Raw genomic sequence first — 56,024 nt, 5'->3', positions numbered from 1 at the left:
TTTCTTGCGTGAACCATCAGCGTGACCCACTGGCGTATCTCGATGCGCTGCCATTACACACGGTGGGTGAAATTCATCTGGCCGGGTTCGCCGAAGATAGCGACAGCCTTGGCGATCGCTTGCTGATCGACGATCACGGCGCGCCGATCGATCAAGCCGTCTGGGGTTTATACCGGCAAGTGCTGCAACGCATCGGCCCGGTGGCGACGTTGATCGAGCGCGACAATCAAGTGCCGGCGTTTGCGGTGCTGCTGGCGGAAGCTCAGCAAGCTGATGCACTTTTGCTGGATGCTGGAGCACGCACATGAGTACTCAACGCGCTTTCGCTGCCGCGCTGATCGACACCCGGTTACCCTGCCCCGAAGGCCTGTGCAGCGCCAACGGTGCTGATCCGGCGAGCCGTTTCGCGGTGTATCGCAACAACGTACAGGCTTCGCTGATCAATGCGTTGAGCGACAGTTGCCCGGTGGTTGCGCAATTGGTCGGCGATGAATTCTTCCACGCCATGGCGGCCGTTTTCGTACAACAGCTGCCGCCGCAGAGTCCGTTGATGAGTCGCTACGGAGAAACATTTGCGGACTTCATTGCAGCGTTTGAACCGGCCGGCGGCGTGCCTTATCTGGCAGACGTGGCGCGCCTTGAGCACTTGCGCACCCTCGCCTACCACGCGGCCGACACCCTGCCCGTCCGGCCAGAAGAAATCACGGCAGCGCTGGCTGATGCGCAAACGCTGACTGAATTGCGCTTCGAATTTCACCCCTCCCTGCACCTGCTCGACTCAGCCTTTGCCGTGGTGGCGATCTGGGGCGCACATCAGCAAGGCTCGACGCTGGAAGGCGTCGACATCAACCAAAGGCAACACGCGCTGGTGTTGCGCAATGACCTGGACGTCGAAGTGTTTGCCCTCGACCCCGGCGCCAGCAGGTTTATCCGCAATCTGATCGATGGCCAGCCACTGCTGGCAGCGGCTGAAAACAGCCCTGAATTCGACCTCGCGCAAACCCTCGGCTTACTGATCGCGCGCAACGCCATTACCCAATTGAATAACAAGGAACTGCCATGAAAACGCTCATCACCCGCGCCATCGCGCTGCTGGAAAAAATCCCCCACAGCCTGATCGCGTTCATTGCACGTTTCTCGATTGCCGCGGTGTTCTGGAAATCAGGGCAGACCAAGGTTGAAGGCCTGGCCATTGACCTGATCGACGGCAGCTTTCAACTCGGCTGGCCACGTCTGGCCGACTCGACGATTCCGTTGTTCAAGAGCGAATACCACGTACCGCTACTGTCGCCAGAGATTGCCGCGCACATGGCGGCGTTCGCCGAGCACTTCTTTCCGATGCTGATTCTGATTGGCTTCGCTACGCGGTTTTCGGCGCTGGCGTTGTTGGGCATGACCCTGACCATTCAACTGTTTGTGTATCCCGATGCCTATCCGACTCACGGCACCTGGGCGGCGGTGTTGCTGTATTTGATGGCGACGGGGCCGGGCAAGTTGTCGATTGATCATCTGATCGCCCGCCACTTCACCAACTGAACGCCGACCTGTAGGCGCTGCCGAAGGCTGCGATCTTTTGATCTTGCTTTGAAAAAAACAAAATCAAAAAATCGCAGCCTTCGGCAGCTCCTACATGGGGTTTATGTTCATATGATCAGTGCTGAAGTCGATCCAGCGCCTCGCCGCTGCGCTTGAACCAACCGATCAGATAATCCGCGAGCACTTGCGTGCGTTTTGGTAATTCACCCTGATACGGATGCACCAGGTACATCGGCATACGTCGGGTCTGAAAGTCACGCAGGAGCCAGCGCAATCGGCCGTCAGCCAATTCCGCCTGCAGCAAGTAGGAAGGCAACCGCGCAATCCCGGCGCCACTGAGTGCGGCTTTCTTCAGCAAGTTGTAATGGTTGCTGGCAAACGGTCCTGATACTCGCACCCGTAACAATTCATGCTGCTGGTGATACAGCCATTCCTCACGTCCGCTGTAGTGGCTGTTGAGCAAGCAGCGATGCTCGGCCAGAGCCTGTGGCGTCAGCGGTTCACCGAAACGCTCGAGATACGCCGGGCTGGCGCAGGTCATTTCCTGCCAGGCCAGCAACGGCTTGGCCACCAGCCGTTGGTCATTGGCCACCTCGCTGCGGATCGCCAGATCAAAGCCGTCCCGTGACAGATCGCGGTAACTGTTGTTCAGCTCCAGCTCAATCTGCACCTCAGGGTATTGATGCGAGAACTCCAGCAACAAACCATCGAAGAAGGTTTCCCCCAACGAAACCGGCACCGTCATGCGCACCGGGCCGGCCATATCGTCCTTCAACCGCGCCAAGGCCTGACGCGCCCTTTCCACCTGGACGACCAGCGCCTGCGCTTGTGGTAACAATGCTGCGCCGGCAGCGGTCAGGCTCAAGCGTCGAGTGGTGCGTTGCAGCAACACCACAGAAAACCGCGCTTCGAGCTGGCTGATGCGCTTGGACAACTGCCCTTTGCTACAGCCCAATTGCTGCGCCGCCAAGGTAAAACTGCCCGCTTCGATCAGCACCGCGAACGCCGCCAGATCATCCATTTCGCTCATGGATTGTTTCCATTTGAAAACCAAAGGTTGCCTATTAGCGCGCTTATCCACAGAAAAAACCACTCTAGACTGAAACCTCGTTCAATCACTTGAGGTACAGCTCGATGAAGATTCTGTTGATAGGCGCTGGCGGCACCATTGGTTCGGCGGTGGACAAAGAACTCTCGCAACGCCACGAAGTCGTCCGCATCGGCCGCAACAGCGGTGACTTGCAGGTGGATATCAGCGACAGCGCATCGATCCGCCAGCTGTTCGAAAAAACCGGCAAGTTCGACGCACTGGTGTGCGCCGCCGGCAACGTCACCTTCGCACCGCTGGGTGAGATGACGGAAGACAGCTTCGCTCTCGGCCTCAAAGACAAACTGATGGGCCAGGTCAATCTGCTGCTGATTGGCCGCGAGTTCGCCAACGACGGCGCGTCATTCACCTTCACCACCGGCGTGCTCAGCCACGATCCGATCCGCAGCGGCGCCTCGGCAGCGTTGGTCAATGGTGCGCTGGACAGTTTTGTACGCGCAGCGGCCATTGAATTGCCGCGTGGCCTGCGAGTGAACTCGATCAGCCCGACCGTACTGCTCGAAGCCATGGGCAGCTACGCTCCGTATTTCCGTGGTTACAAGCCGGTTCCTGCGGCAGATGTGGCATTGGCCTACGCGAAAAGTGTCGAAGGCCTGCAGACAGGTCAGACATTTCACGTGGGCTAAACCCTTGTGATGAACGGTCAGGCTGCGTAACGTGGCGGCACTTGTCTGGAGAGCCGAAGATGCGTGTTGCCCGTTCGTTAGTCCTTGTTGCCCTGCTGCCGTTGTTTGCCGCTTGCCAGTTGCTCGATGGCCAGCGAGAAAGTGCCTCGCACGTCGGGCAGACACGGATGCAGGGCCAACTGACCGCCGCTGACGGCAAACTGGTGTTCCAGCCATGCCAGGATCAGCGCCAACTCGTCGTCAATGACATTGGTGGCACCAGCATTCTGCAAGAGGCTGCAACCCTCGCCGACGAGCAAGGCAAACTGTTTGCCGACGTCCGCGGAAAAGTCGCCGGTGATCGACTCGACCTGACGCAGCTGTATCGCGTCGAGCGTTCCGGCACTGCCTGTGATGATCCGAATTTCAAACTGCTGATCCTGCGCGCCGCCGGTCACGGTCCGGAATGGAATGTCAAAGTCAGCGGCAAAGGCATGGTCATCGACCGCGCAGGTCAGCCGCCACTTGCCGTGCCGTATATTGAAGATCAATTGGGCGACGGTCGCTTCAATCTGAGCAGCGAAGCCAACAACCAGCGCATCGAGTTGTGGGTCGCGCCGCAACGCTGCGTCGACAGCAGCACCGGTAGCGTGCAACACATGAGCGCCGAGTTGCGCATCGACGGTCAGGTGCAACGCGGTTGCGGGTATTTCGGCGGATCGCGCAACGACTGAGCGTTTTAGCCTCACCGGATCCGGCCTTTGCGGCTTATAATCGCGGCCTTCAAACGCCCTGGCGCAGTTGTGCGCCCCGCGAACCCGGATCCTCGCCATGTTACGAATCACTGAACTCAAGCTGCCAATCGACCATCCCGAAGAAGACCTGCGCGTTGCCATCGTGCAACGTCTGGGCATCGCCAGCGATGATCTGCTCGATTTCACCTTGTTCAAGCGCAGCTACGACGCGCGCAAAAAGTCCTCCGAACTGTGCTTCATCTACACCATCGACCTCCAAGTGCGCGACGAGGCCAAAGTGTTGGGCAAGTTCGCCGACGACCGTAACGTCAACGTGGCGCCGGATGTCAGCTACAAGTTCGTCGGCCAGGCGCCAAGCGACCTGAGCCAGCGCCCGATCGTCGTCGGTTTCGGCCCGTGCGGGATCTTCGCCGGCCTGCTGCTGGCGCAAATGGGCTTCAAACCGATCGTCCTAGAGCGCGGCACCGAAGTCCGCCAGCGCACCAAGGACACCTGGGGCCTGTGGCGTAAAAGCGTGCTCAACCCCGAGTCCAACGTGCAGTTCGGCGAAGGCGGCGCGGGCACGTTCTCCGACGGCAAGCTGTACAGCCAGATCAAGGATCCGAAGTTCCTCGGCCGCAAAGTCCTGCACGAGTTCGTCAAGGCTGGCGCGCCGGAAGAAATCCTCTACGTCAGCAAGCCGCACATCGGTACATTCCGTCTGACCGGTATGGTTGAAAACATGCGCGAGCAGATCCGCGAACTTGGCGGTGAAGTGCGCTTCCAGGAACGCGTCACCGACGTGCTGATCGAAGACGGCCAACTGGTCGGCGTCGAGCTGGCCAGCGGCGAAACCCTGCATTCGAAACACGTGGTTCTGGCCCTCGGCCACAGCGCCCGCGACACCTTCCGCATGCTCCACAGCCGTGGCGTGTTCATGGAAGCCAAGCCGTTTTCGGTGGGTTTCCGCATCGAACACCCGCAATCGCTGATCGACCGTGCACGTCTGGGCAAATACGCCGGGCACCCGAAACTCGGCGCTGCCGACTACAAACTGGTGCACCACGCCAAGAACGGCCGTTCGGTCTACAGCTTCTGCATGTGCCCGGGCGGCACCGTGGTCGCGGCGACGTCCGAGCCGAACCGCGTGGTCACCAACGGCATGAGCCAGTACTCGCGTAACGAGCGCAACGCCAACTCCGGCATCGTCGTCGGCATCACCCCGGAAGTCGATTATCCGGGTGGCCCGCTGGCAGGGATCGAGTTGCAGGAACGCCTGGAATCCCACGCGTTCATTCTCGGTGGCAGCGATTACAAAGCACCGGCGCAACTGGTTGGCGACTTTATCAACGACATTCCATCGACCGAACTGGGTGAAGTCGAGCCGTCGTACAAACCGGGCGTGGCGCTGGGCGATCTGGCCCTGGCCTTGCCGGATTTTGCCATCGAGGCAATCCGCGAAGCCTTGCCGGCGTTCGAGAAACAGATTCGCGGGTATTCGCTGCATGATGCGGTGTTGACCGGGATCGAGACGCGTACTTCGTCGCCGTTGCGCATTACCCGTAACGAGACGCTGCAGAGCATGAACGTGAAGGGCTTGTTCCCGGCCGGTGAAGGCGCGGGTTATGCGGGCGGGATTCTGTCGGCAGGTGTTGACGGGATTCGCATTGCCGAAGCCGTGGCACGCGACATCCTCGGCCTGACTGACTAATCGTCTGAACCGACACAAAACCCTGTGGGAGCTGGCTTGCCAGCGATGAAGGAATCAGATTCATCATAGATGTTGACTGACCCTCTGCTATCGCTGGCAAGCCAGCTCCCACATTGTTATGTGTATTTCTTCAGATGTTCGCGCGTAGCACTGAGGTCGGCAGCGCCTCACCGCGCTCGGCACTCGCCGCCACCGCTTCGATCAACCCATTCAATTCATACCCCTGCGCCTTCAACCAATCCTGATCGTAATAGGTGTCGGCATACCGCTCGCCACCATCGCACAAAATCGCCACGATCGATCCCGACTCCCCCGCCGCTTTCATCTGCTGCGCCGCCATCAAGGCGCCGATCAGGTTGGTCCCGCTCGACCCGCCGACATGCCGCCCCAGCCGCTGCGCCAGATAATGCATGGCCGCCAGCGACAAGGCGTCGGGCACTTTGACCATTGCATCGATCACCTTGGGCAGGAACGACGCCTCAACGCGTGGCCGGCCAATGCCTTCAATGCGCGAACCGCACTCCAGGCGCAAACCGGCGTCGCCGGTCTGGTAGTAATCGAAGAACACCGAACGCTCGGCATCCGCGCACAACACGCGGGTGCAATGCTGGCGATAACGCACATAACGACCCAGAGTCGCGGTGGTGCCGCCGGTGCCGGGGCTGGAAATCAGCCAGCTCGGTTCCGGGTGCTTCTCGTAACGCATCTGCTGGAAGATCGATTCGGCAATGTTGTTGTTCGCGCGCCAGTCGGTGGCGCGTTCAGCGTAGGTGAACTGGTCGATGAAGTGGCCGCCATGCTCGCGGGCCAAACGCTCGGATTCGGCGTAGATCTGCGTCGGATCTTTCACCAGATGGCTCTGACCACCGTAGAACGCGATCTGGGCGATCTTCTCTTTCGAGGTGGTCGCCGGCATCACCGCTATAAACGGCAAACCGAGCATCCGTGCAAAGTACGCCTCGGAAATGGCTGTAGAACCGCTGGACGCCTCGATCACCGGGGCGCCGGGCTTGAGCCAGCCGTTACACAATGCATAGAGAAACAGCGAACGAGCCAGGCGATGTTTAAGGCTGCCGGTTGGATGACTGGACTCATCCTTGAAATACAACTCGATACCCGCAAAACCTGGCAGCGGCAAAGGGATCAGGTGGGTGTCGGCGCTGCGCTGAAAATCCGCCTCGATGATGCGGATGGCTTCGCGGGCCCACTGTCGGTTGTCGCTCATGGTGATGGTTCTCGTTGAATCGGGCAGGAGAGGAATCTATTCGAATGGCTCGCTCATCAGCTTAGGAAAAATCCTATAGCGCGCACAGATACAGCTGAGTCTCAATATGTCAGGCAACTGCTAGGCTCAGCGTGGCTTGAGCCAGACGCCTTGTAACGCCATATAACAAAAAAGAATATAACTTTTGTTTTAACAACTAACAGTACGGGTTAGGGTGTCCCACCTTTTTGACTATTCGATGGAGAGCGACCTTGCCTCTGCGTAGCACTTTCACGCGTTTCTTTCAGTTGGAAGCTGCCAGCGGTCTGTTATTGATCGCCGCTGCTGTCCTCGCCCTGATTATCAACAACTCGCCACTGTCGTGGCTGTACACCGGCCTGCTCGACACCCCGGTGGTGGCGCAGATCGGTGCGTTGAAAATCGCTAAACCCCTGCTGCTGTGGATCAACGACGGTCTGATGGCGATGTTCTTCCTGCTCATCGGCCTGGAAGTGAAACGCGAAGTCCTCGACGGCCAACTGTCGAAACCTTCACAGATCGTCCTGCCCGGCGCGGCAGCGATCGGCGGCATGTTGGTGCCGGCGCTGATCTACTGGTTCCTCAACCGTGACAATCCGGCAGCCCTCGACGGCTGGGCGATCCCGACCGCGACCGACATCGCCTTCGCCCTCGGCGTGCTGGCCTTGCTCGGCAAGCGCGTGCCGGTATCGCTGAAGCTGTTTCTGATGACCCTGGCAATCATCGATGACCTCGGCGCCATCGTGATCATTGCGATCTTCTACTCCGGCGAACTGTCGACTCTGTCGCTGGGGCTGGCGGCAGCGTGCATTGCAGCGCTGGTGGCGATGAACCGGCTCGGGGTGGTCAAGCTCGGGCCGTACATGATCATCGGCTTGATCCTCTGGGTTTGCGTACTCAAGAGCGGCGTCCATGCCACATTGGCCGGCGTGACCCTGGCCTTCTGCATTCCATTGCGCACGAAAAACGCGGAGCCGTCGCCGTTGCTGACCCTCGAACATGCGCTGCACCCATGGGTGGCCTACGGCATTCTGCCGCTGTTCGCCTTTGCCAACGCTGGCCTATCGCTGAGCGGCGTCACCGTGGAAAGCTTCACCCATCATGTGCCGATGGGCATTGCGGTGGGCCTGCTGTTGGGCAAGACGGTCGGTGTTTTCGGCCTGACATGGCTGGCCGTGAAGATCGGCATCGCCACCCTGCCCCAAGGCGCCAACTGGGGCCAGGTCATGGGCGTAGCTATCCTTTGCGGTATCGGCTTCACCATGAGCCTGTTTGTCGGTTCGCTGGCGTTTGAGCCGGGTGTGAGTGACTACGCTGGCATGGACCGGATGGGCATTTTGACCGGCTCGATTCTGGCGGCGCTGATTGGTTATGCGGTGACGGCGGCGGCGAGTCGCAAGAACTCCCAACCGATATAACCTCTGTGGCGAGGGTCAAGCGCCCTCGCCACAAACTTCCTGCGTTCCCGTTACACAGCGAACAATCCCCACGTCTTTAGCGACGCGTCCTACAGCCATCATTTTCCTGCTTCGTTAACGTTGCGCAGCCCTTTGCGAAGGGCTGTCGATGGATGAGCAAAAGGACGATCAGTGGCTGGCAACAAGGACATTCCTCGGGTTTCCAACCCACCGCAAGGCGACGGGCATCACGTCACCTACCGCTACATGACGGCCACTGAACTGGCCGAGCGCGACGCCAGACAAAACGCTTACGACGCCATGCTGGCGCGGCAGGAGGCTTTCGAGCGCAGCCGTGAGGTGGCGGTCAAAAAGACAGAGCCCGTCCGTGCCGGCTGCGTATTCGCCAAGTCCTGCAAATTGCCGGATGCGATTATCGATTACTCCAGTCCTTCGGGGATGGTGCCGACCGACAGCCTGAAGGATTACGGCGACCTGATCCTGCTGGGCGCGCGTGAGGCCGATGAAAGCGGCGCAGTTCCTCTCAAGAAAATCGGTGCAACCGCTATTCCGGCTGGATTTGGCAGTCTGGTTTTGGCGGGATCGGTGTTTGAAACACTGCCCGCAGCTGTATCTAGTGCGGCTGTTGCGCCTTTAGTTGGTTTGGTTGCGCTGTTCATGCCATCGAGCCTTGGTGACAGCGCGCTCTATACCGACGAACAACTGCGTGGACTTGAACAGGCGCGAACGCGTGTTCGGTTGAGGGTCGAACAGCAGGCCGACGGCAGCCTGAAGGGCTACGGCTTCTACACCGGCAAGAATCGCGATTGGGAAATGGTTGATGTCGTGCAGTTCACCGTGCGAGACAGCCAGTTCATTGCGGATCTGGGCGAAGGCGTCGAGCTGATCTGGACGCCCGCCGTGGATGGCTCAGACATCCTCGGTATTCCCGCGCTGGAGGCTGCACCGCAGGCACCGCACATCTGGGTTTATCCGCCGACGAAAGCGGCGGATGGAATTCTGGTGAATCCGGTTTATCCGCCAGAGTATCGGGATTTCATTTTGGTGTTTCCGGCTAATTCGGGTGTTAGGCCGGTATACATCGTAGTCAGTACATCATCACGTAAAGGCTTACCGTCCGCGGGGCATAGTTATCATAGGCCTCCAAAAGCAGAGGAAATCACTGCATTTCCCGGACTGATAAAGGTGCAGAAAAAGAATCCTATACAAGGAGGCGGAGGACTTCGGGAACGGTGGAAAGATGCGAAAGGTAGAAAAATCTACGAGTGGGACTCGATGCACGGAGAGTTGGAGGTTTACCGAGCAAGTGACGGAACTCACCTAGGCGCGTTTGACCCTTTTACGGGGGAGCGACGCGAAGATGCGAAAGATGAAAGAAGCATCAGAAAAAAATATTTGTGAGGTTGATGATGGGATTAAAACTGAGGCTAGAGTGGTACGACAAGCAAACTGATCTGTGCGAAGGCGAAGAGTATTCCAAGGATTTAGGGGATGATGAGGGCGTTTTGAATGCCTTGGGAATACCGGTGGAAAACAACATAAACAATGGCGGTTTCAATGTTTTCGAAGAATGGGTTCCAATCATTCAGCCGTATTTTCAACATGGCATCGTCTTCAAAACTTACGATTATCAGATCTCTTTTGACTACAGCGATGTCTGGTGACGGTCTCTTATGATTTATAGGATTGAAGCATTCGATAGGAAAACAGAGTTTCTCGTTTTTGAAGAAGACCTGCCTAGCGGATGCGACGAGAACTTGGCTGCCATCATGAATTGGTCTTGTAAGCAGGAAGGCTGGGAGGGTTACGATCTTTCAAATGATCAGCTTGCCGCGCTGGAGAAACTGCTGGGAAGGAATGTCTTCGATCCGAAGGTCACCTTCCAACTGACGTGCAATGGACGTTGAAACGCATTAAAAAACCCCGACCAGTCACCTGATCGGGGTTTTCTTTACCCTGAATTCCGCTTAGTGCGAAACGCGGCTGGTCCCGCCAACGGTGGAGATGCGCACGCGCTCGCCTACGCGGAACACTTCATTCTCCTGAACCTGCTGCACATAGGCACGCATGCTGCCGTCGTCTTCACGTACGGTGATTTCCACACCCTGGGTACGGGTCAGACCTTCTTCGGTTGCCGAACCGATCAAACCGCCCGCCACTGCACCGATGACTGCAGCAACGATGCTGCCCTTGCCGCCGCCGATGGCGCTGCCGCCGACGCCGCCGACCGCTGCACCAGCGAGGCCGCCGATCGGGGTTTTGGTGCCTTCGATTTTCACCGGGCGCAGGGATTCGATGGTGCCCATGCGAATCGTCTGCACGCGACGCGCTTCGTCACGGGAGTAGGAGTCACCGGTCAGGCTCGATTGGCAACCGGTAAGCAACATCGCCATCGTGGAAAAGGAAGCAACCAGCAGAACAGACTTACGCATAGCATCAACTCCAAAGAAACATATAGTCATTAAACTCCGTGGCTTGACGCCTGTCACGACACTGCCCGGATAAATTGGCTTTCATTCAGGCGCGGTACAGACACCTGCACGCTCTCCCTGACGTAGCCCCTACAGTAGCGCCAAATTGGCAAATCTGCGCCACCGACACCAAGGATTTTCATGGATTACTTCATCATCGTCGTCACCACTGCCGCCGGTTTGTACTTCCATGGGTGGTTGTACGTGCGGATCAAACGCTGGATGGATCGCGACCTGGCGCTGTCATTGGCCGGCAAGGACGAGGGCAAACGTGCCTTCATGCTCGAACAACTGGCTCGCGCTCAGGCGCAAAAGATCAAGCGCCGGGATCTGCCGAAGTGGCTGGAGGCCGCCGCGGCAGACTATCCCGCTCGGTAGACTGCTCAGGGTGCCAGACGTTCAAGAATCCAGTCGGCGCCCTGCACACGGTAGTTGAGGCGATCGTGCAGACGGCTCGGACGGCCCTGCCAGAATTCGATGCGCTCAGGCAGCAAGCGGTAACCGCCCCAGTGTTGCGGGCAGTCGGGCTGAGTATCGGAGAAACGCTGCTCGGTGGCCTTGAGCAAATCTTCCAGCTCACCGCGCCCGTTGATCACCCGGCTCTGCGGTGATGCCCAGGCACCGAGGCGGCTGCCCAGTGGCCGCACCTGATAATAGGCATCGGACTCCGCGGGCGTGACCTTGACCACCCGCCCTTCGATGCGCACCTGACGTTCCAGGGTCGGCCAGAAGAAGGTCATGGCGGCGAACGGGTTGGCCGCCAGGTGCTGGCCCTTGGCGCTGTCGTAGTTGGTGAAGAAGGTGAAGCCCTGCTCGTCCAGGCCCTTGAGCAGCAGAATGCGACAGTGCGGTCGCCCATCCTGGTCGACCGTGGCCAGGGTCATGGCGTTGGCTTCCACCGGCACCTGTTCGGTTTTCACCGCGTCGGCGAACCACTGGTGGAACAGCGCAAAAGGCTCGGCCGGGGCTTGCGCCTCGGTCAGACCATCCCGGGTGTAATCACGACGCATATCTGCCAGAGCCTGGGTCATGGCGCATTCCTTTCGTTAGCGGATCACTTCTTGGTGGCATCCGTCGCGGCGACTTTCTTGTCGGTCGCGGCGGCTTTGGCTGGCGCAGTCTTTTTCGCTGGGGCCTTGGCCGGGGCCTTTTTAGCCGGCGCCTTGGCAGCAGCTTTTTTCACCGGAGCTTTTTTGGTCGCTGGCACAGCTGCTTTTTTCGCGGCTGGGGCCGGGGTCACCGGTTTGGCGGCTGGCTTGACGTCTTGCGCGGCGACCATGGTCACTGGCTTCGGTGCCGGCATGTTGTACTTGCTCAACAGGGCAACCATGGTGTTCTGCGGGGTCACCAGCAGTTCAACGCGACGGTTCAGGGCACGCCCCTCAACGCTGTCGTTGGCGGCACGCGGCGCTTCGGAACCCATGCCGCGCAGCATCAGGCGATCACGCTGCAGGCCGCTGAGACGGAAGATCGCCGCAATCGATTGGGCACGTTCCTGGCTCAGCTTGATGTTGGCAGGCGCAGCACCACTGGAATCGCTGTGGCCAAGGACCAGCACGGCCGTTTTCGGGTCGGCTTCAAGGATTTTCGCCACGCGGGTGAACGGGCCGAGGGTGACCGGCAGCAACATGGCTGGACGATCCGGGTTGAACGAGCCTTCGACCGGTGCAGTCACGACCAGCACGTTGTCACGGCGTTCGAGTTGCAGATTGCTGTCCTTGACCGCTTCGCGCAGGCGCGGCTCGTAGTCGTCGAGCCAGGCTTGAGTGACTTTCGGATCGGGCATCGGCACGGCTTTGGTGGTTGGCTGATCCTTGCCGCCAAACGGCCACCACCATTTGCCACCCGCGTCGGCTTCAGCTTTGGCCACGGTTGCCGGTTTTTTCGCTTCCGGGGCGACTTCAGCCTTCATGTCGGCTTTGACCGCTTCATCATCAGAACCGAACGGCCAGTACCACGGGTTGCTGCTTTCAGTCTTGGCCACGGGTGCGGTGGCCGCAGGTTTCAGAGGGGCTGGAGCCGGTGCTGGCTCCTTGGCCGCAACCTTGTCGGAAGAACCGAACGGCCACCAACTGCCGCCGTCCGCATCGTTTTTCGGGGTCTGTGCACAACCGGTGATCGCTACACACAGGGCCAGGGCGAGGGTCTTTTTAGATGACATTGAAAATCCACAAAATGAAGTAATGAAAAATCAGAGCACTTTCGCCCGGATAAACAGCCGTTTTGAAACGAAAAACCGCTTGAGGTTCCGACCCTGGGACCTCGGGTGCAACTTTACAGACAAGTGGCAAGCACCCGCGCGAGCTTCTGCGCGCGCGGATCCATCAAGACGTACGGCCCAAGGGTATTTGTCACAAAACCGAAGGCAACATCATGCTCAGGATCAGCGAAACCGATGGAACCGCCCGCGCCCGGATGACCGAATGCACGAGGGCCGAGACCATAAGTGGCGTTGGGCACATCCGGTTGATCAAGCATGCAGCCCAGACCGAAACGGGTCTGGGTCAACAGTGTCTTGTCTTCGCCGAGGCTGTGTTCGCGGGTCAGCTCTTCGAGCATGTCGCTTTCGAGGAGGCTGCCATCGAGCAGGCCCGCGTAGAAACCGGCCAGACTGCGCGCATTGCCGTGGCCATTGGCCGCCGGTTGCTGCATGCGCCGCCACTCCGGCTTGTTGGTGCTGGTGAGCACCGACGGCGGGTTGGTAAAAGCGCGGGTGGTCATCGCGGTGGGCTCGCGCATGGTCACCTGCAGCAGACGTTGCGCGGCGGCATCACCGGCGTTGCCCTTGCCGCGCGCGATGTGCGCCACGCGGTGGAACTCTTCGTCAGCCAGACCGACGTGAAAATCCAGACCCAGAGGTTTAGCGACACGAGCGACGATGGATTCGCCCGGCCCACGACCGTCAGCGCGGCGCAGTAACTCGCCGATCAGCCAGCCATAAGTGATCGCGGCATAACCATGGCCAGTGCCCGGCGTCCACCATGGTGCTTCGGCCGCAAGGGCATCGACCATGGTTTGCCAGTCGTAGAGGGCTGCCGGCGCCAGCAGCTCGCGCAGCGCCGGCAAACCGGCCTGATGACAAAGCAATTGGCGCAGGGTCACGGACTCTTTGCCGGCGGCGGCGAATTCCGGCCAGTAGCGGGCGACCGGAACATCCAGTTGCAGCTTGCCTTCACCGACCAGTTGCAGGGCGGTGACAGCGGTAAAGGTTTTGGTGCAAGAGAACAGGTTGGCGATGGTGTCGCTGTGCCAAGCCTCAGCACCATCCTTATCGGCAGTGCCGGACCAGAGGTCGAGAACGGTTTCTCCGCCGACCTTGATGCACAGGGCTGCGCCGCGTTCCTGGGGATCGTCGAACAGTGCGGCAAAAGCTTCGCGCACCGCTTCGAATTGAAGCTCGTAATGTCCCTGAATCTGCACCCGCAACTCCCCGCAAAAACGCTCTACAAAGTGGCCCGCATTGTTCCAGCCCCAGAGGGATTTGGGAACAGCTGCGGGCCAGACGGTTGAAAGCCAAGTCAAAAGATCGCAGCCTGCGGCAGCTCCTACATGGATTGCGTTTCTCAGTAGGAGCTGCCGCAGGCTGCGATCTTTTTAAAGCGTCTCGCGTTAATGACCATTCCCCGAATGCCCACCGGCATGCCCTGCCCCCGGCCCTTTGCCGGCCTCGCCTTTGCGCCCGCCCTCAGCCTCATGCCCCGCCGCTGCGGCCGCTTTCTCAGCCTCTTTGCCAAGCTGATCAATCGCCTGCAAGTTGCTCTTGCGCACCGATTCGACAAAGCCCTGATACGGCAGATCCGTCACCCCGACCAGACCGAAATGACCGTTCTCACCATCGAGCAAACGCCCGGTCACCGGTTGATCGAGATACTGGAACCAGTGCACGCCGACAATCGACGGTTCGCTCAAGGCCTGCTTGAGGAAGTTGGCGTACGCCGGGCCGCGATCGTCTTCCTTGGCCACTGGCGTGACGCCGCCCCAGAACGGGCCACGATCCGCTGAGCCAAAGTTGAATTCGGTGATCAATACCGGTTTGTCCAAAGCGCCCAACGCAGCAAAGTCATAACCATCCTGCGGTTTGAGCGTGTACATATTGAAACTCAGCACATCGCAATACTGCGCGCAGGACGCCACGGCTTCCGGCGTACTGATGGCGAAACGGCCGCCGAGCAGCAACTGGTTCGGCGCGTGCCATTTCAGCGAGTCGGAAATGGTTTTGAAGTAGGTGTCAGCGAAGACTTTCTGGAAATATTTGAAGTCCGCTTCGATTTCCGGATGTTCCGGGCTCGGCAGCGGAGGCACAAAACCCGGGTCTTCCATCAATTCCCACGCCGGCAGATCGATGCCCCATGCCTTCGACAGCCCGGCCTGATTGCGGTATTTGTCGCGCAGTTGCTTGAGGAACGCGCGTTTGGCCGGCACGTCGGTGGTCATTTTCAGCGTGCCATAGGCCAGCGCGTAGCGGGATTTCGGATCGTCACCGGGACCGGCCCACGCCAGTTCATTGTCGGCGTAGTAGCCGATCAGCCACGGATCGTCGCGGTGATCGCGGGCAGCGATAGCGACGGCGCGCTCGGTGGCCATGGCGAAACGCGGATCGAACGGATCTGGCATGCCGCCCCACCAGTCGCTGCCGGTGCTGATGCTGGTGTAGTCGCCAACGATCGACAACGGCAAGGTGTACGGCACACGATCTGCATCACTCAGCGAATCGGCACTCCAGTTGCCAACCGTGTTGAAGCCCCAGGCTTGCAGACGATCAAGCGTGTGGCTGGCCCACTGTTGCTCATCGATGGTGGCCTTGCACGGTTCGGCAGCTTTTTCTGTTGTCGCTTGTACGGTTTCGGTTTTGGCCGCTTCAGCGACGCCGGACTTCGGCTCGGCAGGTACTGGGGCAGGCTCGGCGGCTTGGACGGCGGCCGTTTCAGCGGCTGCAGACTTCGCCGCTTCCGCTACCCCGGACTTGCTTTCACTGTCGGCTTTGCACGGCTCACCGTACACGCGCTGCAGGTTGGCGCCGTAGAAGTCGTACCAGCGCCCGTTGCCATAACCGCGGCCCTGATCAACACCATTGCCGCCACGGTTGTCACCCTCGCCAAAGTGCTTGGCCAACGGGTCTTCAGGTTTAGGCAAGGATTCGAACATGTATTCACGACCGGCCACGTAGGTCTGGTTGACCTGCGGGCTGACGGTGTTCACGCCCAGCGAGTAAAACGGATGCCCTTCAGGCGTGACCAGATACCAGCGGCCATCACGTTTTTCGGTGCGGAAGAAACCGCTGGCCTTGAACGCCGGGCCTTTGTTCCAGCCACCGAATTTGTCCAGCGAGGACTTCTCACGCTCGGCCAGCCAGGTTTTCAGCTGTTGCTGTTCCTTGGCGGCGGCGGATTTCAGTTGTTCATCGTTGCTGACCTTTTCCGGCCACTTGCTGCGGGTCGATTGCCCGTAGGCGTCGACCAGATTGCCGTACACCGCTTGGGTGACCGAATCGCCGTCCTGCACGCCGAAACGCTCCAACAGCAAGCTCTGGGCGACTTTCGGCTGATCCATCGACAGGCTCACCGAGACCACTTGGCTGCGATCGATTTCGCCGCTGCTGGCGGCCAGCAGGATCCGCTGACCATCGACTGTCATCGGCATCGGCGGCCCGGCTTTCATGCCCTGACTCAGCGGCGTCGATGCCACTAGCGGTACCAACAGGGTTTGCGCAGGACCTGCTGGCAAGTCGACGCGACTGACCAGTGTCCGACCGTCGTTGCTCTGAATCTGCACGTAGACCGTCACCGCCCAGTCCATAGCGCTCTGCAAACGCAAGGTCATCATGCCTGACTGCGACCAGTCCCAGGCGCCAGTCTGCGGCGTCAGGCGCAAGGTCGGGCGGGCCACCGGATTGAACGTCACCCGGCGCAGCACTTCACCTTCCGGTGTCTGTTCGGCGTTGGCCTGCGGCAGATCCGCGTTTTCGGTGGCGATTTTCACCACGTCGGCAGGACGGACAAAGTTGAACAAGGTCTGCTGACCCGCAGGCGCCGCGAACAGCGGCGTGGCGAAGATCAAGGCGAATACGGCAGGCAACGAACGGCGGATCATAAGAACGGAGTTCTCCCTAACGACCAACAATGGCCAATGGAAAAGCGATAGCAGAGAGATAGACAACACGGCGGGCAAAACTGCCCACCGTTGTCTCAGGATATTTCACGACGGAAAGGAGGCAACGCATTGAGGATCGCCTTGCCATAGCGCTGGGTGACCAGGCGCCGATCGAGCAAGGTGATGGTGCCGCGGTCTTCTTCGGTACGCAGCAGACGCCCGCAAGCCTGAACCAGCTTCAGCGAAGCATCGGGCACGGAGATTTCCATGAACGGATTGCCGCCACGGGCTTCGATCCATTCCGACAGCGCCGCTTCGACCGGATCATCCGGCACCGAGAACGGGATCTTGGCGATCACCACGTGCTCGCAGTAGGCACCCGGCAAGTCGACACCTTCGGCAAAACTGGCGAGACCGAACAGCACGCTGGAATCACCGCCATCGACCCGCGCCTTGTGCTTGTTCAGGGTTTCCTGTTTCGACAGGTTGCCTTGAATGAACACTTGCTTGCGCCAGTCGCGGTCGAGGCCGTCGAACACGTCCTGCATCTGTTTGCGCGAGGAAAACAGCACCAGGGTGCCGCGCGAACCTTCGACCAGATCGGGTAACTCACGAATGATCGCTGCCGTGTGGGCCGCCGCATCGCGCGGGTCGGCCTTCAGATCCGGCACGCGCAACACACCGGCGTCGGCGTGATGGAACGGGCTCGGCACGACGGCGGTAACGGCTTTTTTCGGCAGGCCGGCGCGCATGCGGAAGCGGTCGAAGGTACCCAGAGCGGTCAGCGTTGCCGAAGTCACCAGACAGCCGTAGGCCACGTTCCACAAGCTACGACGCAAGGTTTCCGCCGCCAGAATCGGGCTGGCGTTGACCTCGATGTCGAATAGCGAACCGCTTTCGGCCAACGTCAGCCAGCGCGCCATCGGCGGGCTGTCTTCCGGATCTTCGGCGGTAAAGGCTGTCCACAACTCCCAGTTGCCCGAAGCACGGGACAACAGGCTGCCGAACAGCGGGTACCACTCTTCGGCCTGATTGCTGGCGATGCCGATGTTGACCTCGCCGTCCATGCCTTCCTTGAGCAGGTCGGTGAGGCGCGTGAACAGATCGTTGAGACGGGCAAAGCCTTTCTTCAGCTCGATGCCCATTTCGCGCATGTGCTCGGGAATCACCCCGGCGACGAAACGATGGCGTGGACGCTCACGGCCCTCGACGTCTTCGCCCGGTTTGAAATCGGCGACCTGCTCGCAGGCGCTGAACATGAACTGCTGCTGGGCCTTGATCTCCCGCGCCAGCTCCGGCACTTGTTCGATCAATTTGCCGAGGTCGCCCGGCAGCGGGTGCTGGGCCAGCAATTTGGTCAGGTTCTTCGCGGTGGTTTCCAGCCAGTCGGCGGTGGAACGCAGGCGTGTGTAGTGGGCGAAGTGACCGATCGCCTTGTCCGGCAGGTGGTGACCTTCGTCGAACACGTAAATGGTGTCGCGCGGATCCGGCAGTACCGCGCCACCGCCCAGCGCCAGGTCAGCCAGGACCATGTCGTGGTTGGTGACGATGACGTCGACCTTGCCCATGCCTTCGCGGGCCTTGTAGAAGGCGCACTGGCCGAAGTTCGGGCAATGCCGGTTGGTGCACTGGCTGTGATCGGTGGTCAGGCGCGCCCAATCGGCGTCTTCCAGCGCATTCGGCCAGCTGTCACGGTCGCCGTCCCACTTATTGCCGGCGAGTTTCTCGATCATGCTGGTGAACAGCTTCTGACTGGCCTCATCGACCTCGATCTTGAAGCCTTCTTCTTCGAACAACTGGGCAGTGGCGGTTTGCGCGTGGCCTTCCTGCAACAGCATGTCGAGCTTGGACAGGCACATGTAGCGGCCACGGCCCTTGGCCAGCGCAAAGCTGAAATTCAGCCCGCTGTTGCGCATCAGGTCGGGCAAATCCTTGTAGACGATCTGCTCTTGCAGGGCGACGGTCGCGGTGGCGATCACCAGGCGCTTGCCGGCCAGTTTCGCGGTGGGGATCGCGGCCAGGCTGTAGGCGACTGTCTTGCCAGTACCGGTGCCGGCTTCCACCGCGACAATCGCGGGGTCGCCACTGCGCCGGCCTTCGTCGTCGGTGTCGATATCCCCGAGGACTTTGGCGATTTCAGCGATCATCAGGCGCTGGCCGTAACGCGGCTTGAGGCTCTTGGCCTCTAGAAAACGCGAGTAGGCGCCCTGGATCGTGGTTTTGAGTTCAGTGCTGATCATTGAGTGTCGGGCGCAAAAAACGCTGGATAAATTTTCAGTGGTTTGGATCGGCGGCTATCATACCCCGCGAATCGATCCTGCGCAGAACGGAGTAACCCAATGACACTTTTTAGCCTCGTCTACCCGCTGCATGTCTTGTCCGCCCTGGTCTGGGTCGGCGGCATGTTTTTCGCCTGGATGGTCCTGCGCCCGGCGGCTGTGAAGGCCCTCGACGGCCCAGCCCGCCTGACCTTGTGGGTGGAAGTGTTTCAGGGTTTTTTTCGTTGGGTCTGGGTTGCGGTGATCCTGTTGCCGATCAGCGGTGTGGGCATGTTGCATTTGCAGCAGGTCGGCTTTGAGACCGCGCCGAAATATGTGCAGGTGATGATGGGCTTGTATGTGGTGATGACGGCGCTGTTTATCCGCATTCAGGGGCTGATGCTGCCGGAGTTGCGTACGGCGGTGGACGCGAAGGACTGGCCGGCGGGTGCGGCGGTGCTGGGGCGGATTCGCCGGGTGGTGGGGCTTAATCTGATTGTCGGGCTGGTGCTGGTGGCGATTGCGGCTGCAAGGCCGATGATCTGAAAATCAAAAGCCCCTCACCCTAGCCCTCTCCCGGAGGGAGAGGGGACTGAATGGGGGATATTGAAGAGTTACGCCGACCTGAAGGATTAGCTTTGAATCCATAATCGACACGGTTTTTCAGGTCGATGGATAGCCTGAGTCACCTCGGTCGGCCCCCTCTCCTCCGGGAGAGGGCTGGGCGGGCGGCGTTCCGATGAGGGTCTGCCTTTAAAGGCGTTGCACAGTCACAGCCCCCGCCGCCCCCACTGGCCCAGGCTGTCCATCCGCCCCGGCCTTGCCGTTCTTGCCGCCATCGGCGCGATACACCAGGCAGCCCTTGGACTTGCCACCCTTCCCTGCTTTGCCGCCAACGCCTGCCGGACCGCCAGCACCGCCCGCGACATTGACCTTGATCAGCTCGGCTGGAAACTCGCGCGGCACTTCAAGGCGCACCAGCGCTCCCGGTGCACCCGGTTGGCCGTCGCTGCCGTTACTGCCATCAAAACCGTGCCCGGCCGAACCGTAGGTGCAGCCCGGGTCTTCGCCATTACCGCCATCGAGGCCGACAAACCCCGGCGCACCGGTGCCGCCACGGGCATCGACCAACAGTTGCGGCGCGTTCAAAGCTTTGAATTGCAGATTCAGATTGCGCCCGGCACGGGCGGCTTTCTCATAAGTCCCCGGTGCACCCCGTGCAGTAATCCGGCTGCCATCGCTCAGCTCTGCACGAGCTACCTTCATCTCCAAAGCGTTCTCGCTCGGAACGATCGCGATACGGGCTTCATGGCCAAGACGTAACTCGCCCACGGTCAGTTCGGTCACGTTGGCAGGAATCAGCAACGTGCCGTAATCGGCCACTTCCAGTTTTTCCAGCTGCAACGTGCTGGCGGTGTTGGGCAAACGCATCAGCGAGTTGGTTTCAACGCTGACCACCTGGGCACAGGCCAATGGGCTGATAAATGCAGCGAGCAGGCAAAGTTTACGCATGGGAAGAAGCCTCCGGAGCGGCCGGGGCCGGGATGGATTGCAAGTGGAATACGCCGAACAGCAGGATGCGGCCACGGTCACGCCAAGGGTGCGAACGGCCTTTGAGGCTGCGATTGCACAGCAGCACTTCGAGTAGATGAATCAGCAACAGCAGGCCGCCGGCCAGATTGACCAGCAGATGCAGCGGATGTACGAACGGCACCAACTGATTGGCCAGCACCACGCAGCAGAACAGCAGGGTCAACAACCGCCCCAGCCCCCAGAACACTTTCATACGCTCCCCCGTGTTGCGAATTATTCTTTGGGCGCACAGTAACGGCTTCTGCGGGGGATAAGCCAGAGGCACAAATGAAAAAACTTCGCCGCGCCGCCAAATGGCTGCCGGAACGACTTTGATAATCGTCCGGCAGCTCTAGCCTGCGCCCTACAGAGGCGTCCTAGCGATTGATATGCAACTCCACGCGACGGTTCTGCGCGCGCCCTTCATCGGTTGCGTTATCGGCCACCGGTTCACTTTCTCCGCGCCCTTCGCTGGTGAGCTTGTTCGGCGCCAGCCCCTGACTCAGCAGATACGCCGCGACACTGCTCGCCCGCCGTTCCGACAAGGCCTGGTTGTAGGCATCCGAACCTTTGCTGTCGGTGTGACCAATGACCTTGATGCTGACCACGTCGGCATTGCGCAGCTTGTCCATCAGCGTATCGAGCTGGGCTTTCGCCGCCGGGGTCAGGTCGGATTTGTCGAAATCGAACAGCACGTTGCCGGCATCGCTGAGGGTGATGACTTCAGTTTGCGGCGCAGGCTCCGGCACTTTTTCCGTGACCGGGTATTGCGGTAGCGGGCAACCACGGTGATCGACCGGGGTATTTTCCGGGGTGTCCGGGCAACGGTCGCGGCGGTCGAACACGCCGTCGCCGTCTTCATCGCCGTCCTGGGCATAACAGATCAGTCCGCCGGTAAGAATCCCCAGCGCTGCGCCGCCACCGGCCCAGCCGCCACTTTCAATGGCGCCGAGACCGCCACCGACCAGCCCGCCGATAAGGCTGCAGATCGGCCACGTACGTTGATTGAGGGGTGCAGTGCCATCGCTGTGGGTGGCGCAACCGGTGAGCAAGCTGCCAAGCAGTAGCACCGGCAAGACGGACCTTGAGAAAACAGTCATTGTGAAAGCTCCTGTGTCACCGGCCCATACCGGTTACACAGGAGTAAAGACCCGCATCCGCGACTGCACAAGCCGCGGATGCGAGAGGGGCTTAACGCTGGATTTTGATTTCGGTACGACGGTTTTGCGCGCGACCGTCAGCGGTTTTGTTGTCGGCCACTGGCTGGCTTTCACCCAGACCGGACACCGAAACGAAGCTGGCGCGTGGCACACCTTGCTGGATCAGGTAGTCCACCACCGAATGCGCACGACGATCCGACAGTTTTTTGTTGTAGGCATCGCTGCCCACGCTGTCGGTATGACCGGTCACGGTCAGTTGCGCAGTCGAGGATTCCTGTTTCAGGCGGGTGGCGACCTTGTCGAGCACTTGCTTGTCAGGGCCGGTCAGCGTCGCTTTGTCGAACTGGAAGTGCACATCACGGATGACAATGGTTTCTTCCTTGACCACTACCGCTTCTTCAACCACCGGCGCAGGGGCTGGTGGAGGGCAACCGTCAGCGTCGACCTGTACGCCTTTAGGCGTGCCCGGGCACTTGTCGCGACTGTCCGGCACACCATCGCCGTCTTCGTCGCCATCACCGTGAACCCAGCAATAGGCCGCTGCCGTGCCGCCGACCAGCAACGCACCGTAGCCGGCCCACGCCGAACTTTCGGTCGCGCCGAGACCGGCACCGACAACACCACCGACCGCCGCACAGGTCGGCCAGTCGGTTTTCTGTAAACCTGCGCAACCAGTCAACACACTGGTTAGCAGAATCAAAGGTAATGCTGTCCGAACTATGCTCATCTGGTTTTCTCCTGAGGGATCGGCTTAAAACCGATTCAGGGAGTAAAGACCGGAGTTTTAATCTCCGCCAGCAATAGGCCACCGCTGTTTGCGAGCCTGTTCACAGGACTTCGGCACATTTGCCGCAAACGGGCGGAACAGGGCTCTTTGCCCGCACCGTCAGGCAGGCTAGTCTTGGCGGTCTGATTGAGGAGCTTTGATGAACGTCGCCATTTCTTCCCGCACGCCGCAACAGGCGCTGGCCGCTTTGCTGGATCGCTACGCCCCGGCGCGTCTGCTGCTGATCGGCGCCAGTGAGTTTCCGGCCTTGAGCGCTTTTAAACAGGCGCATCCAGACACCACCGTGGCCCATGCCGCGCCGGGCCCATTGCCTGCTGAACTGGCGGCGCAGCGTTTCGACCTGGCGCTGGTGGTCGATTGTCTGGAACATTTGCCCAAACGCGATGGCCTGAACCTGTTGGGCGGGATTCGCAATCTCAACGCCAGCCGCATCGCCGTGCTGGCAGACCTGTCAGCCAGCGGCTGGCAGGAAACCGACTTCTATTCGCTGGCGCTGCAAGCCAGTGAACGTTTTCAACGCGACGATCAAGTGCTGACACTGTTCACCTATGATCTGCTTGACTACAAACAAGTCCCCGACTGGCTCAACTCACGGTTCTGGGCCAATCCGGAAAACTTCGGGAAATACTGGTGGTAATGCAATGAGTACAGCCATTTGCCCGTGCGGCAGCGGCAATCTGCTGGAGGCCTGCTGCGGCCACTATCACGACGGCCACCCGGCGCCGTGCGCCGAAGCGCTGATGCGTTCGCGCTACAGCGCCTATGTGCTGGGTTTGATCGATTATCTGGTGGCGACCACCCTGCCTGCTCAGCAAGCGGGACTGGATCGCCAGTCGATCAGTAACTGGAGCGCGCAGAGCACCTGGCTTGGCCTTGAGGTCGAGAGTTCGGAAGTGCTCGGCGGTCAGCCAGAACACGCCTTCGTCACTTTCACCGCGCGCTGGCACGATGATCAGGGTGAGCACAGCCACCGCGAGCGCTCCTCGTTCGTGCAGAACGCCGGGCGCTGGTACTTCATTGATCCGACGGTGCAGTTGAAGCTGGGGCGCAACGACAGTTGCCCGTGCGCCAGTGGGCAGAAATTCAAGAAGTGCTGTGCAGGGTATTTCGGCGCTTGAGGTTGAAGATCAAAAGATCGCAGCCTGCGGCAGCTCCTACACAGGATTTGCGTTTCCCCTGTAGGAGCTGCCGCAGGCTGCGATCTTTTAGCGTCTAGACTGGCACCAAAGGGAGTTAAACCATGCTCGGTCGTCGGCGCACCTGCCAATGCTTCATTCTGATGCTGATGCTCAATCTCGGCGGTTGCGCGTCGTGGTTCAGCGATGACAGCGTCGACCCCGCCGTGCATCTGGTCAAAGTCGAAGTGGTGCGCGCCAAACTGCTCGAACAGAAATTCATCCTGCACTTTCGCATCGACAACCCCAACGACAGCGACCTGACCGTGCGCGGCCTGGAATACCGCATTCATCTGGCCGACATGCTGCTGGCCGAAGGCGAGCATGAACACTGGTTTACGGTCGGGCCGAAACGCAGTGCCTACTTCAAGGTGCCGATCCGCACCAACCTGTGGCCGAAGGTAAAAGACGTGGTGAAAATGCTGAAAAATCCGAATCAGCAGATTCCCTATCGTTTGCAGGGTGAGATGGAAACCGGTTTATTCATCGCTCACTACGTGCACCTTGAGCGCAATGGCGTGATAATCCCCGCCGATTTAATTCCGGAGCAACACCGATGACTCAGCAACCTCATGTCCATGGCCCTGACTGCAACCACGATCATGATCATGACCATCACGATCATGACCACGGCCACGTTCACGGCCCGAACTGCGGCCACGCCCACCAGGAACCGGTGCGCAACGCCCTGAAAGACGTCGGTCGCAACGACCCTTGCCCATGCGGCAACGGCAAGAAATTCAAGAAGTGCCACGGCGCTTGATGCTCGGGGCGAAGACCCTCTTCGCCTGACAGACCGCTTTCGCGAGCAGGCTCGCTCCCACAGTCAATCGAGTTCCTTCAGTTGGAATACGGCCCACTGTGGCAGCGAGCCTGCTCGCGAAGGGGCCGGCACATACGGCGAAATTTTTTCAGCCAGCCTTTAGAATCTGCGCAGCACTGACCACCGTCGCATACTCCCCGTGCAAATTCCCCAGCGACATCCCGTGCACCTCTTCAGCGGTACGCAGCGTGCCGAAATAGTCGGCCTTGTCGAAGGTGAAACAGGCATCCTCCGCGACCCACGCATCGAACCCCAGATTGCCCGCCGTGCGCGCCGTGGATTCCACGGAGTTGTTCGTCGCCACGCCAACAATGATCAACTGCCCGATCCCCGCCTCACGCAACCGCGCCTCTAATCCAGTGGCACAAAACGCATCCGGCACCTGTTTCTGAATCAGCCATTCACCGTCCTGCGGCAAAAACCGCTGCTGAAACTCCACCCCCTCCTGTTCCGGCCAAAATACCGAATCCGGCTCGCGCGACAAATGCTGCACATGCACCACCGGCCGACCGCTACGCCGCCAAAGCCCCAGCAGATCAAGGATTCGCTCCTCCGCCTGAGGATTATTCCTTCGCCCCAAACGCGGCTGCAGGATGCCTTTTTGCTGGTCGATGATGATCAGTGCAGCATTGGCCTGAAGCTCCATGGCGATTTTTCTCACGCGGGGTCATTGAATTCTGCGCAGTTCAGCATCACCTCTTCCTACTAAGCAAGCTATCGAACGCACACGGGACGACCTGACGCCGGCGTTTGCTGTCCGCACACACGTCCATTTCTGCTTTGGAGTTTTCCATGATCGATCTGTATTACTGGACCACCCCCAACGGCCACAAGATCTCCCTGTTCCTTGAAGAAGCCGGCCTGCCGTACAACGTCCATCCGATCAACATCAGCCAGGGTGAGCAGTTCCAGCCGCACTTTCTGAAAATCGCGCCGAACAACCGCATTCCGGCCATCGTCGATCATGAACCGGCCGATGGTGGCGAACCGCTGTCGCTGTTCGAATCCGGGGCGATTCTTTTGTATCTGGCGGAGAAAACCGGAAAGTTTCTGCCCAAGGACCTGCGCGGTCGACAAACGGCGCTGCAATGGCTGTTCTGGCAGATGGGCGGACTGGGGCCGATGGCCGGACAGAATCACCATTTCAGCCAGTTCGCACCGGAAAAAATCCCCTATGCAATCAAGCGCTACATTGATGAGACGGCGCGGCTGTATGGCGTATTGAACAAACAACTGGCCGATAACGAATTTGTCGCCGGCAGCGAATACAGCATTGCCGACATGGCGATTTATCCGTGGATCGTCTCGCACAAATGGCAGAGTCAGAATCTCGAAGACTTCCCCCATGTGCAGCGCTGGTTCAACCACATCAAGGATCGCCCAGCGACAGTGAAGGCCTACGCGTTGGTGCAGAAAATCAATCCACCGAAGTCCTGAATCGCCGTGATTCTGATCGTTCCCACGCTCTGCGTGGGAATGCAGCCCGGGACGCTCCGCGTCCCTTCAAAGCCGAACGCGGAGCGTCCGTTGAGGCATTCCTTTGCTGCGCGCTGAAACGATCGTCGAGAACTGAAGAAATAACTCTGTCGCCCGCTTGCACGGCACCCTCCTGCTCACTAACGTAGCGCCTTTACTGACGCTACCCCCCGCAGGAGCTTTGCCATGGCCTCGCCAGCCCTCACACATTTTCTTCCCCGGTTCGGCGTTGCCGCAGCAGTGGCCGGTGTTTTGGGCCTGTCCGGTTGCCAGACCTGGAACGCTCAGGACACCCTCCCGCCGACCTCCGGTGTGCAACCGCTCAAGGGCCTGGCGCAGAACGTGTCGGTACGCCGCAATGCCATGGGCATGCCGTTGATCGAAAGTAATACTTTCCACGACGCGCTGTTCAGCCTCGGCTATGTGCACGCCAGCGACCGCATCAACCAGATGGTCACCTTGCGCCTGCTCGCTCAGGGGCGTCTGGCGGAAATGTCCGGCGCGTCGATGCTCGACGCCGACCGCTACATGCGCGCGGTCAATCTGAAGAAAAGCGCCGGCGAGCTGTACAAAGCCTCGTCGCCACGCCTCAAGCGTTTCTTCGAAGTCTATGCGCGGGGTGTCAACGCCTACCTGTTCCGCTACGCCGACAAGTTGCCGGGCGATCTCGCCTCCAGCGGTTACAAGCCTGAATACTGGAAGCCGGAAGATTCGGCACTGATTTTCGCCCTGCTGAATTTCAGCCAGTCGGCCAACCTGCCGGAAGAAATTGAATCCTTGGTGCTCGCGCAAACCGTGACCAGCGACAAACTGGCCTGGCTGACGCCGTCCGCGCCGGACGAAAACCTGCCACTGGCCGAGGCCGACAAGCTGCAAGGCCTCAAGCTCAACGGGCAAATCCCCGGTCTGACCGAGCTGAGCAACGCCAGCCAGCAACTGTCGGCGCTGAACCTGCTGGGCACCACGTCTTCAAACAACTGGGCGATCGCCCCGCAACGCAGCCGCAGCGGCAAGAGCCTGCTGGCCAGCGACGCCCATGGGCCGCTGGCCGCGCCGTCGCTGTGGAGCTTCGTGCAGATCCGCGCGCCGAAATATCAGGCGGCGGGCGTCACCGTCGCCGGTTTGCCGCTGGTCCTCGGTGGCTTCAACGGCAAAGTGGCGTGGAGCACGACCAGCGTGCTCGGCGATAACCAGGATCTGTTCCTGGAAAAAATCCGTCGCCAGGGCAGCAGCCTGACCTACGAGGTCAACGGCAAATGGCAACCGCTGGGCGTGCGCAACGAAACCTACTTCGTCAAAGGCCAGCGGCCGATTCGCGAAGCGGTGTACGAAACCCGTCACGGCGCGTTGCTCAACAGCGCTCAAGCGGCGGCGCAAGGCAGCGGTTTCGGTCTGGCCTTGCAAACCCCGAGCTTCACTGACGATAAATCGCTGGACGCATTTTTTGACCTGACCCGCGCACAAACCGTCGAGCGCGCCTCGGATGCCAGCCGTGAAATCCGCGCCATCGCCCTGAATCTGGTGTTCGCCGATGCGAGCAACATTGGCTGGCAAGTCACCGGGCGTTTCCCCAATCGGCGTGAAGGCGAAGGTTTGCTGCCATCGCCGGGCTGGGAAGGTCGCTATGACTGGGACGGTTACGCCGACCCGATGCTGCACCCGTACGATCAGGACCCGGCACAAGGCTGGCTCGGCACCGCCAACCAGCGCGTGATTCCACACGGTTACGGCATGCAGTTGTCGAACTCCTGGGCGGCGCCGGAGCGTGGCGAGCGTCTGGCGGAGCTGGCGGGCAGCGGCAAGCACGACAGCCGTAGCGTGATCGCCATGCAATACGACCAGACCACCACCTTCGCCGCCAAGTTGAAGAAAGTCTTCGAAGCACCGGGCATGAAACAACCGCTGAAACAGGCGATTGACGCTCTGCCGGAAGCGGATCGCAGCAAGGCGCGTGAAGCGTTCACGCGGTTGATGGCGTTCGACGGCAAGCTCAGCCCGACCTCGGCGGATGCGGCGATCTATGAGTTGTTCCTGCAGGAAAGCATGAAGCAGATCTTCCTCGACGAACTCGGCCCGGAATCGAGCGCGGCGTGGAAAGCGTTTATTGCCAATGGTGATTTGTCTTATGCGGCGCAGGCCGATCATCTGTTGGGGCGTGAAGACAGTCCGTTCTGGGATGACATTCGCACGCCACAGAAAGAGGACAAAGCCGTGATTCTCGCCCGCAGCTTTGCCGCAGCGATCAGCGCTGGCGAGAGTCAGTTGGGTGGCGATCACAGAACCTGGCAGTGGGGCAAATTGCACAGCTATGCGTGGAAGAACAGCAATGGTCAGATCGTGCGCGGGCCACTGGCGGCGGGTGGTGATCACACCACGTTGAACACTTCCGCGTTTGCCTGGGGTCAGGATTTCAGCACCACACGTGCGCCGTCGATGCGCTTCATCGTTGACTTCGGTCAGGCTGAGCCGCTGATGGGGCAGAACGGTACAGGGCAATCGGGTAATCCGGTCAGCCCGAATTACCTCAATGGCATCGATGCGTGGTTGAAGGGGCAATACATCGGCTTGCCGATGCAGCCGCAGAACTTTGATCGGGTGTATGGCAAAACTCGTTTGACCCTTACTCCCGGCAAATAAGCTGAACGGCAAAAGCCCCTCACCCTAACCCTCTCCCGGAGGGAGAGGGGACTGACTGGGGATGCTTGAGTCATACGCCGACCTGAACGTGCACTGCCGAATCCAGAATCAACTCGGTTCGTGCCTTGCCGAATCCGTAATCGACTCGGTCTTACAGGTCGATGTAGCTGGCCAGACACCTCGGTCAACCCCCTCCCCTCTGGGAGAGGGCTGGGGTGAGGGGCTTTTGATCTGGTCCAGAATCTGTGCTCGACTCGGTTTTTCAGGTCGATGTCACTCACCAGACACCTCGGTCGGCCCCCTCTCCCTCTGGGAGAGGGCTGGGGTGAGGGTTGCTCTTCAAAGTCGATAGAACTTCCGGACACGCGCCAGCCTCATAGCTAACAAGCCCCCCATTTCTGGTAACGACATGGACCTTGTTATCGCCCGCCCCGAAGGCCTTTATTGCCCTGCGGGAGATTTCTACATAGATCCGTGGCGCCCCGTCGAGCGCTCGGTCATTACCCATGCCCACGGCGATCACGCTCGTACCGGCAACCAGCATTACCTCGCCAGCAGCGCCAGCGAAGGGATTTTGCGCGCGCGTCTGGGGCAAGACATCAACCTGCAAACCCTAGCCTACGGTCAGCGCCTGACGCACCACGGTGTCACCTTGAGCTTTCATCCGGCCGGCCACGTGCTCGGTTCGGCCCAAGTGCGTCTGGAATACGGCGGCGAAGTCTGGGTCGCGTCCGGCGATTACAAGATCGAACCGGACGGCACCTGCGCCCCGTTCGAACCGGTGCGCTGCCACACCTTTATCACCGAATCGACCTTCGGCCTGCCGATCTACCGCTGGCAACCACAGGCGCAGGTGTTCAGCGAGATCAATCAGTGGTGGGCGGCGAATATTGCCGCCGGCAAGGCCAGCGTGTTGTTCTGTTACTCGTTCGGCAAGGCCCAGCGGATTCTCCACGGCATCGATGAATCCCTCGGCCCGATCCTCAGCCACGGTGCGGTCGAACCGCTGAATCGGGTCTACCGCGAGGCTGGTGTGTACCTGCCGCCGACGATCTACGCCGGCGACTTGAAAAAAAACGATCCGATCATGCGCCAGGCCCTGGTCATCGCTCCGCCCTCGGCCGGAGGCAGCACCTGGATGCGTCGCTTCGGCGAGTTCAGCGACGCGTTCGCCAGCGGCTGGATGCGTTTGCGCGGCACCCGGCGGCGGCGCGGCGTCGATCGTGGTTTCGTGCTTTCCGATCACGCTGACTGGCCCGGCCTGCTCTGGGCCATTGAGCAAACCGGCGCAGAGCGGGTGATGGTCACCCACGGCTCGATCGGCGTGCTCGTGCGGCATCTGCGCGAACAGGGTCTGGATGCCCAGGGTTTCAATACCGAATACGGTGATGACGAAGAAGAAAACCTCGCCACCGAACCGACCATCGCCGAGATGCCAGCATGAGAGCATTCGCCGAGTTGTACGCCGAACTCGACGCGACCACGTCAAGCAACGCCAAACTGGCGGCAATGCAGACTTACTTCGCCCAGGCCGAACCGCATGACGCCGCGTGGGCGGTGTACTTCCTCTCCGGGGGGCGGCCCCGGCAACTGGTGCCGGTCCGAATCCTGCGCGAACTCGCCGTCTCAGTCTCCGGCCTCGAGCCGTGGCTATTCGAGGAAAGCTATCAAGCGGTCGGCGACCTGGCGGAAACCATTTCTCTGGTACTCGCGGAAAACCTGCACAGCTCCGACGCCGGCCTCGCCGAATGGATCGAAGACAAACTCCTGCCGCTGCGCGGTGAAACTCCGGAATACCTCAGCCGACAACTGCCCGCCCTGTGGGCGCAACTGGATCGATCGAGCCTGATGCTGTGCATCAAATTGATCACCGGCAGTTTCCGCGTCGGCGTCTCGAAACTGCTGGTTACCCGCGCCTTGGCGTCGATGGCCGGGCTGGACAGCAAACGCGTGGCGCAGCGTCTGGTCGGCTACACCGACCTGTCCAATCGGCCGAGCGCCGCCAGCTACCTGAAACTGATCGCCCCGGAATCCAGCGATGAGCATGCCCAGCGCGGCGGCCAGCCCTACCCGTTTTTCCTCGCCCACGCCTTGTCGCAACCGGTGGAAGAATTCGAAGCGCTGATCGGCCCGGCCAGCGACTGGCAAATTGAATGGAAATGGGATGGCATCCGTGCACAAGTGGTCAAGCGTGAAGGCCGGCTGTGGATCTGGTCGCGGGGCGAGGAACTGGTGACCGAGCGCTTTCCCGAATTGGAAGTGCTGGTACACGGCTTGCCCGACGGCACGGTGATCGACGGCGAAATCGTCGTGTGGAAAAGCACGCATCCGCGTACTGAAGATGCTTTCGATCCGCAATCGACCGAACCTGCGGCGGTGCAACCCTTCGCCTTGCTGCAACAACGCATCGGCCGCAAAACCCTCGACAAGAAAATCCTCGAAGACGTGCCGGTGGTGGTGCTCGCTTACGACTTGCTTGAATGGCAGGACGAAGACTGGCGCAACCAGCCGCAGGCCAAACGTCGCGCGCAACTGGAAGACGTCATCGCCCGCTGTAACAGCCCGGTATTACTGCCCTCACCGGTGCTGACCGGCAGCGACTGGTTCGACCTCGCCCGCCAGCGCGAGTCATCGCGGCGCTTGGGTGTTGAGGGCATGATGCTCAAGGCGCGGGATTCGCTGTACGGCGTCGGCCGCACCAAGGACATGGGCGTGTGGTGGAAATGGAAGGTTGATCCGTTCAGTGTCGATGCCGTGTTGATTTACGCCCAGCGCGGTCATGGTCGGCGCGCCAGTTTGTACAGCGATTACACCTTTGCCGTGTGGGACGGCCCACCCGAGTCCAGCCAACGCGCGCTGGTGCCGTTTGCCAAAGCCTATTCGGGGCTGACCGATGAAGAAATGCGCCAGGTCGACAGCATTGTGCGCAAGACCACGGTGGAGAAATTTGGGCCGGTGAGTAGCGTGAAACCGAGTCTGGTGTTTGAACTCGGCTTCGAAGGCATCGCCCTGTCGCGGCGGCACAAGAGCGGCATCGCGGTGCGTTTCCCGAGGATGTTGCGCTGGCGGCAGGATAAAACCGTGGAAGAAGCGGATAGCCTCGCGACCTTGCAAGATCTGTTGGCCTGACCCCAATCTCCCGGACATTGATCGTTCCCACGCTCCGCGTGGGAATGCAGCCTAGGACGCTCCGCGTCCCCCCAAAAGCCAAACGCGGAGCGTCCGTTGAGGCATTCCTTTGCTGCGCATGGGAACGATCAGCCACAAAACAGTGCATGCTTTCTGCAATGCCCATTTCCGGGCATTCAAACGCCCTCATCCCTCCGCGCCCAACCTTTTAAAACACTTGTTCGGGACTCTGGTTCGGAAATTGCTACTTTCTATAGGTCGTACGCGTTCCAGTAACAATAATTCTGCGCCACAAGCGCTCATATTGGTTCTTAGGGATTGAATAATGAAAAAAGCATTGCTGACCCTTTCTGCACTGGCGTTGTGCATGGCCGCTGGCTCCGCGCTGGCCAAGGAATACAAAGAGTTGCGCTTTGGCGTTGACCCTTCGTACGCACCGTTCGAGTCGAAAGCGGCCGACGGCAGCCTGGTGGGCTTCGACATCGATCTGGGCAACGCGATCTGCGCCGAACTGAAGGTCAAGTGCAAGTGGGTCGAAAGTGACTTCGACGGCATGATTCCGGGCCTCAAAGCCAACAAATTCGACGGTGTGATCTCGTCGATGACCGTGACCCCGGCCCGCGAAAAAGTCATCGACTTCTCCAGCGAGCTGTTCTCCGGCCCGACCGCTTATGTGTTCAAAAAAGGCTCCGGTATCACCGCAGACGTCGCATCCCTGAAAGGCAAAACCGTCGGCTACGAGCAGGGCACCATTCAAGAAGCCTACGCCAAAGCCGTGCTGGACAAGGCCGGCGTGAAAACCCAGGCCTACCAGAACCAGGATCAGGTGTATTCCGACCTGACCTCTGGCCGTCTCGACGCCGGTATCCAGGACATGCTGCAAGCCGAACTGGGCTTTTTGAAGTCGCCACAGGGCGCCGACTATGACGTCAGCAAGCCAGTCGACAGCGAATTGCTGCCAGCCAAAACCGCTGTCGGTATTAAGAAAGGTAACACTGAGCTGAAAGCGCTTTTAGATAAAGGTATCAAAGCGTTACACGATGACGGCAAATACGCCGAGATTCAAAAGAAACACTTTGGCGATCTGAATCTGTACAGCGGCAAATAATGCCCCGGCGCCCATCCTCGATGGGCGCCTTTTCCATCCGCTCAGGTTGCTGATTTATGTTCGAAAACCTCTTACAAAATCTGGGGCTCTCCGCCTTCAGCCTCAAGGGTTTTGGCCCGTTGCTGTTGGAAGGCACCTGGATGACCATCAAATTATCGGCGTTGTCGCTGTTGGTGGCCGTGTTGCTCGGCCTGCTTGGCGCCAGTGCCAAACTGTCAAAAGTCAAACTGGTGCGCCTGCCCGCGCAGCTCTACACCACGCTGATTCGCGGGGTCCCGGATCTGGTGCTGATGCTGCTGATCTTCTACAGCCTGCAGACCTGGCTGACGTCTCTGACCGATTATCTGGAATGGGAATACATCGAAATCGACCCATTCAGCGCCGGGGTGCTGACCCTCGGCTTCATCTATGGTGCGTATTTCACCGAAACCTTCCGTGGCGCGATCCTCGCTGTGCCACGCGGACAGGTTGAAGCGGCCACCGCGTATGGCCTCAAACGCGGCCAGCGCTTTCGCTTCGTGGTGTTTCCGCAAATGATGCGCTTCGCCCTGCCGGGTATCGGCAACAACTGGATGGTGATGCTCAAGGCCACCGCGCTGGTGTCGATCATTGGTCTGGCCGATCTGGTCAAAGCCGCGCAGGACGCCGGTAAAAGCACTTATCAACTGTTCTACTTCCTGGTTCTCGCCGCATTGATCTATCTGCTGATCACCAGTGCCTCGAATTTCATCCTGCGCTGGCTCGAACGTCGCTACGCCGCCGGTGCCCGGGAGGCCGTACGATGATCGAACTTTTGCAGGAATATTGGCGAGCCTTCCTTTATACCGATGGCCAGAACATTACCGGGCTGGCGATGACGATGTGGCTGCTCAGCGCCTCGATCTTCTTCGGTTTCCTGGTGTCGATTCCGCTGTCGATTGCACGGGTTTCGCCGCACTTCTACATTCGCTGGCCGGTGCAGTTTTACACCTACCTGTTCCGTGGCACGCCGTTGTATATACAGTTGCTGATCTGCTACACCGGGATCTACAGCCTGGCCGCCGTGCGTGCGCAGCCGTTGCTCGACAGTTTCTTTCGCGATGCGATGAACTGCACGATCCTCGCCTTCGCCCTCAACACCTGCGCCTACACCACGGAGATTTTCGCCGGGGCGATCCGCAGCATGAACCACGGCGAGGTCGAAGCGGCCAAGGCTTACGGGCTGACCGGCTGGAAGCTGTATGCCTACGTGATCATGCCGTCGGCGCTGCGCCGTTCGTTGCCGTATTACAGCAACGAAGTGATCCTGATGCTGCACTCGACCACCGTGGCCTTCACCGCGACCATCCCCGACATCCTGAAAGTCGCCCGGGACGCCAACTCGGCGACCTTCCTGACTTTTCAGTCGTTCGGCATCGCCGCGCTGATCTACCTGACCATTACCTTTGCGCTGGTCGGCTTGTTCCGCCTTGCTGAACGCCGATGGCTGGCTTTCCTCGGGCCGACTCACTAGGACACCTTTGCAATGCGCCACCTGATTCATGACTTGCTGGCCCCGCTGCCGGGGACCGCACGACAGATCCACAGCTTCCACTTCGGCCCGGAACAGGCCAAGGGCAAGGTTTACATTCAGTCTTCGCTGCATGCCGACGAATTGCCGGGCATGCTCGTCGCCTGGCATCTCAAACAGCGTCTGGCCGAGCTGGAGGCCGCCGGGCGCCTGCGCAGCCAAATCGTGTTGGTGCCGGTGGCCAACCCGGTCGGCCTCGAACAAGTGCTGATGGACGTGCCGCTGGGCCGTTACGAACTGGAGAGCGGGCAGAACTTCAACCGCTGGTTCGTCGACCTCAGCGAGGAAATCGGCAACGCCATCGAGGGCAGGCTGAATGACGATGCACAGCACAACCTTGAACTGATCCGCAGCCATCTGCGCAATGCCCTCGCCCGCCAGACTGCCAGCACGCAACTGCAATCCCAGCGCCTGATCCTGCAACGGCTGGCCTGTGATGCGGATATGGTGCTCGACTTGCACTGCGACTTCGAATCGGTGGTTCACCTCTACACCACGCCCGAAGCGTGGCCGCAGGTCGAACCGCTGGCGCGCTATATCGAAGCCCAGGCGAGCCTGCTGGCCACTGACTCCGGCGGTCAGTCGTTCGACGAATGCTTCACGCTGCTGTGGTGGCAATTGAAAGAGCGCTTCGGCGAACACTTCGAGATTCCGCTGGGCAGTTTCTCCGTGACCGTCGAGTTGCGCGGCCAGGGTGACGTTACCCATCCGCTCGCCAGTCGCGACTGCCAGGCGCTGATCGATTATCTGATCCAGTCCGATGCGATCGTCGGCGAGACCAAACCGCAACCACCGCTGCCGTTCCCCGCCACGCCGCTGGCCGGTGTGGAACCGGTGACCACCCCGGTCGGCGGCCTGCTGGTGTATACCGCCACGGCGGGGCAATACCTCGAAGCCGGGCAGCAGATCGCCGAAATCATCGACCCTATCCACGACCGGGTCACCCCCATTCATTGCACCAGCGCCGGCGTGATGTACGCCCGTTCGCTGCGACGCATGGCCACTGCCGGCATGGTCATCGCCCACGTCGCGGGCGCTGAAGCCTATCGCAGCGGCTACCTACTTTCGCCTTGAGGATGTCTGTCCCATGTACAAACTGACCGTTGAAGGCCTGCACAAAAGCTATGGCGACCATCAGGTGCTCAAAGGCGTTTCGCTCAAGGCCAAGACCGGCGACGTGATCAGCCTGATCGGTGCCAGCGGCTCGGGCAAAAGCACCTTTTTGCGCTGCATCAACTTTCTCGAACAACCCAACGACGGCGCCATGAGCCTCGATGGCCAAGCGATCCGCATGGTCACCGACCGCCACGGCATGCACGTCGCCGATGCCGATGAACTGCAACGTTTGCGCACGCGGCTGGCGATGGTGTTCCAGCATTTCAACCTGTGGAGCCACATGACCGTGCTGGAAAACATCACCATGGCCCCGCGCCGGGTGTTGGGTTGCAGCAAACAGGAAGCCGACGATCGTGCGCGGCGTTATCTGGACAAGGTTGGTTTGCCGGCGCGAGTGGCCGATCAATACCCGGCGTTTCTCTCAGGCGGTCAGCAACAGCGCGTGGCGATTGCCCGGGCGCTGGCGATGGAGCCAGAGGTGATGTTGTTCGATGAACCGACCTCGGCGCTCGATCCGGAATTGGTCGGTGAAGTGTTGAAGGTGATTCAAGGGCTGGCGGAAGAAGGCCGGACCATGATCATGGTGACCCATGAGATGAGCTTCGCTCGTAAGGTTTCCAGCCAGGTGTTGTTTCTGCATCAAGGTCTGGTGGAAGAAGAAGGCGCCCCCGAGGAAGTCCTCGGCAACCCGAAAAGCGAACGCCTCAAACAATTCCTCAGCGGAAACCTCAAGTAGCCCACGTTCCCCTGTAGGAGCTGCCGAAGGCTGCGATCTTTTGATCTTGTTTTGTAGAGATCAAGATCAAGATCAAAAGATCGCAGCCTTCGGCAGCTCCTACACGGTCACCCTGATTAAACCTTTCGCCAACTGATGTGGTCACTGGAAGAACCCCTCCAGAGCGCGCGCAGCCCGCATGGCGAAATCCTCCGACCTGGCAAAAATCTGGTTCAGCGCCCGCGGCTGGAAGCCGTTCGCCTTTCAGAAAGATGTATGGGCGGCGGTCAAAAAAGGCGAATCCGGCCTGCTCCACGCCAGCACCGGTGCCGGTAAAACCTATGCCGTGTGGTTTGCCGCGCTCAATCGCTTCGCGCGCTCGCAGCCTGCCGTCGAAACACCGCGCAAACGCAAATCACCGGCCGAACCGCTGACCGTGCTGTGGATCACCCCCATGCGCGCCCTCGCCGCCGACACCGCGCGCGCTTTGCAAACACCGGTCGATGACCTGCAGATCCCGTGGAACATCGGTCTGCGCACCGGCGACACCAGCAGCAGCGAGCGCGCCCGCCAGAGCCGACGCCTGCCGACCACGCTGATCACCACCCCGGAAAGCCTGACCCTGCTGCTCGCCCGCGCTGATGCACAGGTAGCGCTGTCGACTCTGCGCATGATCGTCGTCGATGAATGGCACGAACTGCTGGGCAACAAGCGCGGCGTGCAACTGCAACTGGCCCTCGCCCGCCTGCGGCATTGGCAGCCTGAGCTGATCGTCTGGGGCGTCTCGGCCACCCTGGGTAATCAATCCCACGCCGAGCAGGTGCTGATCCCACAGGGCGGCGGCATCAGCATTCAGGGGCAACGCGAAAAAACGCTGAAGGTCGACACCCTCCTCCCACCGGCCATCGAGCGTTTTCCCTGGGCCGGGCATATCGGTCTGAAGATGCTGCCGCAGGTCGTTGCCGAACTGGATGCTTGCGCCAGCACCTTGGTCTTCACCAATACGCGGGCGCAATCGGAAATCTGGTATCAGGCGCTGCTGGAGGCACGGCCGGACTGGGCCGGGCTGATCGCGTTGCATCACAGCTCCCTGTCTCGCGAGACTCGCGACTGGGTCGAACAGGCCTTGAAGAACGGGCATTTGAAAGCCGTAGTCTGCACTTCAAGCCTGGACCTGGGCGTGGATTTCCTGCCCGTCGAGCGCGTATTGCAAATCGGCTCGGCCAAAGGTGTCGCGCGCCTGATGCAACGGGCCGGACGCTCGGGCCATGCACCAGGGCGCACGTCGCGGGTGACGCTGGTGCCGACGCACAGCCTTGAGTTGATCGAAGCCGCCGCCGCCCGCGATGCCGTCGAACAACGGCGCATCGAACCACGCCTGTCACCGCACAAACCGCTGGATGTGCTGGTGCAACACTTGGTCAGCATGGCCCTCGGCGGTGGGTTTATTCCTGAAGAGTTGTACGAAGAAGTCCGCGGCGCCTGGGCCTATCGCGACCTGACACCCGCTGACTGGAGCTGGGCGCTTGCTTTCGTACGCCATGGCGGGATGTCTCTGACAGCCTATCCGGATTACCGCCGGGTCGAGCCAGACGAGCACGGCGTCTGGCGCGTACCGGATGCGCGATTGGCGCGGCGCCATCGCATGAGCATCGGCACCATCGTCAGTGACGCGAGCATCCATCTGAAATTCTGGAGCAAGGGCGGCGGTGGCAAACAGTTGGGCAGTGTCGAGGAAGGCTTTATCGCGCGGCTTAAACCGGGTGACGGTTTTCTCTTCGCCGGACGTTTACTGGAGTTGGTGCGGGTGGAAAACATGACCGCTTACGTCAAACGCAGCACGGCGAAGAAAGCCGCGGTGCCGCGCTGGAATGGCGGGCGGATGCCACTTTCCAACGAGTTGGCCGAAGCCGTGGTCAGGCGCTTCAGTGCCGCCGCGCAGGGTGAGTTTGTCGGCCCGGAAATGCAGGCGTTGCGACCGTTACTGGAAACGCAGATGCACTGGTCTGGCTTGCCCACCGCCGAAAATCTGTTGGCCGAAGTGCTGAAATCCCGCGAAGGCTGGCACCTTTTTCTCTACCCGTTTGCCGGGCGCCAGGTGCATCTGGGGCTGGCGAGCCTGCTGGCCTGGCGTGTCAGCCAGCGCCAGCCCGTGACGTTCTCGATCGCGGTGAACGATTACGGCCTGGAATTGCTCAGCGCCACGCCCGTCGACTGGGCCGAGCATTTGAATACACAACTGTTCAACGCCGATCACCTGTTAAAGGATGTACTGGCCAGCCTCAACGCAGGCGAATTGGCGTTGCGACGCTTCCGTGAAATCGCCCGGATTGCCGGGCTGGTCTTCGCCGGTTACCCCGGTGCGCCGAAAAGCACCCGGCAGGTACAGGCGTCCAGCGGTTTGTTCTTCGAAGTGTTCAAACAATACGACGCCGATAACCTGTTGCTCGCACAGGCCGGGGAAGAAGTCCTACGAGAGGAATTGGATATTCAACGTCTGGAACAGACACTGGAGCACATCAACCGGATGAAACTCGACGTGCATCAGATAAAGCGTCCTACACCCCTGGGGTTTCCACTGCTGGTGGAGCGCATGCGCGAAAGCATGAGTTCAGAGAAACTCGCCGACCGCATCAGACGGATGGTTGGAGACCTGGAAAAATCCGCCGACAAGGGCAAACACCGATGAACGCGCCCTACCCTGTGCGACTGGCGGGTGAAGACCTCTGGTTGCTGCCGGAAAAGGCCCTGTACTGGCCGGCGCAACAGGCCTTGCTGATTGCCGATGTGCATTTCGGTAAAGCCGCCGCCTACCGCAGCCTCGGTCAACCGGTCCCGCAAGGCACTACCGCGAGCAATATTGCAGTGATTGACCGATTGCTGGCGAAAATGCCCTGCCGACAGCTGATATTCCTTGGCGATTTTCTCCACGGACCCGGCTCGCATGCCGTGGGGACTTTGCGCGAACTGGCCGAATGGCGTGCGCGTCATGTTGATCTGCCGATGACGCTGATCCGCGGCAATCACGACAAACGGGCGGGCGATCCGCCGGAATCGCTGAATATCCGCGTCGTGCCCGAACCGCTGCTGATCGGGCCATTCGCCCTGCAACATGAACCGGACCCGCATCCTGAACGACACGTACTGGCCGGTCATGTGCATCCGGTCTATCGGTTACATGGCAAGGGCCGACAAAGCTTGCGCCTGGCGTGTTTCAGACTCAGCGAAGGCATCAGCCTGCTGCCGGCCTTTGGCGCGTTTACCGGGGGATATCCGGTCGAGAAGGAGCAAAGCTGCAGAATTTTCGTCATCGGTGACAACGAAATATGGCCAGTCAGTTGACGTCTTCACAGACCTCATCTGACTGGCCATTGGTTTTCAATGCAGATCAGGCAACCGGTGCCGGTGGCGGCTCGTCTGGAAGGGTCGGTTCGCCCGGCTCGGTCGGTTGTTCGTTGGGGGTATCGGGATCGGGCTGTCCGGGAATTCCGCCGGCCATGCTCAGTGGCGGATGCGCCAACAAGGACCAGGCCAATACGCCAATCTGATTGGGCTCGAGCCTTGCCAGTTCGGCAGTGATTTGCGGATCGATCTTCATAGGGCACTCCTCGCGAAGGCCCGTTTTGCCGAAAGCAAAAACGGGCAGTACACCCCATAGAGTGTCTGCCCGCCAAAGAATTCCCGCGATCTGTCGGATGGACCGATCAGGTGCGCGGCAAGGTCACGCCACGCTGGCCCTGGTACTTGCCACCGCGATCCTTGTAGGACACTTCGCATTCCTCGTCGGATTCAAGGAAGAGCATCTGCGCCACGCCTTCGTTGGCGTAGATTTTCGCCGGCAGGTTAGTGGTGTTGGAGAATTCCAGCGTCACGTGGCCTTCCCACTCTGGCTCAAGCGGGGTGACGTTAACGATGATGCCGCAGCGCGCGTAGGTGCTTTTACCCAGGCAGATGGTCAATACATTGCGCGGAATGCGGAAGTATTCGACGGTGCTGGCCAGTGCAAAGGAGTTCGGCGGAATGATGCAGACGTCGCTGTGGACGTCGACGAAGCTGCCCGGGTCGAAGTTTTTCGGGTCGACGATGGACGAGTTGATGTTGGTGAACACCTTGAAGTGATTGGTGCAACGTACATCGTAGCCATAGCTCGATACACCGTAGGAGATCACACGGCTGTCATCGCTGCCGCGCATCTGGCGCTCGACGAACGGTTCGATCATGCCGTGTTCCTGCGCCATGCGGCGAATCCACTTGTCCGATTTGATGCTCATGGCGGGGTGTCCTGAATAGCGAGGTGGAAAAATTCTGTCCGGCATCTTACCGGGCGCGCCGCCGGGTTCAAAGTGCGCGGTGCAATTCTCGCCGAACACCCATGAAATACGAGCTTTGGCGACGAACCGTCACACCGCCGATCCCGAAAACAGAGAAACCTTCGCAAGAAGCATTGGCACTTCTCGGAAACTGGGTTAAGGTGGCGTCACTGTGTTGCTTGTGTCACTGAGAATCTCTACACGATATGTTGAATTTCGATCCAACCATCTACAAGAATTTTTCCTGCTCTTTGCACTCAGTCTCGGCCAGGGTTCTTCCTGAGTCGCAGTTATCTTTGTTCAAGGAGTTACACCATGTCTAATCGCCAAACCGGTACCGTTAAGTGGTTCAACGATGAAAAAGGCTTCGGCTTCATCACTCCACAATCCGGTGACGACCTGTTCGTTCACTTCAAAGCTATCCAATCCGACGGCTTCAAAAGCCTGAAAGAAGGCCAACAGGTTTCTTTCATCGCTACCCGCGGTCAGAAAGGCATGCAAGCTGAAGAAGTACAAGTTATCTAACTTGTAGCTTCTTTAGAAAAGAGCCCCGCCCTTAAAAGCGGGGCTTTTTTGTGGGCGTCTGTTTTTCAGCTCGCAAAAAAAGATCGCAGCCTTCGGCAGCTCCTACAGGATTTACATCAATCCTCTGTAGGAGCTGCCGAAGGCTGCGATCTTTTGCTTGCGCCTTACCAGGCCACGCCAAACCCGGCGGTATAACGGGTCTTGCTCAGATCGGCATCGTTGGTGCCACTGATGATGTCGCGCTCAGCCTTGAGGTTAAGCGAAGCCCAGTCGGTGACCTTGTAACGCAGCCCCAATTCAGCATCCAGTGCGTAATCAGCAACTCCGGACAGTGGTTTGCCCACTTCACCGTTGGTGAAGAACTCGACTTTCTTGCCAATCAGGTAACGGTTGTAATCCCATTTCATGGCGACAGAGTAGAAGTTGTCCTTGCTGCCATCGCGGTACTCATAGTCCGTGCGGTTGAGCAGCGAGCCCAGCGAGAACGCGCCCAACTCGTCATCCCAGAACTGGTAGCCAGGACCGGTACCAACCACGCGCTGACGCGCCAGCTCTTCGATGTGATCGCGCTTGTAATTCAGACGACCCTGCCAGAACCATTTATCGGTCAGGAAGCGGTCGAGTGCATATTCGGCGCGCCAGTTGTTGGTGGTGGTCTCGTCGTCCTGCACTTCGCGGTTGTACTCGCCTTCGGCGGTATGACGCCAGCGACCATGACGTGCCGTGGTCTTGAAGCCGACATCGTAGTCATCGGTGTCCTTCTCGGCGCGCTGATAATCCAGCGCCAAGTCGACATTGCCCTTCCAGACCAGATCCTCGACCACCGGTTTCGGTTTGAGAATCTGCTGAATGCTCGCCAGCTCGACGGTTTTCGGCGCCTCGCCATTGGCCAGGGTGACCTTGCCATCTTCGGCGGCCGTCAGCGACTTGGACACTTCGCCGGTGTAGGCATCCTGTTTGACCAGCAAGTGCTGATCGCTGTCCAGCGTCTTGACCTCTTTCCAGTCGATGGTGACCGCACCGGCGTATTTGGTCTGGATCAACAGCTTGCCGCCGTCGAATACCGTAATGGTACCGCTCAACTTGTCACCGTTCTTCAACCAGACGGTATCGGCAAGCAGGGGCGTGGACGCGCTGAAAACAGCAAGGCACAGCAAGGATCTGGAAAACATAAGCGAATCGAAGGCTCAAGTTTGCGAAAAAGGTCGGCATTATCCGTAGGAATAAGACCCTGACAAGGACTGACCGAACGATTTCCGATGAGTTCATTTCTCAATTGCGCGATCACCGATTACTCTGAAAGCCATCAAACTGTTCATGCTCAGGAACCGCGTACGTGACAGACCCGCTCGACAGCGTTGAAAACGATGCGCAAATCCGACGCACGGCGCTCTACTCGACGCTCGCCCAAGTGCCCGAAGGCAAAGTCGTCAGCTATGGTCAGTTAGCTGAACTGGCCGGGTTGGGGCGCGCCGCCCGCTGGGTCGGCCGCACCTTGAGCCAGCTACCCGGTGATACCAAACTGCCCTGGCACCGAGTGCTGGGCGCCGGCGGTCGGATCAGCCTGCCGGTGGGCAGCCCATCGGGTGATGAACAACGGGCCAGATTGCGCATGGAAGGCATCACCGTCCTGAACAATCGTGTGGATATTCAGCGCCATGGCTGGCGTCCGGTAGAGCACAGCGGTTAGAGTGCGCGCTTTGTTTTCGCAATCTTGAGGCAGACTTCAGCCCATGCCCCGTAAAACCTGGCGCGCCGCGCTAGCCGCTTATGCCAGTCCTTCGACGCTCGTGCTGTTGTTGCTCGGTTTCGCCGCCGGCCTGCCGTACATGCTGGTATTTTCAACGCTTTCCGTCTGGCTGCGTGAAGCCGGTGTCGCCCGTGAAACCATCGGCTACGCCAGCCTGATCGGCCTGGCTTATGCGTTCAAATGGGTCTGGTCACCACTGCTCGACCAATGGCGCCTGCCGTTGCTGGGCAAACTCGGCCGTCGCCGTTCGTGGTTGGTGCTCTCGCAGGCCTTGGTGATTCTCGGCCTGGTCGGCATGGGTTTCTGCGATCCGCAGAAGCATCTGTCCTGGCTGATCGCGATTGCCGTCGTCGTCGCCTTCGCCTCCGCCACCCAGGATATCGCGGTGGATGCCTATCGCCTGGAAATCGCCGAAGACAACCGCCAGGCCGCCCTCGCCGCCAGTTATATGTCCGGGTACCGCGTAGCAGCGCTGCTGGCCACCGCTGGCGCACTGTTTTTCGCTGAGGGCTTCGGCTCCACAGGTTTCAATTATCAGCACTCGGCCTGGGCCGGCACTTACGCGCTGTTCGGCGCATTGATGATTCCTGCCCTGCTGACCACGCTGTTGATGCGCGAGCCGCCAGTGCCGCTGCGCACCCAATTGCAGGCCGGGCGCTATACCTTCATGCATCAACTGATGTCGGTATTTGTGCTGATTATCTTGCTGGTCTCGGTACCGGCGATGTTCACCCAGCTCTACAACACCGATTTTGCCAGTGTGCTGTTCGGCGACATGAGTCCGCTTGACCTGCTGCTCGAAGACCGCGCCTTCCTGCGCGCGATTCTCTATACGCTGCTCACCGGTCTGTGTCTGTCGACCATGGGTCGTCGCGGCCTCGCACCGGTGCTGACACCGGTCAATGACTTCATTCTGCGCTACCGCTGGCAGGCACTGCTGCTGCTCGGCCTGATCGCCACCTATCGGATGTCGGACACGGTAATGGGCGTCATGGCCAACGTGTTCTATATCGATCAGGGTTTCACCAAGGATCAGATTGCCAGTGTCAGCAAGATCTTCGGCCTGATCATGACGCTGGTCGGCGCCGGCATGGGCGGTCTGCTGATCGTGCGCTTCGGCATTCTGCCGATTCTGTTCATCGGCGGCGCGGCCTCGGCCGCCACCAACCTGCTGTTCGTCATGCTCGCCGACATGGGTCCAAACCTGCAGATGCTGATGGTGACCATTTCCCTCGATAACTTCAGTTCGGGTCTGGCGACGTCGGCGTTCGTTGCCTACCTGTCAAGCCTGACCAACCTGAAGTTCTCCGCCACCCAATACGCCCTGCTCAGCTCGATCATGCTGCTGTTGCCGCGCCTGATGGGCGGCTATTCCGGGGTTCTGGTCGAGAAGTTCGGTTACCACAGCTTCTTCCTGATCACTGCCCTGCTCGGCGTGCCGACGTTGATTCTGATCGCGTTGCACTGGTTTCAGGAAAGCCGCCGCGAAGGCCCGACGCCAACGCCCGAGCCTGTGCCGACGCCGGTCGCAGAAGAATCGTAAGACGTTTCGGCAACGGCGGGAGGAATCTCGCCGTCGTGCCTCCCCACTGACCTCACGCCTGTACGTCGGCAAAACTCGCCGGTACACTGCGGAGTCATTTCCAGTCATAGCAACCGACAACGGCCAACCATGCGCACCAGTCAATTTTTGCTCGCCACACAGAAAGAAACGCCTTCCGACGCGGTCGTGATCAGCCACCAGCTGATGCTGCGCGCCGGCATGATCCGCAAACTCGCCTCGGGCCTGTACACCTGGCTGCCGATGGGCTTGCGAGTCATGCGCAAGGTTGAAGCCATCGTTCGCGAAGAGATGAACGCCGCCGGCTCTCTGGAAGTGTTGATGCCGAGCACCCAACCGGCCGAGCTGTGGCAGGAATCGGGGCGCTGGGAAGAATACGGCCCTGAGCTGCTGCGCATCAAAGATCGCCACGGTCGCGACTTCTGCGCGGGCCCGACCCACGAAGAAGTGATCACCGATCTGATGCGCAACGAGTTGAGCAGCTACAAACAGCTGCCAATCAACCTGTATCAGATCCAGACCAAATTCCGTGACGAAATCCGCCCACGCTTCGGTTTGATGCGTGGCCGTGAATTCATCATGAAGGACGCGTACTCGTTCCACGCTGATCAGGCGTCGCTGCAGGTCACTTATGACCGTATGCACCAGGCGTACTGCAACGTGTTCAGCCGTCTGGGCCTGAAATTCCGTCCGGTGGAAGCCGACAACGGTTCGATCGGTGGCGCCGGCTCGCACGAATTCCACGTACTGGCCGAGTCCGGCGAAGACGACATCGTCTTCAGCAACGGCTCCGACTACGCAGCGAACATCGAAAAAGCCGAAGCGGTGCCACGCGAAACCTCGCGTGCCGCTGCGACCGAAGAGCTGCGCCTGGTCGATACCCCAGACACCAAGACCATCGCGGCGCTGGTGGAAAAATTCAATCTGCCGATTGAGAAGACCATCAAGACCCTGATCGTGCGTGCCGAAGAAGAAGGCAAGCTGATCGCGCTGGTGATTCGAGGCGACCACGAACTCAACGAAATCAAGGCTGCCCAGCAACCGGGCGTTGCCAGCCCGCTGGTCATGGCCACCGATGCCGAACTGCGTGACGCCATTGGCGCCGGCGCCGGTTCGCTCGGCCCGCTGAACCTGCCGCTGCCAATCATCATCGACCGCTCGGTCGAACTGATGAGCGACTTCGGTATCGGCGCGAACATCGACGACAAGCACTACTTTGGCGTGAACTGGGAGCGCGATCTGCCGGTTCCGACCGTGGCCGACCTGCGTAACGTAGTCGCCGGTGACCCAAGCCCGGACGGCAAAGGCACGCTGGAAATCAAACGCGGTATCGAAGTCGGCCACATCTTCCAGCTGGGCAACAAGTACAGCAAGGCGATGAAGTGCGAAGTGCTGGGCGAGAACGGCAAGCCGGTAACCCTGGAAATGGGCTGCTACGGCATCGGTGTGTCCCGCGTGGTGGCGGCTGCCATTGAGCAGAACAACGACGAAAACGGCATCATCTGGAGCGACACTCTGGCGCCGTTCCAGATCGCTCTGGTTCCGCTGCGTTATGAAACCGAGCAGGTGCGCGAAGCCACCGACAAACTGTACGCCGAACTGACGGCCGCCGGTTTCGAAGTGCTGCTGGACGATCGCGACAAGAAAACCAGCCCGGGCATCAAGTTCGCGGACATGGAGCTGATCGGCATTCCTCACCGGATCGTGGTCAGCGACCGCGGCCTCGCCGAAGGCAACCTGGAATACAAGAGCCGTACCGAAGGCGAAGCGCAAGCATTGCCGGTGGCCGACGTATTGTCCTTCCTGCAGGCCCGTATCCGCCGCTGAAACCAGATAGAGACGTCATGTTCAAGCGAAACACCTTAGGCCTCGGTGGCACCGCCCTGTGCGGTGCCCTGCTGGTCAGCGGCTGTGCCAATCACATGTCACAACGCAGCGAGCACGAAGAGCGGGTCGAGCGGAAGTTGCTCGACCATAGCCTGCAGATTGATGTCGGCGAGCCTAAGGCGCTTGAGCTGCCGCAGCGACGCGTGAAGATCAACGAACAGAAGACTTTCGAAGTCACCGAGTTCGAAGTCACCCGTCGCTACGATCGCTACACGCCTTACCAGCCTTGGCGGGAGGTCTACGAGATCCCGCTGGGCGTGGTGGCCGTGGTCGGCGGCGTCGGCGCGAACGTGGTCAACGTTTTCGCTCTCGGCAATCTGCCGGACAGCGTCACCAAGGACTGGCTGAGCTACGGTTTTGCCGGGCTCAATCCGTTCATGAACGTGCAGTCCAATGGTCGCGCGCAGCAGAACCTGGCGGGTATCGATGAAGTCCAGCGCGACAAGCGCACGGAGTATTCGAGCCTGCCGTGGAGCGAGCGCCCGGTGCAGGTCAAGGCTGGCAAGCAGACCTTCGACATGACCACCGATCGTAACGGTGTGCTGCGTCTGAATCTGCTCGACAGCCCGTTTGCCGAAAATGACCTCAATCATGTCGGCAAGCTGCAGATCAGCGTCGAAGACAGCAAGGATGACGTGCACTCTGATTCGTCGCTGATGATCAGCAGTCATCTGCGCGGCAAATTGCTGGAGGCGCACGGGCTGATTTACGACGACCTGGAAGACGACGAAGTGAGCCAGTGGGTACACCGGGTCAAACGTCTGTCGGAACTGGGTCTGGAAGAAGAAGCCAGCGAGCTGGAACAAAGCCTGATCGAACTCACGCGCAACGATCCTGAGCTGCAGACCGAGTTTCTCAAGTCGCTGACCAAGGATGCGGGGCGTCTGGTGGCAGATCCAGGACCGAATTAAGGCCTATTAAAAGATCGCAGCCTGCGGCAGCTCCTACATTGGAACGCATTTCAATGTAGGAGTGAGCCTGCTCGCGATGAGGCCCTTACATTCCGCAAAAATCTACCGCTCAAACAACTCCATCTGCTCAAACCCGCCGCGCAAATCCTCAAGCCTGACCCCCACCCCCAACAACCGCACCGGCTTCCCGCCGCGATTGAACGCCTGCGTCAGCATCAACTGATAGCTACCGAGATCCCGCCCTGCCCCGGCCTGCTCCAGCGTCGTCTGGGTAAAGTCATGAAACTTCACTTTGACGAACGGCTTACCCGGCCGATAACTGCTGTCGATCCGCGCCATACGGGTTTTCAGGGTTTCCAGCAGCTCCGGCAGTTTGTCGAGGCAACTGCGTAGATCCGGCAGATCAACGTCGTAAGTATTTTCCACACTGATTGACTGACGCCGGCTGTCGTTGTGCACCAGCCGGTCATCAATCCCACGGGCCAGACTCCAAAGTCGCTCGCCAAAACTGCCGAATTCGCGCACCAACGCGAGCTTGTCCCACTCGCGCAGGTGCAGGCAGTCGACGATGCCGAGCCTGCCCAGTTTGTCGGCGGTGACCTTGCCGACGCCGTGCAGCTTGCTTACCGGCAAATCGCTGACAAAGTCTTCGACCTGATCCGGCGTAATCACGAACAAGCCGTTGGGCTTTTTCCAGTCACTGGCAATTTTCGCCAAAAACTTGTTCGGCGCCACACCGGCAGAAACGGTGATGTGCAATTGATTGGAGACTCGACGACGGATGTCTTGGGCGATGCGTGTGGCGCTGCCACCGAAATGCGCGCTGTCCGATACATCCAGATAAGCCTCATCCAGCGAAAGCGGCTCAATCAGGTCGGTGTAATCGGCAAAAATCGTATGAATCTCTTTCGAAGCCTCGCGATACGCATCCATGCGTGGCTTGACGATGGTCAGGTCCGGGCACAGTTTCAAGGCATGCCCCGACGCCATCGCCGAACGCACGCCATACGCGCGCGCTTCATAGTTGCAGGTGGCGATCACCCCGCGCCGGTCCGCCGAGCCACCCACCGCCAACGGCTTGCCGGCCAGACGCGGGTCATCGCGCATCTCGATGGCGGCGTAGAAACAGTCGCAGTCAATGTGGATGATTTTTCGCTGAGTCATGTCAGAAAAGGAAACGTGGCGAACCGGATCGGCAGTATCTCACTGACACCTGTATATAGCACCAGTGGTATGAATGTTCTTTCCAAGTGGTAGGAAATGTCCTTTGAATTTATTTTCTCAATCGACGAGTGGCCGCCAATAGAGCTGAAAGCCTTGCCCCGCCTGACCTGCAGCGTGACAAACACCCGAGAAAAAGCGCTAACCGATTGAACCTCAACAGTTTTTATCCAGATTGCGGGTTGACACCCCGGCGTTCCTCTGTAGAATGCCGACACACAGACGCGGGATGGAGCAGTCTGGTAGCTCGTCGGGCTCATAACCCGAAGGTCGTCGGTTCAAATCCGGCTCCCGCAACCAAACATCAAAAAAGGCTACTCGAAAGAGTGGCCTTTTTTGTGCGCGTTTGTTTTGTAGATTTCCTCTTCTTATAGAGAAGGATCGCCAAACAGGAATTCTTTGCATTTCCGAAACTTAACGCACCACCTGCGACCGTTTGACGCGATTGCACACTTATTTGACCCTTTACGGGATTAGCGGTTGACACCTCGCCGTTCGCCTGTAGAATGCCGCCACACAGACGCGGGATGGAGCAGTCTGGTAGCTCGTCGGGCTCATAACCCGAAGGTCGTCGGTTCAAATCCGGCTCCCGCAACCAAACATCAAAAAAGGCTACTCGAAAGAGTGGCCTTTTTTGTATCTGTTGAAAAAGTCCTTTCGCAACAATGATCTGTCACTGTGCAGTGAACCGCTTGGGATCTTCAGAAGTGCTGAGTTGCGACTATGCTTGAGTCGCAGGCCAGGCCTCTGCAATCCAGGAACTGCCCTCGCCGATACCCGGTGAGAGGCGTAGTATTTTGTGATTATTTTTTTCTACAGGGATTGGTAACTTGGCTGGATACCTCCATCCTGTCGCGCACAATCCAAGAGGTGATTGATGCGCGCCAACTCGTCTGATCCACAAGACACCGTCACAGCGGAACACCCGATCAAACCCGAGCGTCTGCGCTTGCTGGATCGGTTGAGCAAATACCGACAACCGATTGGTCTGGCGGTGACTTTGCTGCTGTTTGCCATTGCGCTGATTGCCTGTCGTCATCTGCTCGCCGAACTCGATCTCGATGCGCTGCACGACTCGATTCTCGACGTACCGAAACCCGCGCTGATCGGCGCCTTCGCTGCGACCGTGGTCGGTTTCATTATTCTGCTCGGCTACGAATGGTCGGCCAGTCGCTATGCCGGCGTGACCTTGCCACCGCGAACATTGGCGCTGGGCGGATTCACCGCGTTTGCGATTGGCAATGCAATCGGTCTGTCGCTGCTGTCCGGCGGCTCGGTTCGCTACCGTTTATATGCTCGACTGGGTCTGGGGGCGTCGGAAGTCGCGCACATGACCTTGTTCGCCAGTCTGTCGCTGGGTTGCGCCTTGCCGCCGCTGGCTGCACTGGCAACGCTGAGTGACCTGCCTGCTGCCTCTCAGGCGCTGGGGTTGTCCGAAGGCCTGCTCGGCACAGTGGCCGCTGTCGTGCTGTTGCTTGGCGCAGTACTGGCTATCGGCATCTACCGTCGGCGCCTGCCGGAACAACCGTTGCGCGACAACCTGCTGGTCAGGGTTGGCCGCCGCACGCTGCGCTTGCCGGGTCGGCGCCTGACGTTCCTGCAACTGATCATTACCGCCCTCGACGTTGCGGCTGCCGCCACTGTCCTTTATCTGTTGCTGCCGGAAGCGCCACCGTTTGGTGCGTTCCTGCTGGTGTACCTGCTGGCATTGGCTGCCGGCGTACTCAGCCACGTCCCCGGCGGCGTCGGTGTGTTCGAAGCGATCCTGCTGGCCGCTTTCGCCGATACTCTCGGTGCCGCACCACTGGCCGCGGCGTTGCTGCTGTATCGCTTGATCTATGTGGTGCTGCCGCTGCTGGTCGCCTGTGTATTCCTGCTGATCAACGAAGGTCAGCGCCTGTTTCAGACTCAGACCATGCGCGCGGCGTCTGGTCTGGCGGCACCGATTCTGGCGGTGCTGGTGTTCTTGTCCGGTGTGGTGCTGCTGTTTTCCGGCGCCACGCCCGAGATCGACACACGTCTGGAACACATCGGTTTTCTGATCCCGCACAGGCTGGTCGACGCGTCGCACTTCGGCGCCAGCCTGATCGGCGTGCTCTGCCTGATGCTCGCTCAGGGCCTGCGTCGTCGCCTGTCGGCGGCGTGGATGCTCACCACCATTCTGTTGCTGGTTGGCGCGCTGCTCTCGCTGCTTAAAGGCTTCGACTGGGAAGAAGCAACACTGATGACACTGACGGCTGCGCTGCTCGGTGTGTTCCGTCGCTCGTTCTATCGCCCGAGTCGCCTGACCGAACTGCCCTTCTCGCCGCTGTATCTGGTGGCCAGCCTGTGCGTCCTCGGTGCCTCGACGTGGTTGCTGCTGTTCGCCTATCAAGACGTACCGTACAGCCATCAACTGTGGTGGCAGTTCACCCTCGACGCTGACGCGCCACGCGGCCTGCGTTCGCTGCTCGGCGCTGCGGTGCTGTTGCTGGTAATCGCGCTGACCTGGCTGCTGCGCACCGCACGTCCGGTCATTCACCTGCCGACGCCTGACGAACTTGATCGTGCGGCGAAAATCCTGATGGCCTCGTCGCAACCCGACGGTGGCCTGGCGCTAACCGGTGACAAGGCACTGCTGTTTCACCAGAACGACGAAGCGTTCCTGATGTACGCGCGCCGTGGCCGCAGTCTGGTGGCGCTGTACGACCCGATCGGCCCTGGCCAGCAACGCGCCGAGATGATCTGGCAGTTCCGCGACCTCTGCGACATTCACCACGCCCGCCCGGTGTTCTACCAGGTGCGCGCGGAGAACCTGCCGTACTACATGGACATCGGCCTGACCGCGATCAAACTGGGCGAAGAAGCCCGGGTCGATCTGCATCGCTTTGACCTGGAAGCCAAGGGCAAGGAGATGAAGGACCTGCGTTACACCTGGAACCGTGGCACCCGCGACGGTCTGTCGCTGGAAATCCATGAGCCGGGTCAGGCGCCGATGGATGAGCTGAAAGTGATTTCCGATGCGTGGCTGACCGGCAAGAACGTGCGTGAGAAAGGTTTCTCCCTCGGCCGTTTCAGCGACGATTACCTGAAGCATTTCCGCATCGCAGTGATTCGCTTCGAAGGCCGCCCGGTGGCGTTCGCCAACCTGCTCGAGACTTACAGCCATGATCTGGCCAGTCTCGACCTGATGCGCGCGCACCCGGACGCCCCCAAGCTGACCATGGAATTCATGATGGTCGGCCTGATTCAACACTATAAGAGTCACGGATACGCGCGCTTCAGCCTGGGCATGGTGCCGTTGTCGGGGTTGCAACCCCGGCGTGGTGCACCGCTGACCCAGCGTCTGGGCTCGATGGTTTTCCGCCGTGGTGAGCAGCTGTACAACTTCCAAGGCTTGCGCCGCTTCAAAGACAAGTTCCAGCCTGACTGGGAACCCCGTTATATGGCCGTGCCCGCCGGACTCGATCCGCTGGTGGCGCTGGCCGACACTGCTGCCCTGATCGCGGGCGGCTTGACTGGATTGGTGAAACGCTGATGATTCAACGCTCCCTGAAGTACATCCTGGCCGCACTGATTGTGTTGGCCGTGATTGCCGGCGGCGGTTTCTGGTACCTCAAACGTCCGGCACCGGAACCAACGCTCGAACCTGTCACGGCGGCAGACGGCACCGTTTTGACCCGCGTCATCCCCGGCACCAAACCCAAGGCGCAGGTGCTGGTCGCGGTCAACGACGACCAGAAACTCTCTGAAAAACAACTGACCACCCTGAGCCGCAGCGCCTCGGCGCAAATCGTTCAGGTGATTCTGCCCAAGGACTGCCTGCTGCAAAGCCGCGCCCTGCAAACCGGTCTGCGCGAACTGAACGGCCCGGCTACGTTGGTCAGCGGTATCGGCCCCGGCGCGGTATTGGCCTGGCGTTGGTTGTCCGAGCAAAAGGACGACAAGGCCCAAGCGATTTCCGTGGACCTGGCGCTGGAAAAACCTGGCTGCACTCACCTGTTGCCGAAATCCGCCGCGCATGGTCACTGGCTGGTGGCATGGAACGACAACCCGGATGATGCCAGCGCGGGTTTTGTACGCGATCAGCCGAACGCCGAAACCAGCATCAGCGACTACGACATCAACCTGCCGCAAGTGCTGAACAACGAACTGCGCAAGATCCTCGTCGGCGGCGACAAGGCCAACGGCGGTCTGGCGATCCCGGTGGTTGAAGTGCCGGCCGGTCAGGCGAAAGACACCGTGACCCTGTTCCTCTCCGGTGACGGCGGCTGGCGCGACCTCGACCGCGACGTCGCCGGTGAAATGGCCAAGATCGGCTACCCGGTCGTCGGCATCGACACCCTGCGCTACTACTGGCAGCACAAGAGCCCGGAGCAAAGCGCGCTCGACCTGACCGAACTGATGCAGCACTACCGGCAGAAATGGGGCACCAAACGCTTCATCCTCACCGGTTACTCGTTTGGTGCGGACGTGTTGCCAGCGATCTACAACCGCTTGCCAGAAACCGAGCAGCAACGCGTCGACGCAATCATCCTGCTGGCCTTCGCCCGCACCGGCAGCTTCGAAATCGAAGTCGAAGGCTGGCTGGGTAACGCCGGCAAAGAAGCCGCCACCGGCCCGGAAATGGCCAAGCTGCCAGCCGCCAAGGTCGTGTGCATCTATGGTGAAGAAGAGACGGATGAAAGCGGTTGCACGGACAAGACTGCAGTGGGTGAAGCGGTGAAACTGCCAGGCGGCCACCACTTCGACGAGAACTATCCGGCGCTGGCCAAGCGTTTGGTGGATTTGATCGAGAAGCGTCAGAGCAAGGACTCGGTCGCCGAAGAGTGATCTGAGCCACGCCCACAAAAAGCCCCCGCAACTTCGCAGTTGCGGGGGCTTTTTACATTCAGCAGCCACGAAAATCCCCTGTGGGAGCGAGCCTGCTCGCGAAAGCGGTGGGTCAGTTTACAGATTCGTCGACTGACACTACGTCTTCGCGAGCAGGCTCGCTCCCACAGGGGTATTGGGCTGGATTCAGACAACCCGTCAGTCTCGCTGGCCAAGCTGGACATCTATCCACGTGACATCATCGTCGCCAACGCTAAAGTCGCTATCCCGCGCCGCCAACAAACTGCTTTGCTGCACTTGCGTCAAGTCCGCCCAAAAGCCATCAGTGACAAACACCAAGCGCTCAACAGCGTCCAGTGCACAACAAACAAAGTCAGGGTTCGGGACCCGATTGATCTTCAAGCATCGTGTTACCGAATTTCGCGCCGGGTCTTGTGCCAATTCACAGTGCGAACGGTCGCGCCGCCAATTGGCCTTGCAGTGAGGTGGCGTAATCCACTCGATGGCTCCCGCCAGCGGCACAATCCCGCATGAACAGTCACCTTCGTACGCAACGGCGAGTCGGCCATGAGCTACCAAGCCAATCAGGTAACAGATGGCTCCCGCCTGATCAGCAGGCAACGACGCATGAAAATCCGACAGTATTGAACCCAATAGACGCTCAACAGCTGCGGGGTCTGCAGGATAGCCCCCCTGCTCCATCTGTGTGGAATGAGCCGCCAACATGCCGCTTACGAAGCTTTCAGCCAGCTGTCCACTGCCGCGCCTGGAAGTGCCATCCGCGACAACAAAAAACCCACTGTCACCTTCACAGGTAGCTCCGGCATAGTCATTATTTGCCCTGCTGGCTTGCCCAGTGATTGATCGGGAGTGGTATCTCATGCGCTGGCCAGCGCTTTCAAACGCCGGTGAATAATCTGCCCTCTGCCTGGATTCGCCTGCACCGAGCCTGAACTTTCGATCACATAGCCAACCCCGTCGAGCGCCATCAGTTTGTGGATTCCATCTGTGACGAACGCCTTAAGGTCGCTGTCAGCCTGGCCCACCTCCTCCAACAGCTCAGGCCGACCATCGATCAAGATGATCATGTCCTCGACATCCTTGTGATAAGGATCACCATTTCCCCGACCGGCGAAAGCTTCCAGTTTCGTCGCGAGAAAATATGTGGGCTGGAATATCTGGATGACAGTGCCGCTGGGTAGGGTGAATTTATCCGCCCTCGCCAGCCCCTCGACGAACCAGCGGTTGGCATAGCCGAGCACTGCAGGGTCGGAAGGCATGACATCCACAACAACGTCATTGAAGCGAAAACGACAATTGACCTCGTCCTCACCGGTGATCTTGAATCCCTTGGCAGCCAGCCGTTCAGTGAGTTGGTTCCAGGCGCTGATACCGGCCAACTCGATCACTAGATCAACGTCATCAGTGAAACGAATGTCGTCCAGCACTGCTGTATCTGTAACCAGCATGGCGGTTGTGCAACCGCCAACAAAAGCAACTTCGGCGAGAAACGCCTCGCCCAAGCCTTCAGCCACGAACTCAATAAGTTCGTAGTTGTGATCCGCGTTTGACGACATGTTATTTAAGCCCCATCCCTGCCTTCAGAATACTGATTGCCACACCACACTCACGCGGACCACCCAGACGGATTGCATCAGCGAGCGCCAGATAGTGGTAAAGGATCCGGTCTTTTTTCACCGCTTCCGGCACTGTTTTGTAAAGCGGCTCTATCGCTTGGCCTCGCTCGGTTCCATGCGCATCCGGCCAGACCGGAATCAAACCACCCGCACTCTTGATGCTTTTGGACAGCGCGGGTGCCGCAAAGCCTGTGGGTATGCCACGAACCATCGCGCCAGGCTTGACCGGGAAGAAGTACTTCAGCGCGTGCTCGGTAATTTTCAGCAGTTCCCGGCGGTGCACTTTGGCAAGCCCGGTATCGTAGTCATGAATGAGCAATCCAGATTCCCGGCACCGGGCGAGAGCATTTGAGACTTCGCTTTTGCTCAGTCCGAGAGAGGCAGACAGCGCACGCAGAGAGTAGCGATCGCTCCAACTTGTCAGCGGTGGATCAGATGCTGGTTCCGCCCATCCCTCCCAGCCTGGCCCATCAGCGAAAGGCGAATCGAATTCGCGGCGCTGGAAGACTGTGTCTTCCCCATCAGTGGAATAGGTAACCAATGGCTTCCCCACACTCGCCCCAGCGGTCATTCGGCTGACGACATAAGGCCTGAGCAGCTCTTCGACCCTGTCCGAATTCGACTCGGCCTCCATCTCCCCCAAGAGATTCTCTTCCTGAGCATGGAGACTGGCCATTTTGAACAAAAGCAAAATATCTTGACTCTTCATTTAGTTCAAAACCTCAAGTGTCCACATTCCATAAAACGTGGACACTTGTCTCACTGCCGAGGCCGGGTCGTCAAGCCCTTGGGTCGATCACTAATCGCTGCATACCTTGCCCGCATATCGTCATGGCTGATTGCGTGGGCCAAATCAAAGATGAGCAGTCGTTCACTGGCCTTCTTTTCGATCCGAAGGTCCTTTGGTTCATCCTGTAATTCTTGTTCCGCTGATGCCGTCATACGTACCTGAATGCTTTGCACACGTCGGTTCGTGCGTGACGTTTAGT

At 59.6% G+C, this 56,024-nt stretch carries 54 protein-coding genes and 2 tRNA genes (1 of these 56 cut by a window edge); 36 read left to right on the top strand and 20 right to left on the bottom strand.

The genetic code is table 11. The features are described 5' to 3' along the window. The 3 genes in view from bufB to AC3IUF_RS06645 are tightly spaced (each overlapping or abutting the next) and all read left to right on the top strand, a layout consistent with a single transcriptional unit that may run on beyond the window. On the top strand, positions 1-308 hold the 3' portion of the coding sequence (gene bufB / locus AC3IUF_RS06655; protein WP_489280734.1) for an MNIO family bufferin maturase. It extends 580 nt beyond the left edge of the window; 308 of the gene's 888 nt are visible here — the last part of the coding sequence; its start codon lies off the left edge, out of view; the stop codon is at positions 306-308. Next, positions 305-1,063, top strand: coding sequence for an HvfC/BufC N-terminal domain-containing protein (locus tag AC3IUF_RS06650; RefSeq protein WP_489280732.1), 759 nt, complete (start codon positions 305-307; stop codon positions 1,061-1,063). The genes bufB and AC3IUF_RS06650 overlap by 4 nt, the downstream gene beginning before the upstream one ends. Next, positions 1,060-1,536, top strand: coding sequence for a DoxX family protein (locus tag AC3IUF_RS06645; protein ID WP_095113844.1), 477 nt, complete (start codon positions 1,060-1,062; stop codon positions 1,534-1,536). The genes AC3IUF_RS06650 and AC3IUF_RS06645 overlap by 4 nt, the downstream gene beginning before the upstream one ends. A gap of 115 nt (positions 1,537-1,651) precedes the next feature. On the opposite strand, the gene AC3IUF_RS06640 is transcribed toward AC3IUF_RS06645, so the two are convergent. Further along, positions 1,652-2,566 (bottom strand): LysR family transcriptional regulator, encoded by a 915-nt coding sequence (locus AC3IUF_RS06640; RefSeq protein WP_489280730.1) that lies wholly within the window; start codon positions 2,564-2,566, stop codon positions 1,652-1,654. Between the two features lie 104 nt (positions 2,567-2,670). On the opposite strand from AC3IUF_RS06640, the gene AC3IUF_RS06635 reads away from it, so the two are divergent. The 3 genes from AC3IUF_RS06635 (at position 2,671) to AC3IUF_RS06625 (ending at position 5,694) form a co-directional block, all read left to right on the top strand. Beyond that, positions 2,671-3,270: a short chain dehydrogenase gene (locus AC3IUF_RS06635; RefSeq protein ID WP_489280728.1), complete on the top strand. Its 600-nt coding sequence runs from the start codon at positions 2,671-2,673 to the stop codon at positions 3,268-3,270. A gap of 59 nt (positions 3,271-3,329) precedes the next feature. After that, on the top strand, positions 3,330-3,983 hold the full coding sequence (locus AC3IUF_RS06630; protein ID WP_007918549.1) for a COG3650 family protein: 654 nt from the start codon (positions 3,330-3,332) through the stop codon (positions 3,981-3,983). Between the two features lie 97 nt (positions 3,984-4,080). Continuing rightward, a complete protein-coding gene (locus AC3IUF_RS06625) occupies positions 4,081-5,694 on the top strand; it encodes an NAD(P)/FAD-dependent oxidoreductase (protein WP_414916514.1) in 1,614 nt (537 codons plus the stop codon). A gap of 130 nt (positions 5,695-5,824) precedes the next feature. Here the strand turns inward: AC3IUF_RS06625 and AC3IUF_RS06620 are convergent, their stop codons facing one another. Continuing rightward, the gene (locus tag AC3IUF_RS06620; RefSeq protein ID WP_123374641.1) at positions 5,825-6,919 is read right to left on the bottom strand and encodes a PLP-dependent cysteine synthase family protein; all 1,095 of its coding nucleotides are present in this window, start codon (positions 6,917-6,919) and stop codon (positions 5,825-5,827) included. 251 nt (positions 6,920-7,170) lie between these two features. Here AC3IUF_RS06620 and nhaA point away from each other — a divergent pair, with 251 nt between their 5' ends. From nhaA to AC3IUF_RS06600, 4 genes are all read left to right on the top strand, one after another. Next, entirely contained in the window at positions 7,171-8,355 is a 1,185-nt protein-coding gene (gene nhaA, locus AC3IUF_RS06615; RefSeq protein WP_095113849.1) for a Na+/H+ antiporter NhaA, read from the top strand. Positions 8,356-8,526: 171 nt separating this feature from the next. Then, on the top strand, positions 8,527-9,756 hold the full coding sequence (locus AC3IUF_RS06610) for an S-type pyocin domain-containing protein (RefSeq protein ID WP_095113850.1): 1,230 nt from the start codon (positions 8,527-8,529) through the stop codon (positions 9,754-9,756). 8 nt (positions 9,757-9,764) lie between these two features. Then, positions 9,765-10,019, top strand: a complete 255-nt coding sequence (locus AC3IUF_RS06605; RefSeq protein ID WP_007918564.1) for a colicin E3-like toxin immunity protein — start codon at positions 9,765-9,767, stop codon at positions 10,017-10,019. Positions 10,020-10,028: 9 nt separating this feature from the next. After that, positions 10,029-10,262 (top strand): DUF7683 domain-containing protein, encoded by a 234-nt coding sequence (locus AC3IUF_RS06600; protein ID WP_007918565.1) that lies wholly within the window; start codon positions 10,029-10,031, stop codon positions 10,260-10,262. A gap of 60 nt (positions 10,263-10,322) precedes the next feature. Here AC3IUF_RS06600 and AC3IUF_RS06595 read toward each other — a convergent pair whose 3' ends face one another. Continuing rightward, positions 10,323-10,787, bottom strand: a complete 465-nt coding sequence (locus AC3IUF_RS06595; protein WP_007918566.1) for an outer membrane lipoprotein — start codon at positions 10,785-10,787, stop codon at positions 10,323-10,325. Between the two features lie 180 nt (positions 10,788-10,967). Between AC3IUF_RS06595 and AC3IUF_RS06590 the strand changes: the two genes are divergently transcribed. Continuing rightward, complete coding sequence (locus AC3IUF_RS06590; protein WP_007918567.1) at positions 10,968-11,204, top strand: hypothetical protein; 237 nt, start codon at positions 10,968-10,970, stop codon at positions 11,202-11,204. A 5-nt stretch (positions 11,205-11,209) separates the two neighbouring features. Here the strand turns inward: AC3IUF_RS06590 and pdxH are convergent, their stop codons facing one another. The 5 genes from pdxH to dinG form a co-directional block, all read right to left on the bottom strand. Then, positions 11,210-11,857 carry a pyridoxamine 5'-phosphate oxidase gene (gene pdxH, locus AC3IUF_RS06585; protein WP_414916517.1) on the bottom strand — a complete coding sequence of 216 codons (648 nt, stop codon included), beginning with the start codon at positions 11,855-11,857 and terminating at the stop codon, positions 11,210-11,212. Between the two features lie 23 nt (positions 11,858-11,880). Beyond that, positions 11,881-12,987, bottom strand: a complete 1,107-nt coding sequence (locus tag AC3IUF_RS06580) for an OmpA family protein (RefSeq protein WP_095113852.1) — start codon at positions 12,985-12,987, stop codon at positions 11,881-11,883. A 113-nt stretch (positions 12,988-13,100) separates the two neighbouring features. Then, a complete protein-coding gene (locus AC3IUF_RS06575) occupies positions 13,101-14,246 on the bottom strand; it encodes a serine hydrolase domain-containing protein (protein WP_489280723.1) in 1,146 nt (381 codons plus the stop codon). Between the two features lie 189 nt (positions 14,247-14,435). Further along, entirely contained in the window at positions 14,436-16,916 is a 2,481-nt protein-coding gene (locus AC3IUF_RS06570) for a beta-galactosidase (RefSeq protein WP_007918586.1), read from the bottom strand. Positions 16,917-17,011: 95 nt separating this feature from the next. Further along, on the bottom strand, positions 17,012-19,156 hold the full coding sequence (gene dinG / locus AC3IUF_RS06565) for an ATP-dependent DNA helicase DinG (RefSeq protein WP_007918588.1): 2,145 nt from the start codon (positions 19,154-19,156) through the stop codon (positions 17,012-17,014). A 99-nt stretch (positions 19,157-19,255) separates the two neighbouring features. On the opposite strand from dinG, the gene AC3IUF_RS06560 reads away from it, so the two are divergent. Next, complete coding sequence (locus AC3IUF_RS06560) at positions 19,256-19,720, top strand: CopD family protein (protein WP_007918589.1); 465 nt, start codon at positions 19,256-19,258, stop codon at positions 19,718-19,720. 207 nt (positions 19,721-19,927) lie between these two features. Here AC3IUF_RS06560 and AC3IUF_RS06555 read toward each other — a convergent pair whose 3' ends face one another. From AC3IUF_RS06555 to AC3IUF_RS06540, 4 genes are all read right to left on the bottom strand, one after another. After that, positions 19,928-20,686, bottom strand: a complete 759-nt coding sequence (locus AC3IUF_RS06555) for a hypothetical protein (protein WP_007918591.1) — start codon at positions 20,684-20,686, stop codon at positions 19,928-19,930. Then, positions 20,679-20,960 carry a DUF1145 domain-containing protein gene (locus AC3IUF_RS06550; RefSeq protein ID WP_489280720.1) on the bottom strand — a complete coding sequence of 94 codons (282 nt, stop codon included), beginning with the start codon at positions 20,958-20,960 and terminating at the stop codon, positions 20,679-20,681. The genes AC3IUF_RS06555 and AC3IUF_RS06550 overlap by 8 nt, the downstream gene beginning before the upstream one ends. A gap of 163 nt (positions 20,961-21,123) precedes the next feature. Then, the gene (locus tag AC3IUF_RS06545; RefSeq protein WP_007918595.1) at positions 21,124-21,846 is read right to left on the bottom strand and encodes a PA1041 family peptidoglycan-binding anchor lipoprotein; all 723 of its coding nucleotides are present in this window, start codon (positions 21,844-21,846) and stop codon (positions 21,124-21,126) included. A gap of 91 nt (positions 21,847-21,937) precedes the next feature. Further along, entirely contained in the window at positions 21,938-22,633 is a 696-nt protein-coding gene (locus AC3IUF_RS06540; RefSeq protein WP_007918596.1) for a PA1041 family peptidoglycan-binding anchor lipoprotein, read from the bottom strand. Positions 22,634-22,832: 199 nt separating this feature from the next. On the opposite strand from AC3IUF_RS06540, the gene AC3IUF_RS06535 reads away from it, so the two are divergent. The 4 genes from AC3IUF_RS06535 to AC3IUF_RS06520 all read left to right on the top strand — a co-directional run bounded on the left by AC3IUF_RS06535 (position 22,833) and on the right by AC3IUF_RS06520 (position 24,631). Further along, complete coding sequence (locus tag AC3IUF_RS06535) at positions 22,833-23,330, top strand: DUF6231 family protein (RefSeq protein WP_095113856.1); 498 nt, start codon at positions 22,833-22,835, stop codon at positions 23,328-23,330. A gap of 4 nt (positions 23,331-23,334) precedes the next feature. After that, on the top strand, positions 23,335-23,811 hold the full coding sequence (locus AC3IUF_RS06530; protein ID WP_007918599.1) for a YchJ family protein: 477 nt from the start codon (positions 23,335-23,337) through the stop codon (positions 23,809-23,811). Between the two features lie 122 nt (positions 23,812-23,933). After that, positions 23,934-24,428, top strand: coding sequence for an LEA/WHy family protein (locus tag AC3IUF_RS06525; RefSeq protein WP_414916521.1), 495 nt, complete (start codon positions 23,934-23,936; stop codon positions 24,426-24,428). Further along, positions 24,425-24,631: an SEC-C metal-binding domain-containing protein gene (locus tag AC3IUF_RS06520; protein WP_007918601.1), complete on the top strand. Its 207-nt coding sequence runs from the start codon at positions 24,425-24,427 to the stop codon at positions 24,629-24,631. Before AC3IUF_RS06525 ends, AC3IUF_RS06520 begins: the two co-directional genes overlap by 4 nt. A gap of 148 nt (positions 24,632-24,779) precedes the next feature. On the opposite strand, the gene AC3IUF_RS06515 is transcribed toward AC3IUF_RS06520, so the two are convergent. Next, entirely contained in the window at positions 24,780-25,337 is a 558-nt protein-coding gene (locus tag AC3IUF_RS06515) for a cysteine hydrolase family protein (protein WP_489281613.1), read from the bottom strand. A gap of 146 nt (positions 25,338-25,483) precedes the next feature. Here AC3IUF_RS06515 and AC3IUF_RS06510 point away from each other — a divergent pair, with 146 nt between their 5' ends. The 11 genes from AC3IUF_RS06510 (at position 25,484) to pdeM (ending at position 39,763) form a co-directional block, all read left to right on the top strand. After that, positions 25,484-26,128 (top strand): glutathione binding-like protein, encoded by a 645-nt coding sequence (locus AC3IUF_RS06510; protein ID WP_095113859.1) that lies wholly within the window; start codon positions 25,484-25,486, stop codon positions 26,126-26,128. Positions 26,129-26,353: 225 nt separating this feature from the next. Continuing rightward, positions 26,354-28,804 carry a penicillin acylase family protein gene (locus tag AC3IUF_RS06505; protein WP_489280715.1) on the top strand — a complete coding sequence of 817 codons (2,451 nt, stop codon included), beginning with the start codon at positions 26,354-26,356 and terminating at the stop codon, positions 28,802-28,804. A 409-nt stretch (positions 28,805-29,213) separates the two neighbouring features. Beyond that, entirely contained in the window at positions 29,214-30,248 is a 1,035-nt protein-coding gene (locus AC3IUF_RS06500; protein WP_414916523.1) for a ligase-associated DNA damage response exonuclease, read from the top strand. Then, positions 30,245-31,933 (top strand): ATP-dependent DNA ligase, encoded by a 1,689-nt coding sequence (locus tag AC3IUF_RS06495; protein WP_095113860.1) that lies wholly within the window; start codon positions 30,245-30,247, stop codon positions 31,931-31,933. Before AC3IUF_RS06500 ends, AC3IUF_RS06495 begins: the two co-directional genes overlap by 4 nt. A gap of 325 nt (positions 31,934-32,258) precedes the next feature. Next, positions 32,259-33,041, top strand: coding sequence for a transporter substrate-binding domain-containing protein (locus tag AC3IUF_RS06490; protein ID WP_007918608.1), 783 nt, complete (start codon positions 32,259-32,261; stop codon positions 33,039-33,041). Between the two features lie 56 nt (positions 33,042-33,097). Next, positions 33,098-33,826, top strand: a complete 729-nt coding sequence (locus AC3IUF_RS06485) for an ABC transporter permease (protein ID WP_007918609.1) — start codon at positions 33,098-33,100, stop codon at positions 33,824-33,826. After that, on the top strand, positions 33,823-34,533 hold the full coding sequence (locus AC3IUF_RS06480) for an ABC transporter permease (RefSeq protein ID WP_007918610.1): 711 nt from the start codon (positions 33,823-33,825) through the stop codon (positions 34,531-34,533). The genes AC3IUF_RS06485 and AC3IUF_RS06480 overlap by 4 nt, the downstream gene beginning before the upstream one ends. Before the next feature lie 12 nt (positions 34,534-34,545). Next, positions 34,546-35,664 carry a succinylglutamate desuccinylase/aspartoacylase family protein gene (locus AC3IUF_RS06475; protein WP_414916524.1) on the top strand — a complete coding sequence of 373 codons (1,119 nt, stop codon included), beginning with the start codon at positions 34,546-34,548 and terminating at the stop codon, positions 35,662-35,664. A 13-nt stretch (positions 35,665-35,677) separates the two neighbouring features. Further along, the gene (locus AC3IUF_RS06470; RefSeq protein WP_007918612.1) at positions 35,678-36,442 is read left to right on the top strand and encodes an ABC transporter ATP-binding protein; all 765 of its coding nucleotides are present in this window, start codon (positions 35,678-35,680) and stop codon (positions 36,440-36,442) included. Positions 36,443-36,620: 178 nt separating this feature from the next. Beyond that, entirely contained in the window at positions 36,621-39,110 is a 2,490-nt protein-coding gene (locus AC3IUF_RS06465; protein ID WP_123374632.1) for a ligase-associated DNA damage response DEXH box helicase, read from the top strand. Then, complete coding sequence (gene pdeM, locus AC3IUF_RS06460) at positions 39,107-39,763, top strand: ligase-associated DNA damage response endonuclease PdeM (protein ID WP_007918614.1); 657 nt, start codon at positions 39,107-39,109, stop codon at positions 39,761-39,763. Before AC3IUF_RS06465 ends, pdeM begins: the two co-directional genes overlap by 4 nt. Before the next feature lie 46 nt (positions 39,764-39,809). Here the strand turns inward: pdeM and AC3IUF_RS06455 are convergent, their stop codons facing one another. Beyond that, a complete protein-coding gene (locus tag AC3IUF_RS06455; RefSeq protein WP_007918615.1) occupies positions 39,810-40,019 on the bottom strand; it encodes a hypothetical protein in 210 nt (69 codons plus the stop codon). A 106-nt stretch (positions 40,020-40,125) separates the two neighbouring features. Beyond that, complete coding sequence (gene dcd, locus AC3IUF_RS06450) at positions 40,126-40,692, bottom strand: dCTP deaminase (protein ID WP_007918616.1); 567 nt, start codon at positions 40,690-40,692, stop codon at positions 40,126-40,128. A 354-nt stretch (positions 40,693-41,046) separates the two neighbouring features. Here dcd and AC3IUF_RS06445 point away from each other — a divergent pair, with 354 nt between their 5' ends. Then, the gene (locus tag AC3IUF_RS06445) at positions 41,047-41,256 is read left to right on the top strand and encodes a cold-shock protein (protein ID WP_002554837.1); all 210 of its coding nucleotides are present in this window, start codon (positions 41,047-41,049) and stop codon (positions 41,254-41,256) included. 164 nt (positions 41,257-41,420) lie between these two features. Here AC3IUF_RS06445 and AC3IUF_RS06440 read toward each other — a convergent pair whose 3' ends face one another. Further along, on the bottom strand, positions 41,421-42,428 hold the full coding sequence (locus AC3IUF_RS06440) for a DUF481 domain-containing protein (RefSeq protein WP_463542484.1): 1,008 nt from the start codon (positions 42,426-42,428) through the stop codon (positions 41,421-41,423). A gap of 164 nt (positions 42,429-42,592) precedes the next feature. Between AC3IUF_RS06440 and AC3IUF_RS06435 the strand changes: the two genes are divergently transcribed. The 4 genes from AC3IUF_RS06435 to AC3IUF_RS06420 all read left to right on the top strand — a co-directional run bounded on the left by AC3IUF_RS06435 (position 42,593) and on the right by AC3IUF_RS06420 (position 47,365). Next, positions 42,593-42,946, top strand: a complete 354-nt coding sequence (locus tag AC3IUF_RS06435; protein WP_007918619.1) for an MGMT family protein — start codon at positions 42,593-42,595, stop codon at positions 42,944-42,946. A gap of 43 nt (positions 42,947-42,989) precedes the next feature. Then, positions 42,990-44,549: an AmpG family muropeptide MFS transporter gene (locus AC3IUF_RS06430; RefSeq protein WP_007918629.1), complete on the top strand. Its 1,560-nt coding sequence runs from the start codon at positions 42,990-42,992 to the stop codon at positions 44,547-44,549. A gap of 129 nt (positions 44,550-44,678) precedes the next feature. Then, complete coding sequence (locus AC3IUF_RS06425; RefSeq protein ID WP_007918631.1) at positions 44,679-46,394, top strand: proline--tRNA ligase; 1,716 nt, start codon at positions 44,679-44,681, stop codon at positions 46,392-46,394. 17 nt (positions 46,395-46,411) lie between these two features. Further along, positions 46,412-47,365, top strand: coding sequence for a hypothetical protein (locus tag AC3IUF_RS06420; protein ID WP_007918633.1), 954 nt, complete (start codon positions 46,412-46,414; stop codon positions 47,363-47,365). A 102-nt stretch (positions 47,366-47,467) separates the two neighbouring features. Here the strand turns inward: AC3IUF_RS06420 and dinB are convergent, their stop codons facing one another. After that, positions 47,468-48,529 carry a DNA polymerase IV gene (dinB, locus tag AC3IUF_RS06415; protein ID WP_095113865.1) on the bottom strand — a complete coding sequence of 354 codons (1,062 nt, stop codon included), beginning with the start codon at positions 48,527-48,529 and terminating at the stop codon, positions 47,468-47,470. A gap of 280 nt (positions 48,530-48,809) precedes the next feature. Here dinB and AC3IUF_RS06410 point away from each other — a divergent pair. The 4 genes from AC3IUF_RS06410 (at position 48,810) to AC3IUF_RS06395 (ending at position 53,398) form a co-directional block, all read left to right on the top strand. Continuing rightward, positions 48,810-48,886, top strand: a tRNA-Met gene (locus AC3IUF_RS06410). A 221-nt stretch (positions 48,887-49,107) separates the two neighbouring features. After that, positions 49,108-49,184, top strand: a tRNA-Met gene (locus AC3IUF_RS06405). A 279-nt stretch (positions 49,185-49,463) separates the two neighbouring features. Further along, the gene (gene mprF, locus AC3IUF_RS06400; protein WP_095113866.1) at positions 49,464-52,103 is read left to right on the top strand and encodes a bifunctional lysylphosphatidylglycerol flippase/synthetase MprF; all 2,640 of its coding nucleotides are present in this window, start codon (positions 49,464-49,466) and stop codon (positions 52,101-52,103) included. Continuing rightward, positions 52,103-53,398: a virulence factor family protein gene (locus AC3IUF_RS06395; RefSeq protein WP_095126537.1), complete on the top strand. Its 1,296-nt coding sequence runs from the start codon at positions 52,103-52,105 to the stop codon at positions 53,396-53,398. Before mprF ends, AC3IUF_RS06395 begins: the two co-directional genes overlap by 1 nt. 198 nt (positions 53,399-53,596) lie before the next feature. Here the strand turns inward: AC3IUF_RS06395 and AC3IUF_RS06390 are convergent, their stop codons facing one another. The 3 genes from AC3IUF_RS06390 to AC3IUF_RS06380 are packed head-to-tail and all read right to left on the bottom strand — an operon-like array spanning position 53,597 to position 55,744. Continuing rightward, on the bottom strand, positions 53,597-54,280 hold the full coding sequence (locus tag AC3IUF_RS06390; protein WP_007918641.1) for a hypothetical protein: 684 nt from the start codon (positions 54,278-54,280) through the stop codon (positions 53,597-53,599). Further along, the gene (locus AC3IUF_RS06385) at positions 54,277-54,975 is read right to left on the bottom strand and encodes a nucleotidyl transferase AbiEii/AbiGii toxin family protein (RefSeq protein WP_007918643.1); all 699 of its coding nucleotides are present in this window, start codon (positions 54,973-54,975) and stop codon (positions 54,277-54,279) included. Before AC3IUF_RS06385 ends, AC3IUF_RS06390 begins: the two co-directional genes overlap by 4 nt. Before the next feature lies 1 nt (position 54,976). Next, entirely contained in the window at positions 54,977-55,744 is a 768-nt protein-coding gene (locus AC3IUF_RS06380) for a MarR family transcriptional regulator (protein WP_489280707.1), read from the bottom strand. Between the last annotated feature and the right edge of the window lie 280 nt (positions 55,745-56,024).

It is taken from the genome of Pseudomonas sp. KH_040, from assembly GCF_057839305.1.
This window is presented reverse-complemented; position numbering and strand designations above follow the sequence as displayed.

Excerpts from the sequence above, each read along its gene's own strand:
- AC3IUF_RS06650 (WP_489280732.1), top strand. The coding sequence starts at position 305 with ATGAGTACTCAACGCGCTTTCGCTGCCGCGCTGATCGACACCCGGTTA.
- AC3IUF_RS06645 (WP_095113844.1), top strand. The coding sequence starts at position 1,060 with ATGAAAACGCTCATCACCCGCGCCATCGCGCTGCTGGAAAAAATCCCC.
- AC3IUF_RS06640 (WP_489280730.1), bottom strand. The coding sequence starts at position 2,566 with ATGAGCGAAATGGATGATCTGGCGGCGTTCGCGGTGCTGATCGAAGCG.
- AC3IUF_RS06635 (WP_489280728.1), top strand. The coding sequence starts at position 2,671 with ATGAAGATTCTGTTGATAGGCGCTGGCGGCACCATTGGTTCGGCGGTG.
- AC3IUF_RS06630 (WP_007918549.1), top strand. The coding sequence starts at position 3,330 with ATGCGTGTTGCCCGTTCGTTAGTCCTTGTTGCCCTGCTGCCGTTGTTT.
- AC3IUF_RS06625 (WP_414916514.1), top strand. The coding sequence starts at position 4,081 with ATGTTACGAATCACTGAACTCAAGCTGCCAATCGACCATCCCGAAGAA.
- AC3IUF_RS06620 (WP_123374641.1), bottom strand. The coding sequence starts at position 6,919 with ATGAGCGACAACCGACAGTGGGCCCGCGAAGCCATCCGCATCATCGAG.
- AC3IUF_RS06605 (WP_007918564.1), top strand. The coding sequence starts at position 9,765 with ATGGGATTAAAACTGAGGCTAGAGTGGTACGACAAGCAAACTGATCTG.
- AC3IUF_RS06600 (WP_007918565.1), top strand. The coding sequence starts at position 10,029 with ATGATTTATAGGATTGAAGCATTCGATAGGAAAACAGAGTTTCTCGTT.
- AC3IUF_RS06595 (WP_007918566.1), bottom strand. The coding sequence starts at position 10,787 with ATGCGTAAGTCTGTTCTGCTGGTTGCTTCCTTTTCCACGATGGCGATG.
- AC3IUF_RS06590 (WP_007918567.1), top strand. The coding sequence starts at position 10,968 with ATGGATTACTTCATCATCGTCGTCACCACTGCCGCCGGTTTGTACTTC.
- pdxH (WP_414916517.1), bottom strand. The coding sequence starts at position 11,857 with ATGACCCAGGCTCTGGCAGATATGCGTCGTGATTACACCCGGGATGGT.
- AC3IUF_RS06580 (WP_095113852.1), bottom strand. The coding sequence starts at position 12,987 with ATGTCATCTAAAAAGACCCTCGCCCTGGCCCTGTGTGTAGCGATCACC.
- AC3IUF_RS06570 (WP_007918586.1), bottom strand. The coding sequence starts at position 16,916 with ATGATCCGCCGTTCGTTGCCTGCCGTATTCGCCTTGATCTTCGCCACG.
- dinG (WP_007918588.1), bottom strand. The coding sequence starts at position 19,156 with ATGATCAGCACTGAACTCAAAACCACGATCCAGGGCGCCTACTCGCGT.
- AC3IUF_RS06560 (WP_007918589.1), top strand. The coding sequence starts at position 19,256 with ATGACACTTTTTAGCCTCGTCTACCCGCTGCATGTCTTGTCCGCCCTG.
- AC3IUF_RS06555 (WP_007918591.1), bottom strand. The coding sequence starts at position 20,686 with ATGCGTAAACTTTGCCTGCTCGCTGCATTTATCAGCCCATTGGCCTGT.
- AC3IUF_RS06550 (WP_489280720.1), bottom strand. The coding sequence starts at position 20,960 with ATGAAAGTGTTCTGGGGGCTGGGGCGGTTGTTGACCCTGCTGTTCTGC.
- AC3IUF_RS06545 (WP_007918595.1), bottom strand. The coding sequence starts at position 21,846 with ATGACTGTTTTCTCAAGGTCCGTCTTGCCGGTGCTACTGCTTGGCAGC.
- AC3IUF_RS06540 (WP_007918596.1), bottom strand. The coding sequence starts at position 22,633 with ATGAGCATAGTTCGGACAGCATTACCTTTGATTCTGCTAACCAGTGTG.
- AC3IUF_RS06535 (WP_095113856.1), top strand. The coding sequence starts at position 22,833 with ATGAACGTCGCCATTTCTTCCCGCACGCCGCAACAGGCGCTGGCCGCT.
- AC3IUF_RS06530 (WP_007918599.1), top strand. The coding sequence starts at position 23,335 with ATGAGTACAGCCATTTGCCCGTGCGGCAGCGGCAATCTGCTGGAGGCC.
- AC3IUF_RS06525 (WP_414916521.1), top strand. The coding sequence starts at position 23,934 with ATGCTCGGTCGTCGGCGCACCTGCCAATGCTTCATTCTGATGCTGATG.
- AC3IUF_RS06520 (WP_007918601.1), top strand. The coding sequence starts at position 24,425 with ATGACTCAGCAACCTCATGTCCATGGCCCTGACTGCAACCACGATCAT.
- AC3IUF_RS06515 (WP_489281613.1), bottom strand. The coding sequence starts at position 25,337 with ATGGAGCTTCAGGCCAATGCTGCACTGATCATCATCGACCAGCAAAAA.
- AC3IUF_RS06510 (WP_095113859.1), top strand. The coding sequence starts at position 25,484 with ATGATCGATCTGTATTACTGGACCACCCCCAACGGCCACAAGATCTCC.
- AC3IUF_RS06505 (WP_489280715.1), top strand. The coding sequence starts at position 26,354 with ATGGCCTCGCCAGCCCTCACACATTTTCTTCCCCGGTTCGGCGTTGCC.
- AC3IUF_RS06500 (WP_414916523.1), top strand. The coding sequence starts at position 29,214 with ATGGACCTTGTTATCGCCCGCCCCGAAGGCCTTTATTGCCCTGCGGGA.
- AC3IUF_RS06495 (WP_095113860.1), top strand. The coding sequence starts at position 30,245 with ATGAGAGCATTCGCCGAGTTGTACGCCGAACTCGACGCGACCACGTCA.
- AC3IUF_RS06490 (WP_007918608.1), top strand. The coding sequence starts at position 32,259 with ATGAAAAAAGCATTGCTGACCCTTTCTGCACTGGCGTTGTGCATGGCC.
- AC3IUF_RS06485 (WP_007918609.1), top strand. The coding sequence starts at position 33,098 with ATGTTCGAAAACCTCTTACAAAATCTGGGGCTCTCCGCCTTCAGCCTC.
- AC3IUF_RS06480 (WP_007918610.1), top strand. The coding sequence starts at position 33,823 with ATGATCGAACTTTTGCAGGAATATTGGCGAGCCTTCCTTTATACCGAT.
- AC3IUF_RS06475 (WP_414916524.1), top strand. The coding sequence starts at position 34,546 with ATGCGCCACCTGATTCATGACTTGCTGGCCCCGCTGCCGGGGACCGCA.
- AC3IUF_RS06470 (WP_007918612.1), top strand. The coding sequence starts at position 35,678 with ATGTACAAACTGACCGTTGAAGGCCTGCACAAAAGCTATGGCGACCAT.
- AC3IUF_RS06465 (WP_123374632.1), top strand. The coding sequence starts at position 36,621 with ATGGCGAAATCCTCCGACCTGGCAAAAATCTGGTTCAGCGCCCGCGGC.
- pdeM (WP_007918614.1), top strand. The coding sequence starts at position 39,107 with ATGAACGCGCCCTACCCTGTGCGACTGGCGGGTGAAGACCTCTGGTTG.
- AC3IUF_RS06455 (WP_007918615.1), bottom strand. The coding sequence starts at position 40,019 with ATGAAGATCGATCCGCAAATCACTGCCGAACTGGCAAGGCTCGAGCCC.
- dcd (WP_007918616.1), bottom strand. The coding sequence starts at position 40,692 with ATGAGCATCAAATCGGACAAGTGGATTCGCCGCATGGCGCAGGAACAC.
- AC3IUF_RS06445 (WP_002554837.1), top strand. The coding sequence starts at position 41,047 with ATGTCTAATCGCCAAACCGGTACCGTTAAGTGGTTCAACGATGAAAAA.
- AC3IUF_RS06440 (WP_463542484.1), bottom strand. The coding sequence starts at position 42,428 with ATGTTTTCCAGATCCTTGCTGTGCCTTGCTGTTTTCAGCGCGTCCACG.
- AC3IUF_RS06430 (WP_007918629.1), top strand. The coding sequence starts at position 42,990 with ATGCCCCGTAAAACCTGGCGCGCCGCGCTAGCCGCTTATGCCAGTCCT.
- AC3IUF_RS06425 (WP_007918631.1), top strand. The coding sequence starts at position 44,679 with ATGCGCACCAGTCAATTTTTGCTCGCCACACAGAAAGAAACGCCTTCC.
- AC3IUF_RS06420 (WP_007918633.1), top strand. The coding sequence starts at position 46,412 with ATGTTCAAGCGAAACACCTTAGGCCTCGGTGGCACCGCCCTGTGCGGT.
- dinB (WP_095113865.1), bottom strand. The coding sequence starts at position 48,529 with ATGACTCAGCGAAAAATCATCCACATTGACTGCGACTGTTTCTACGCC.
- mprF (WP_095113866.1), top strand. The coding sequence starts at position 49,464 with ATGCGCGCCAACTCGTCTGATCCACAAGACACCGTCACAGCGGAACAC.
- AC3IUF_RS06395 (WP_095126537.1), top strand. The coding sequence starts at position 52,103 with ATGATTCAACGCTCCCTGAAGTACATCCTGGCCGCACTGATTGTGTTG.
- AC3IUF_RS06390 (WP_007918641.1), bottom strand. The coding sequence starts at position 54,280 with ATGAGATACCACTCCCGATCAATCACTGGGCAAGCCAGCAGGGCAAAT.
- AC3IUF_RS06385 (WP_007918643.1), bottom strand. The coding sequence starts at position 54,975 with ATGTCGTCAAACGCGGATCACAACTACGAACTTATTGAGTTCGTGGCT.
- AC3IUF_RS06380 (WP_489280707.1), bottom strand. The coding sequence starts at position 55,744 with ATGAAGAGTCAAGATATTTTGCTTTTGTTCAAAATGGCCAGTCTCCAT.